The following is a 57,671-nucleotide window of genomic DNA, read 5'->3' as shown; positions in this document are numbered from 1 at the left end:
TTGGTTTTACTATAATCTCGTTTTTATTAGGTTGGTGGGGATTACCATGGGGGCCTATTTATACCATTGGCACAATACATACCAATTTTAATGGGGGTAAAAATGTTACAGAAGATGTGCTGCAAACTATAAAAATCAGCTAAATGCCGGAAGGCGCTTTTGTTTGATTTACAAATAATTACCTGCCTGACGCCACCTATTCTGCAGTACAAGAGTGCGACGCAAGGGACTTTTAACTACCGGTATACAGCCCGGTTAATAATTATTCTGCTCATTTTTAAAAAAACATTGCTTGTTTAAACGCTTCACTGTTTATTTTTGCCCTTCAACAACAAACACTTTACATGGTTGATGTAATACTGGGCTTACAATGGGGCGACGAAGGAAAAGGTAAGATTGTAGATTTTTTTGCTCCCAACTACGATGTGGTGGCCCGTTTCCAGGGCGGACCCAATGCCGGACATACTTTATATGTAGACGGTAAAAAAATGGTATTGCACCAGATACCCTCGGGCATTTTTCATCAGAATATTGTAAATATTATTGGAAATGGCGTGGTGCTTGACCCAATAACGCTAAAAAGAGAATGCGATGCCGTTGCCGCCTATGGTATTGATGTAAGAAAAAACCTGTTTATTTCTCAGCGCACCAACCTTATTGTACCTACACACCGTGCGTTGGATAAGGCCTCTGAGCTGCAAAAGGGCGATAGTAAAATTGGGTCTACACTAAAGGGTATTGGGCCGGCCTATATGGATAAAACTGGCCGTAATGCCTTAAGAGTTGGGGATTTAATGGATAAAAGCTTTATTACCAACTATATTAAACTGCGTTTAAAGCACCAGAAATTGCTGGATAATTTCCATTTTATTGAAGATATCAGCGCCTGGGAAGAGGAATTTTTTGAGGCATTGGAATTTTTGCGCACCCTTAATATTGTAAATGGCGAATATTTTATAAACAGTAAAATAAGCGAAGGCAAAAAAGTATTGGCCGAAGGTGCGCAAGGCAGTATGCTGGATATAGATTTTGGTACTTTCCCGTTTGTAACATCCAGCAGTACAATTTCTGCAGGCGTTTGTAATGGTTTAGGTGTTGCCCCACAAAAAATTAAAGATATTTTGGGTGTTACCAAAGCCTATTGTACCCGTGTGGGTGGTGGTCCCTTCCCTACAGAACTGGAAGACGCAACCGGCGAGGAATTAAGAAAACTGGGTAGCGAATTTGGTGCTACTACCGGCAGGCCACGCCGCTGCGGCTGGATTGATCTGGTTGCATTGAAATATGCCTGTATGATTAATGGCGTTACAAAAATGGTTATGACAAAAGCAGATGTATTGGATACTTTTGAAAACCTGCAGGTATGCACTGCCTACAATATCAATGGCGCCCACCAGGAAGAAGTTCCGTTTCAAATGAACAATGTGGTAATAGACCCTGTTTATAAAAAATTTGCAGGTTGGCATACCGATAGTACACAAATAAAAGATGCAGCAGAATTACCTGCTGAAATGTCAACCTATATAGACTTTATTAATGGATATGTAGGGGCGCCGGTAAAATATGTTTCTAATGGTCCGGGACGTGAACAGATAATAAGTTTATAATAAAAATTGCGACAGAGGGTTACTTTTTCTGTTGTAAAAGAATCATATCATTATTCAATTTTCCAGTGGCAAAAAATTTTTTTTGCCATGTAAAAAACTCGTTTAAATTTTACGCTGTTAATCACTTGTATTATGGCATCAAAATCAGACAAAGACAAAAAAATTGCTGGCAGTAAACCTGCAGCATCTTCTAAGGAAACTAGTAAAAAACCATCGCCAAAAGCTAAAAAGGAGCTTGACGACGATGATGACGATGATTTGGACGAAGAAACCACTGGCGCCAAAGCAAAGCCATCTGCAAAATCAGGAAAAGCATCTGCTAAAAAAAGCGCTGACGATGACGATGACGAAGAAGATGATGATATTGCAGACGAAGTAGATGATTGGGATAAACCGGAAGAAGATGATAGCTGGGATCCTGATTTTGAAGAGTTCGATATCCCAAAATCAAAAGGTAAAAAATCTACCGGTGGTGGTTCAACCAAAAAGGCTGCAGACGATGACCTTTCTTTGGACGATGATTTTAAAGAATTCGACCTTTTTAATGATTCTAAAGGTTTTGATGATGAGGATGACGATTTTTAATCCGCCATATCATTTTGCATAGAAACACATTATCTTTTACTGTACACAATACGGTATTGTTTAAGCAACAGATGTTATACTGGTTACAACAGCATAGCATCTGTTGTTTTTTAGACAATAACCAATACCAATATGCCCACAATAGGTTAGAGTGTTTAGGTGCTGCTGGGGCTATAAACAGTTTTGCCCCGGAAAAAGGTGATGCGCTGCAAGATCTTGATAAATTCTGCAATCAGCAGAATGACTGGCTATTCGGGCATTTTGCATACGATTTAAAAAACGAAATAGAGCCACTAGTATCATCTCACCCTGATAATATTGGTTTCCCTGATATTTTTCTTTTTCAGCCCGAAACAATCATACAATTACAGCAAAATAAGGCAACCATCAGTTGCATCAACAATCAACCTGCGCTGGTATTTAAGCAAATTTCTGAAACAGAGGTTCCTGTAATATCCAATAATGGTAGCATTAATATACAAGCCCGTTTAAACAGGCAAGAATACATTAATACCATCGAAGAATTGCGCCAACATATTTTACGTGGCGATTGTTACGAGATGAATTTTTGTATGGAGTTTTTTGCTGAGCATTCAACCATACAGCCGGTGGCTGTTTATCAGCAACTTAATGCCCTTTCCCCAAATCCTTTTTCCTGTTTTTACAGGGTAAACCATAATTATTTATTATGTGCCAGTCCGGAACGTTTTTTGCAAAAAACGGGCAATAAATTAATCTCCCAACCCATCAAGGGTACCATACAAAGAAGCGCTGATAACATACAGGATGAGCAAAACAAAGACTACTTGTTGCAAAGCACTAAGGAGCGTAGCGAAAACGTAATGGTGGTAGATTTGGTGCGTAACGACCTAAGTAAAATATGTACCGAAAACTCAGTACAGGTAGAAGAGCTATTTGGTATATATAGTTTTCCGCAATTGCATCAAATGATCTCTACTATAACGGGTACCCTTCAACCGGGCATTTCTATGACTAATATCCTGCGGGCAACCTTCCCCATGGGTTCAATGACGGGAGCACCAAAAAAAAGGGTAATGCAACTTATTGAGCAATACGAACACACCCGCAGGGGTATTTTCTCTGGTGCTGTAGGCTACATTACACCTGATAACAATTTCGATTTTAATGTAGTAATCCGCAGTATCATGTACAATGCAAACAACCAATACCTTAGTTATCAGGTTGGCAGCGGTATTACTTTTTATAGCAATGCAGATCAGGAGTATGAAGAATGTCTATTAAAAGCCAAAGCCATCGAGAAAGTATTGCAGTAATGGTGACCGGCAATGGTATTATTATTCAGCAACGCTTATTACGTATTTACTGCTTCGCCTCGCAAATTCCTTATTAGCGTTTTGTTGAACGCTAATTTGCTACATGAATAGCATACTTTTTTTGAACCCGGCAAAAGAATATGCATATGGCTTTCCTTGCGTCGCACTCTTGTGCGGTTGGATTAGGAATGGGCTTTTATCTTAGTAACCATTGAAGCGTATGCTGTTGGTCTAGCTACCAACATCGGCAGCAGAGAACTAGTTATTTTGGTAAAGGTATTTGGTTAGTATATTTTTGAGTTTGTACAAATATTTAGCAACACTATAAACAATATATTTTCTTTGTAACTATTAATAAAATAATAAATGAATAACGACAATAAAAAATCCGCAATTCAAAAAATGTTAGGAGATTTTGCACCAAAGCTTGTTGAATATACTGACAATGTACTTTTTGGTGACGTGTGGGAAGGAAAAGAACTTTCACCCAGAGACAGGAGTTTAATTACTGTTGCAGCTTTAGTTGCAGGCGAACATAATGGCCAACTAAAATATCATTTAGGCCGTGCAAAAGATAATGGACTAACTGAGACTGAACTGGTTGGTGTAATTACTCATTTAGCATTCTACACAGGTTGGCCAAGAGCAATGACAGCTATAATGATAGCTAAGGAAATGTTTGAATCAACAGAGTGATAATATTTTCTGTAGACTACTACACAATACTGTAATGTACTATTGCTATCCGTAACATAATTCCGTTGGCAGTAACGCCAACAGTAGCATTAAATCAACTAAAGCTTACATAAAAAAAGCAAAGCCCTTCTTTCGATAGGCTTTGCCAAGAGCAGATTGCCTGCGGCGCTCTGCGTGGTAAATGTAATAAATGCCAATAGCATTTTAAATATTTTGCCTTTACAATCAAATACCATAAATCACAAATCCCGCTGTTAAACGGGATTTGCTGTTGTTACAGGAAGAAGTGCCCTTGCCAAATATTAATACATACTCAAACCAATATTCTAATATTCATGCTGCTGTTGGCGCCCCCCTCCAACGGCAAAAGAAACCATTGAAGCTTATGCTTTTGGTCAGTGGATCAACATCGGTAGTAACAACAATTGCTTAAAAATTGTTACCTAATTCATGTTTTTTATTTGAACCTTTATGGTATGAACAAAGCAATGCAACATCATTGGGACAAAGTATATAAAACCAAAGCCCCAAACCAAGTAAGCTGGACACAGGACATTCCAACAACTTCCCTGAATTTTATACATTCTTTCGGACTAAAAAAAACTGCTAAAATAATAGACATTGGTGGCGGTGACAGTAAGCTAGTGGATTATTTATTGAACGAAGGTTTTGAAAATATTACCGTGCTCGATATTTCTGCTCAAGCTCTTGAAAAAGCAAAGAAACGTTTGGGCAGTAAAGCAGAAAAAATAAATTGGATTGTTAGTGACATCACCGAATTTAAACCAACTACTACTTTTGATATTTGGCACGACAGGGCAACTTTTCATTTTTTAACAACCGCAGAACAAGTTGCCCAATATTTGGAGAGAGCAAGGAAGGCGGTTTCAGGTTTTTTAACCATCGGTACCTTTTCAAACAATGGCCCTAAAAAATGTAGTGGTTTACCCATTACACAATACAGCGAAGAAAATTTAACTACTTTACTGCAAAACGGATTTAAAAAAATACGTTGCATTACCGAAGACCATATAACCCCTTTTGACACTACTCAAAATTTTTTGTTTTGTAGTTTTAAACGATACCCAAATTAAACGGCAAGAACTGTATTCTTGCTTCGCACTCTTGTACGATTGGATTATCTACTGGGCTTATATCTTAGCAGCCATTGAAGCGTATGCTGTTGGTCAGGCGACCAACTTCGGCAGAACGGGCGAATTCCCCCTTGCTTACTCGACTATGTGTAATGCATTGTCTTGGTTTACTGTTATTAATTTTTACTAAAACTCTTTTGAAAATTTGTTTTCTAATAATTTTTCTTTGAAAGCTGTTTTAAATGAATGTGCAAATGTTATCATAAATGCTCTTGTGTCTGCTTTCTGAAATCGAGAGCTATTAAAATCATTTGTAAAAGTATATCCACCACTTTTAAGAGAATTAAAAGCGTCAACTACAATTAACCCTAATCTTGAATTGCCTTTACCTAGTTTTTGTTGAAAACCTAAATCAACATTATAGATTGCAATACTTTTTCCTTGTGGATTGATTTGTGCTGAACTATAATTACCTATAATTTGCAACTTACTTTTTTGTCCAGGTGAAAAATTATTAATTATTTTTCCATTCCAATTAAAACCATTTTGAATTGCTTCAGCAGAAACATTACTGCCATTTAATTTTTGTTGAAAGATTGTAAAACTCAAATTAAGGTCATAAAAATTTAATGGTTTTGCTGTAATAATGTTTTCAAATCCATAGCTGTTAGCTGTTCCAATATTTACAGGCAAACGTAGTACAACACCACTTGTTAATGGTTGTAAAAAATTTCGGATTGTATTTTGAGAATATCGATAAAACAAATTGGATGAAAGACTTATTTTTTCCCACTGTTTATTGTAACCCAACTCGACAGCTTGAATTATTTCTGGTTTTAAATTAGGATTTCCGCTGTGTGGATTTAGTGCATCTGTAATATCTAAAAAAGGGTTAAGTTCGTCTAAATCTGGGCGATTTATTCTTTTGGCGTAGCTTATTTTTATTAGTTGTGTTTTGGTGATTTCGTAGCTAAGATTTAATGTTGGAAATAGTTTTATATAATTGTTTGAAAATTTGGTACTGCTGTTTTGAGTATAGCCATTATTATTTACCTGTTCGGCTCTTACTCCAATATCGTATTTCCATTTTGCATTTTCTTCTTTTCCTATAAATGAGTGAAATAATAAATATGCTGCATAAATCTGTTCTTTGAAGGTAAAAATATTTGTTGAGCCTTCATTGATAACATAATTATTTCCAATCTTGTCAGATGCTTCATAGTCATTTTCAATAAAACGAAATGTACCTTTAAACCCTGTTTCTAAGATACCCTTTTTAAATAAAGGAGTAGTATAATCAACTATTACATCAGAAATATTTGAATTTTCGTAGTTATGCGTTTTTTGAAAAATAGGATTTCCTAAGTTCATTTGGTTTTCACTTAGGCTTTGTGTAGTTATATTTGTATTTTCTCTTGCTTTGTCGAATGAAGAAGTAAGATTTACAGAAAATGCTTTTATAGGATTGGTAAATTTTCGATTGTAGCCAAAGGCAAATTCAGCTAGTTTTGCTTTTTGTAATTCTAATGAATGTCTGCTATTACTGTAATTAAAAGCTTTGCTTTGTTTTAGAATAATACTTTTTAAGGTTTCATCATTGTCTTGCCCTTCACTACTGCCGATAGCTTCAAAAGAAAAACTATTTTTATTATCGGGTGAAAAGTCAGCGTTAAATTTCAAGTTCTGTAATTTTTCAACCCTTTCGTCGTTTCTAGCTTGGTTAAGCAAATATGTATCGGGCAAATAAAAATCTGTTCTTTCCGTTGTAATATGTTTTGTTCTACCTGCAAAACGATTGTCGTAACCTAAACCTAAATTCCATTTTGGTGTTTTGTGGTTTATAATAAACGAATTGGCAGTACGCCCTCTTGAGCCAACTCCTGCACCTAATGAAAAAGCACCATTTGTACCACTAAGTTTGTTCTTTTTCAATTTAATATTAATTATACCACTTTGCGCATTGGCATCGTATTTTGCTGATGCGTTATTGATGATTTCAATACTTTCAATACTACTAGCAGGTATTTGGTCTATACTAGAAAATGCAGAATTTCTGCCATTGATTAAGATTAACGGTTTTTTTCCACGAAGCGTAATGCCTCCATCTGCATCAACTGCAACTGTTGGTGTACTTTTTAGCAGGTCAGTTGCTGTACCACCAATTTGTGTAATGTTTGAAGATGCGTTTACTATAAAACCTTCAGTCGTTTTTTGAATAAGCTTTTTTTGTGCTGTTACTATTACAGTGCCTAGAGAATTTTTGTCATTAAGCACTATTATATTTTTTAGATTTACTGTATTGTTTTCCTTTGTTAAACTTACTTTAAGGGTAGTTGGCAGGTGTCCAATTAATGTAACTTTTAGGAAGTAATTACCAAATTCTATATCGCTAAATACGAATTTTCCTAACGAGTCTGTAGTAGTATAATGAACTGCTTTTAGGGAATCGGGCAATTTTGATAAAACAACTGTAGCATACTCTACAGATTGTTGATTACTTGTTACGCTGCCTATTATATTACCTGATGTTTGTGCTCTTAAATTATTTACTAGAAAGAATAAGGAAAATAAAGAAAGGGTAGCGAATTTTAAAAAAAAACGAAAAAATATATTTGTCATATTGAATGAATAATTGTGGTGCAAAGATAGCTTTTTTCAGAGGTCAATTTTTTGTACGATGAGTTACCAGAGTATTGCTATCGCATTACACACAACTCGAAAATAGATGAACAAAATGCCCTTTCCAAAAAAAATGGGTTATTGATAATTAATGCTTTTATATTTCAATTATTTTTTATTCAATGTTGCTCTTCTTCCATAAATCTTCAAAGAGGCTTTAACTATTTACCCCAGGTGGCTTACTATGGCACAAGAAACCTGCGCAGTAATGGCTTCACTGAATATGATATTTTGGCAATGGTTACCAGATACTAACAACAGTGCCAATGAACTGCAGAGGCCCTGCCGCACACAAAGCAACCCAATGAGACTCTGTGGAGAAGGAAGCAAAGGCTTTTGGCGGGGCTGCCAACAGAAGCGAAAAAACTGAATTTTATCCGCATTGCTTTACCCTTTTAATTCTTTAATAAATTTTCCGTTGCTGTCAAAAATCAAATCCATTCCTTTAATTTCTACTTCGTAAGTTACTATGCCTTTTGCATCGGTAATTTTAGCTCCTTCCTTTGCTTGCTTACCTTCATAATGCGTTTTTACATAATCCAAAACACCTTTTGGTAACTGGGTCAATTCAATTTCAACTTCGGTTTCAATAATGTTGCCTTGTGCATCTATTAATACAGAATTATCTGTTTTATTAAGGTCAAAACTTGCTTCGTACTTTTCACCTTCTTTGTCCCACTTTACTTCTTTAGCTGTTGGGTACTTTTTTTGAAAAGTAGATTTTACATTGGCAGGTACATTTTTTTCCTGCATTTTTTGTGCAAAGGTGAGTGTTGCAAAAAGCATTACTACTATTGTTACTGTTGTCCTTTTCATTGCTATTATTTTAAGTGAATTAAAAATGATAGAGCAAAGCTGCAACATGATTTAGAAGAAAGATTGAATTTTAGAATAGAATGGAAAAAGAATGAAGATTATTTTCATAATTGTAGGCAACCGTCCAATTATTAATATCAGCGATTTTATTAACGATAGATAAACCTAAACCTGTGCCTTGTTCGGAAGGATTTGATTTAGAAAATCGTTTGAATAACTTATCTGTGTTTAAAGGGCTGGGTTGGCCTCTGTTTGAAAATACAAGTTTGTTCTCCTGCATTGCAATACTTATTTGTCCACCTTCTATATTATGCTTTATTGCGTTTAAAAAAAGATTGCTTATGAGTACCTCGGCTAATACAGGATTTGATTTTATTTCAAAATCTTTTTGAAGTTCCATTTTTATTATCAACGACTTTGCTTTTGCCTGTTCGGTAAAAAAGTCAAGATTCTTTTGGATATAATTAGATAATGAAATGGTTTGTTTGTCGCTGTAACTATCATTTTCCATTTTAGAAAGCAATAACAGGTTTTTATTTAATCGGTTTAAACGGGAAACATTCTCATTTAATGAAACTAAAATTTCTGACTGCTCTTGGGTAACATCAGAACGCTGGATAAGAGTATCAATTTTTGCCTGAAAAACAGCCAAGGGGGTTTGTAATTCGTGTGCTGCGTTTTCTATAAACTCTTTTTGGCTTTTGTAAATGACCGTATTTCTTTCAATCAGCTTTTGTATGCTTGTATTTAAACGGCTAAATTCTTCTACATCTGTTTCGACAAAGTCGGACTGTTTGGTTTTGTCAATTTCAAAACTTTCTATTTGCTGAAGTGTTTTATAAAATGGCTTCCAAAGATTTAGGGAAAGTTTTTTTGTGATAAAGAACAAGCCAAACAGTAAAATTGAAATAATTGCAAAAAATAAAATTGCAATATTTTTTAAAAGGTCTTCGGTTTCTACTAAATTAATTCTTTCGGAATAGGTGTATGGTTTGCCTTGTATGCTTATAGGAAAATTCAGTTCTCTGTAGGGTTCAATTTCTGCATCTAAAGTATCATAATAAGAACTAAAAAAAAGTGTGTCGTTGGTTACCTGCTTTACGCTTTCAATTTTTGCATTACGGTTAAATCTGTTCCAAACTGATATGTCTTCATATTTTAAAGTTGAAGCAGAATAATTTAGAAATTCTTTTTTGTGTAGTAGTAGCGTATCGTCTGCTTCTTTGATGTAAAGCCTTTCTGTTGAGTAATAAAAAATTGGTGCCGATATAATTAAAATCAGTACTGAATAAATCAGGTAAGCCCTTGATGTTTTATGTAAAAGTTTTTTATTCATTTTTCCATTTGTAGCCTAAGCCGTAAACTGATTTAATATAATCTCCACTTCCTGCATCATTTAATTTCTTTTTTAGGTTTTTAATGTGTGCATACACAAAGTCGTGGTTATCTAACATATCTGCCATGTCGCCTGATAAATGTTCGGCAATAGCACTTTTAGATAATACCCTGTTTTCGTTTCCGATTAGGTAAAGCAGCAAATCAATCTCTTTTTTAGTAATGTCAATTTTATTGTTATTAACTTTTACCGCTTTAGAAAGAATATCAATGTGGATTTCATTAAAAGAAACAATATTACTTCCTTTAAAGTTTTTTCTTCTTATTAATGCCTGAACCCTTACCAACAATTCGGATAAATGAAATGGCTTTGTGAGATAATCATCTGCACCAAGATTAAAACCTTCTATTCTTGTTTCTAAAGTTTCCTTTGCCGAAATAATTATTATTCCTTCTGTTTTGTTTTGGTCTTTTAATTCTTTTAAGATTTCAAAACCATTGCCGTCTGGCAACATGAGGTCAAGTAAAATGCAATCGTAGGCGTAAATGGAAATTTTATCAATTGCCGTTTTTGCATTGACAACCCATTCGCAAACAAAGTCTTTGTCTGTTAAGTATTTTTGAATACTTAGGGCAAGTTCCTTTTCATCTTCTATGAGTAACAATTTCATAGGGCAAATTTACCGTGTCAAATTTGAAGAAAGTTTGAATTTGTAAGGTAAGCGATATTGAGGGCATTTATATTATGCTTAAAGTATGAATCCATAAAAACATAAAAGCCGTCGTCAGGCGGTTTTTATGTTTTTGCCTTTTTGTATTTTGTCTGCCTGTATTAAAAGAATGTTTGCAGTGTGTTGGTAATTGCAGCTCTTTTGCAAGGTTGGCTTCTGTGCGGTGGGTTATTAGGGTTTTCGCCTTGAATGTCTTGTCGCTTGTAGGTGAGCGGAATTTTCAATTAGGATTGCGTACAACTCAAAAATAACTGAACTAAATACCCTTTCCAAAAAAAGATTCATCATTGATAATCAATGCTTTCATAGTACGTCTATTTTTTTTCCCATTCAATATTCCCCTTCTTCCATACATAATCAAAGGGGCTTATAACTATTTATCAGTGGCGGATTAGAATTGCACAAGTACCCAATGATGCAAAAGCTAGGCTACATAATTGTACCAGCAAACCTAATCTGCCTTCAATTTCCCCTACCTTAAAAAATTCCCCACCTATTGTATTTTTTCAAAAATATTTTTACATTAGCTACACATTTACCACTAAAAAACATACATACACTCAACTCTTTTTTAAACCAAAAATTCCATCCCCATGGCAGTTAACAATCTGGGTGCAAAGCACCTAACGGCTGCGCAAAAAGCAGCTATCGATGCTGGCCTAAACAGCATCATTACAGCACTAACTTCGGTAAGTACCAACCTTACCACTGACGACCGCTTAAAATACGGCAGCATTAACGAGCAAAACAAATTGCTGGTAAACAAATCCAACGATTACCACATCAACCAATCCGCCTTACAAAGCCCCGATGTTGATTGGGTAGATTTTGATGCCGACTTTACCGAGCGCAGTTTTGCCGATACCCGTTTAAACACCATCGACAGTGTTAAAAAAATGCTGGAAGACTACAAGATTGTGCACGATTACGACAATTACCAAAGTGCCCTTGTAGATTATGAGTTTACTAAGTACAAAGCCGGCACCAACACCCCGGGCTTTGCTGCTAAAGCAGCAGAATTAGGGCAGTTTTTTGCACAAAGCAGCACACCACAAACGCCCACTAATTAAATTTTCTTTTGTTTTCATATACTGTGTAAAATGTTGTTTGGTAACAGGCAGCATTTTACCAGTATATCTTTTACCCAACAATTAAACTACCTGCCCCATGGCTATCAACAATCTTGGTAAAACACATATTACCAACGCACAAATACAGGCTTTTGATAATGCCCTTGCCGTAATAAATTCTATTTCAATTGCCATTACACAAAACCTGAATGTGGGTGAAAGAAAAAAATTTAAACGAATAAGCGAAAAAAATAAATTGCTGATAAACAAGGTAACCGATTACCATACCAACCAGCCCGCCCTGCAAAGCCCCGATGTAAACTGGCCGGAGTATGACCTTGACTTTGCCGACCGCAAATTTGCAGATACCCGCCTTTTTATGTTAGATGGCGTGATAAAAATGCTAACCGATTTTAAAATGGTGCATGATTATGATAATTATACCGATGCCCTGCGGGATTATGATTACACCATGTACAAACAAGGCAATAGTCCAGGCTTTGATGCCAAAAGGGCCGACATACGCCAATTCTTCCCCAATACAGGTTCTAAAAAAAATAAGGTGCCGCCAAAAACACCATAAGCTATCCATTAACCCTATGCACAGTTTATTGAATAGCCCCAAATGTTAGCCCACCGGGTTAAAATTTTAACTGCCCCTACCAAAATTTTACTATACCTGACTAAAATTTTAACTACCCATACCAAAATTTTACTATCCCTCACCAAAATTTTAACTACCACTTCCAAAATTTTACTACCCATAACTAAAATTTTAACTACCCATACCAAAATTTTACTATACCTGACCAAAATTTTGGTTACCCCAATCAAAATTTTAACTACCCATACTAAAATTTTACTACCCCTGACTAAAATTTCAAATGCCCCTACCAAAATTTTACTCTACCTAACCAAAATTTTAGTTCCACCTACCAAAATTTTACTCTACCTAACCAAAATTTTAACTACCCCTACCAAAATTTTACTCTACCTAACCAAAAATTTAGTTACCCCTACCAAAATTTAACTCAACCTCATTAAAATTTTAGTGTCCAATACCAAAATTTTACTCTACCACGGTAAAATTTTAGTGTCCTCTACAAAAATTTTACTATACCTTATTAAAATTTTACTACCACTCAGTAAAATTTTAGCCATTCAGGTTTAAATAATATAGTATTGGGCAAATAGCTGGTGTAAACCATGGCAGGGTGTAAGCAACTATACCTATTTGCAAATTGGCAATAATAAATTGCAACTCATTAGCAGCAATAGCAAACAAACAACGGTAAAAGCAAGTAATTCTAATAAAACTAATTCTGTATCTTTCAATCCACCTAACAAATTAATAGATTTATCTATATGGCCTTAAGCTGGAACGAAATAAAAGACCGAGCCTTAAACTTTTCAAAAGAATGGGCAAACACATCCAACGAAGAAGCAGACGCAAAACCCTTTTTAGATGCTTTCTTTAATGTATTTGGTATCACAAGAAAAAAGGTTGGAACCTTTGAACATAAAGTAAAAAAGCTATCGGATAGTGATGGATATATTGATTTGCTTTGGAAGGGAAACATTCTAATTGAAATGAAAAGCAGGGGCAAAAACCTCGACAAAGCATTTGCACAAGCTATTGAATATACACACGGGTTAAAACAAGTTGAACTACCGAAATACATTTTGGTTAGCGACTTTGAACATTTTAGATTATATGATACTGAAGAACAAAAAAGCATTGACTTTAAACTAAACGAACTTGTAAACAATGTAAATCATTTTGGCTCTTTAATTGGCTATCAAAAAAAGGTTTATAAAGAACAAGACCCTGCCAATATTAGAGCTGCTGAGTTAATGGGCAGGTTGCACGATACGCTTGAAGATATTGGCTATACAGGGCATCCACTGGAAGTTTATTTAGTTCGTATTTTATTTTTATTGTTTGCGGAAGACACTACCATTTTTGATAAACAAGAGTTTCAAAACTACATAGAGCAAAGAACAAATGAAGATGGCAGCGATCTTGCTGCAAAACTGCAAGAATTGTTTCAGGTATTAAATACACCAAAAGAAAATCGCTTTAAAAATCTTGACGAACAAATAGCCGCCTTCCCCTATGTTAATGGAAAACTATTTGAAGAAATATTGCCAATGGCAAGTTTCGATAGCAAAATGAGGCTAGCACTTTTAGAATGTTGCTATATAGATTGGAGTAAAATTTCACCTGCCATTTTTGGCTCTATGTTTCAAAGTGTTATGAACCCTAAAGAACGTAGAAATTTGGGTGCCCATTACACCAGCGAAACCAACATTCTAAAATTAATCAAACCACTGTTCTTAGACGACCTTTACAAAGAATTTGAAACCATTAAAGACAACAAAAACAAACTGCCTGAGTTTCACAAAAAAATAAGCACCCTAAAGTTTTTAGACCCGGCATGTGGCTGTGGCAATTTTCTTGTTATTACCTATAGAGAGTTACGTTTGTTAGAGCTAAAAATATTAAGGCAGCAATATAAAAAACAAATGGCTACAGGCATACAAAGCATTATTTGGCTGGATGTAGATATGATGTATGGCATTGAATATGAAGAATTTCCTGCAAGAATTGCAGAAGTTGCCATGTGGTTAATTGACCACCAAATGAATATGCAAATAAGCAACGAATTTGGAGAATATTTTGTAAGGTTACCACTCAAAAAATCTGCAAAAATTTTTCACGGAAATGCTTTGCAAATTGATTGGGAAAATATAGTTCGTAAAAACGACCTTTCTTATATTCTTGGAAATCCACCATTCATTGGAAAGAAAGAACAGAAGCCAGAACAAAAAGCAGATATGGAACTAGTATTTGCAAATCTAAAAGGAACAGGTGTTTTGGATTATGTAACTGCATGGTATTTGAAAGCTGCAAAATATATACAAGGCACAAAAATTAAAGTTGCCTACGTTTCCACTAATTCAATTACCCAGGGTGAACAAGTTGGAATTTTGTGGACTATCCTTTTTAATTATTTCAACATCAAAATTCATTTTGGACATCGCACATTTAGCTGGAGAAACGAAGCCAAAGGAAATGCAGCCGTACATTGTGTAATTGTAGGCTTCGCAAATTATGATACTAATAACAAGAGTATTTTTGATTACGAGGATATAAAAGGCGAACCGCATGAAATAATTGTAAAAAATATCAACCCATATTTAGTTGAAGGTAAGGATATCACTGTTGAGAATAGGAAATCTCCAATTTGTAACGTTCCCGAAATAATTTATGGAAGTTTTGCTCTTGACGATGGTAATTATACGTTGTCAGATGAAGAACGTAACCAAATTATAATGGAAAATAGTAATTCGGAAATATTGATAAAACCTTTTATTGGCGGTAGAGAGTTATTACATTCAGAAAAGCGCTTTTGTTTATGGCTTCAAGATGCAGAACTTAAAGATTTAAAAGGAAATTCTAAAATAATGGAACGTATTGAAGCAGTCAGAAAATGGCGTTCAAATAGTGACAGACCAAACACTAAAAAGCTTTCAGAAACGCCAACACTTTTTGCAGAAATTCGTCAACCAAAATCTAACTATCTAGCGTTTCCAACAGTTTCATCAGTAAACAGAAAATATATTCCTATTGCCTTTTTAAAACCTGAAACAATTGCCTCTAACCAGTTATATGTTTTGCCAGATGCCAACATTTATTACTTCGGCATTTTAACTTCATTTATTCATATGGCTTGGGTAAAATCGGTATGTGGAAGATTAAAAAGTGATTACAGATATTCTGCAAGTATTGTTTATAATAACTTTCCTTTCCCTCAAAGTCCAACAGAAAAACAAATACATGCAATTGAAAGTGCAGCGCAAAAAGTATTAGATACTAGGGCAGGATTTCCGAACATTTCTCTCGCTGACCTTTATGACCCGTTGACTATGCCCCCTTCATTAACAAAAGCCCACAATGAGTTAGACAAAGCCGTGGATCTTGCATACAGACCACAACCATTTACATCAGAAGCAAAACGCATTGAATTTTTATTTGAATTGTATGAGAAATATACAGCAGATTTATTTACAACAGAAAAGAAGAAACCAACAAAAAAAAAGTGATAAAACAGCTACACAAAGTAAACTAAGCAAAATCTTGTTCGTACTGTTGTTGATATCCGTTCCGTGCTTCCGTTGAAGTTAGTTTCCAATGGTAAATTTTTTTTTACTCAAGTGTTTTGAAAAACCAAAAAATTAATAAATTTATATTGGCTTTGCCGTTTTTTAAAGGTTTAGGGTGAAAAAGGGGCGGTGGTTTTCCACTGCCCCTTTTTTTTGGCATAGCAAACAAACGTCCAGCAATAACCTTACACTATTTTGAAGCAAAGGCTGTTGGCGAGAACGTTAACAGCAGTGAATATTAGCAATTTGAAATCAGAAGGCATCAAAGTGCACCGAAACAAAAAATTTTGGATTCAGAATTTAGTACCACTATATTCGTATAATGCGTTCGTATTCCTAATACTCTCTAATTAAAAAAAACGACTGACAAAATATGAATATTGAAAGGCTTAATATTTTGGCAAATACTGACTTCACGAATTTTATTCAAAGTGAGAATAATGTTAAATATAAAATCATTATTCCTTTTCTTCAAGCATTTAATCATGTTGACTTGGACCTTGAACATGCAGCCCAAGGAAGTCGTATTGACATCAATATTGGAAATAGAATAATTGTTGAAACAAAAGCTTTGGGGCAAAATATAAATCAACATGTTCAGCAACTTGCTGACTACTGCGGCAAAGAACTTCCTGTTTTGGCTATTTTAACAAATGGGAGGCATTTTAGAATTTATTCACCGCAATGGAGACAACTTCGATCATTCACAGAAAAAATTATTTACGAATTCGAGCTTAAAAATCTATCAGATATAAACCTAATAAATCGTCTGGAAAAAATTCTTGACTTCACAAATTATGACAACTTAGAATTTATAGATCACATTGAGCAGAGAGAAAAAGAGATTTTAAAACTCAAATCCCAAATTGATGAGTTAAAATTGCTTAAGAAGTCAGAGGTAAATGAAGTAAAAGATGAAATTCAGGATTTAAAAATCCAAATTCAAGTACTAAATGAACAAATCAAATTAAAAGAAAAATTTGTAACTGAAATAGAAAGTGGCAATATACCTGAACTTGAACGGCTTGCTTCTGAATATCTTATTCCATTCTTAATTTCAATGCCAACAACTCTAACACGACCAATAAATATAACTTCGAATCCTACCACTCTTTCATCTATAAATTCCACGAACAGAAACATACAATCTCGAAAAACAAGTTCACCTTCGGCTAGAGATTGGATTGAAAAAATACCAGGTTTAAAAGGTGTAGGTGGCCTTAATTCTTGGAAAGATGTATGTGACCATTTAGCAATTGCAGTTGATGGAGATAGTGCAAGACGGAGGTTGAAAATTTGGGTTGATCAAAATCAACCAAATTGGGAAAAAGTTCCAGAGCCTACAAAATAAAGCAACTTCTAACAACAGCTTCCTTGGCGCCGTTGGACTTGTCTCCAACGACCTTCGATCCAATCTGCGCTTCGATAAATGATCCACAAAATTCCAACCGCACAAGAGTGCGACGCAAGCGCCGATGCTATGAAAAACTTAGCCGGGAACAAAAGCAACTTACTGCAATTACTGACCCATAAATGTAAATGTGAAATGATTGTATTGGGGTGATAGCTGTTGTGGATTATCCGTTGTAACGCTGCCTTGCCATTTGCCATTAGCGTCTTTTATAACACTGAATTGGTAATGCATGTACCGCCCTTTCTCATAATCAAAGCTTTCGCCGTCGTCATCATACAAAGAAAGTTTTCCCGCGGCGGCGCCAAAGTGTCTTAGTTCCAGGGGCCATACCTCTTCTTTACGTGGGGCCCGCTCCATCGCAGGAATCATTGGAATAATAGCGCCATCCCTTACATACAACGGTATATGATCAAGTGTGGCCGGTATCTCTATCACTTCGCCATTGCCTGCATAGGCACCGGTGTAGAAATTGTACCAATTGCCTTTGGGAAGAATCACCTTGCGTTTTTGCTCGCCAGCAAAAAATGGTGCCACCAGCAGGTCATCGCCCAGCAAAAACTGGTCTTTGATGTCTTGCTTAATAGCTAATGGATAAGGGTTGGTAACCGAGTTGAGTGCAGCACTTGTTGCTTCACCGGCATAATAAAAACTGTCGGCCAGGTTCATTGCCCTTACAGGAGGTTTGCCTTCGAAATGATATTGTGCAAAAGCGTTGTAGATATAAGGCAACAACTGCATGCGCAGGTTGGCCACATCTGTTACCTGTTGCTCCACTTCGGGATAGGTCCATGGTTTGGTACCGTCAGACCATGCATTTAACATGGCCATTGGAGAAAAGCAAACAGCCTGCATGCGCCTAAGCCATTCTTCTGCTGTGGGTGAGGAGCGTACTTCGGGCGTCCAAAGCACACCAATAAAACTACTGTTGCATAAAGCAGTTATAAAATCGCGGTGATTGTAATAATCATCATAGATCACATAGGGCAGGGAAGATGCACCTGCATTGGAGCCACGCACCAATCCATAAGTCCTTATATTTTTTTCTTTAAACCAGGATGCTGTAAGGCTTTGCAATTGTAGGCCAAATCTTTGCCGCATTTGCATGGCACTGATACCGGAAGGAAAGCTAGTCACATCGGGCCAGAGCCAGTTGTCGTAACCATCTACCTCATCTATTTTATAGCCTGAAATGCCGGGATTGATGTGATTTTTTGTAAATATTGATTTATACAAATTTACTGCCTGCGGCATATTAAGATCTGGCACCAGCCCATTCCATACGGTATGCGTACCTGCATATTTTGTTAACTGTGGATAATGCTGTGAACTAGGAGAAAGATAAGGATTTAGCCAGAGGTTGAGGCGTATGCTATTACTGTCTTTCATCTCTTTGATAAAAGCAGCCGGATCGCTAAAACGTGAAGGCTCCCACTCAAAACTACAGGGATAGGATTTGGTTTGCCAGCCCGGCTCAAGACCAATAAAGTCTAAAGGGAAATGATGCAACTTAAAATCAGCCACTTCTTTGCGCACATCAGCTGCGGTAGATAAGGTAGGCACACGTTGGGTAAAACCCAATCCCCACTTGGGTGGCAGTACACCGCCGCCATTAAACAGGTTGTACCGTTGCACTGCTTGCATGGGGCTGTTACCCGCAAATACATACACTTCCACCCCATTGGCCGGTACCAATATTTCCATTACATCAGAATATGGTTGTGCATCCCAGTCCTTATCACTGTTACGGTTGTATATTTTTGGCGGATGTTTACTGTCTGTACGCAAACCCGTGCCGGCATATACCGTAAGATATTCGGCGCTGTTAATTAGTACGCCATAACCTTTGCTGGATACATAGAATGGAACGGGAGCATGCGTTCTGCCATTGTCTGTGCCTCCATAATGATCCATATGCAGGTCAAGTATGCGGCCTCTTTGATTTACTGTTTGAAAGTTTAGCCCCAGGCCAAATAATTGTTCTTCTTTTTCCAATGGAAAACGCAGGTAAACTTTTCCTTGTTGCAGTTCCGCAATGCATTCAACTTTGGGCAAAGGAAAATCAGCTTCACCCAATGTTTGCAGCGCTTTTGTTTGCGGGTGAATACCTGCAGCACCAAGCAGATCAAATTTTTGTGGCTGTCCAATGCTTGCTTTCCAAACACCGGTTGCTACTTTGGTCCATGTTATGGGAAGTTTTTGTGCATGCAGTAAAAATGGCACAGAAAAAATAGATAATAGAATGGCAAACGTTCTGTTCATCATAACCGGGCATTTTTTTTTAAACAGGAAAAGTATAAATGGGCAACTTATCAATAGTAAGAAATTCATTGTGCAGCCTTTATTTCCATAACAAAGATGCACACACAAGCTGGTGAGTGGATGGAAGCTACTAGCTGCTTACGAAGGTATTTTTATGTAACCTGCTTTGGTATCAATATTAAGCCTCCGTTGTGTCACTCACTTGTACGTTCTTACCGTTATTCAGCTTTTTGGTAATAAAATAAATAAGCATAAAGGCCGCCAAAACTATAATGCCGGTTATAGCAGTATCAGGTTTATCTATGGCAATGCTAATGCCTACAAAAGTATAGGCAAGTATAAAAATAATGGGCAGCAGCGGGTACATCTTCATGGCATAAATACCGGTGCCATCTAAATGTTTGGTTCTTTTGCGCAGCATAAAAATGGCGCCTGCCGATGTTGCCATACCAAAACAATCCAGAAAAATAGTAAAGCTTAATATCTCATCAAAGGTTTTGGCAAATTGCAGAATAACAATACACATGGCCGCAAATACAGTTAGCGATACTACCATCACATCTCTCTTAGCAGATTTTTTTTGAAACACTTTTGGCAGTACCCCATCCTCGCTCATGGCAAACATTACACGTGGATTACTCATCAGTAATACATTTACATAAGCCAGTACAGACAAAAACAATAATGCCGAAAACACATTACCGCCTGCTTCTCCAAATAGTTTGGTAGCTACAATTTTTGCAATCTCGTTTTTATTACGCAGGTCATCAAAACCAAGTACGGTATAGTAGGAGTAATTTACCAGCAGGTATAAACCAATAATAATAATAATGCCCATAAATATGCCTTTGGGAATATTCTTAGATGGTGTTGCTACCTCATTACCAAAGTTGATGGTTTGCTGGTAACCACCATATGTAAAAGATACCGATACCAATGCAAGACCAAGCGCTTTTATATAATCAATAAATTCAACAGGTTTACCTGTTGTATCAATTGGGCCCTTATAATGCGTAGATGGTATAAGCAGCGCAGCAATCAACATAAGTATCATGCTTATTTTTATGAGCATTAATACATTTTGCGTTTTGGCACTCATTTTTAAACCCATCAGGTTTACGCCATAAAAAACCAATATGGCCGATACGGCAATAAGGGATATTACATTATCGGATGGTGGTTGATTAAATATAACCTGACTAATATAGCCCGAACCAATCAATGCCACACCGCTTAAGGAGGCGGCATTTGAAATAAGGATAATACAATTGATAGAAAAGGCAATCGACGGATGATAGGCATAAGAAAAAATGCGGTAATACCCACCGGTTACCGGATAGCGGGAACCAATTTCGGCATAGGTTAAGGCGCCACACAAGGCAATAAAACCACCCACCAGCCAGGCTATAAAAAAAATATTGGGGTCGTTGGCAGCTTTGGCAGAAGTAGATGCAGTGCGAAATATACCCATACCAATTACCAGCCCCACCACAATCATGGTAAAATCGAACCTGCTTAGTTTTTGTTTCATGTGCCTTTTATTTCAAAAAATTGTATAGCTGAAAAATTTGATTAAAGATGCAAAATGTTTTACACCTAATTGCTGTAATGTAAAAAAACTTATTTGATTGTTTGGTCTTAATCTTACACTTTTGCAACGGATTTGGTTTTGAAGATGATTTGCTGATTATAGTATCGGCAGTACAAGAGTGCGACGCAAGTAATGTTGACAATTGCTTTGTTGCCCGGTACAAAATCATCCTAAAATTAAAAGGGAAGTCCGGTGTAATTCCGGCGCTATCCCCGTAGCTGTAAGTTTTTTATACTGTTAAATCTTCATACCACTGTGTTGTTACACGGGAAGGTGTTTAACAGAAAACGAGCCAGAAGACCTGCCAGATACCAATTATTTAATCGCTGAGCTTTCGGGTGAAAGGCCGGAGATGTTAACTTGTCTAACTGCAGTAGGCTGTTTTCATTTCTATTCGTGTTTCATGTTCTGAAAGCTCATCCTTCGACATTATTAACCACTTAATCGAAAGATGAGCATGAAAAAAATTCTTTTCTCATTGGTTGCACTTGCTGCAACACCATGCATTTTTGCACAAAAAGATAGTACCGTAAACCTGTTGAATGAAGTAGTGGTAACTGCTACAAAATTTCCGGTTAAACTAAGTACTACAGGTAAGGTATTAACAGTAATTAGCCGCCAGCAATTAGAACGCAGCGAAGGTAAAGACCTGGCACAGCTGCTAAATGAACAGGCAGGTATTTCGGTAAATGGCGCCAACAGTAATCCGGGTAAGGATAAAGCGGTTTATGTGCGGGGCGCCAAATCAGATTACACCTTAATTGCTATTGATGGGGTACCGGTATACGATCCTTCGGCCAGCTATTTTGATTTTCGTTTAATGCCGTTGGATAATATTGAACGCATCGAAATTTTAAAGGGCAGCCAGTCTACCTTATACGGTGCAGATGCTATTGCAGGTGTTATAAATATTATTACCAAAAAAGGCAGTAACAAAACACTGTCACCTTATGCTACTGTGGGTTTTGGTACCTACAATACCGTAAAAATGAATGCCGGTATTAATGGCGGCAAGCAATTCTTTACCTACAATATTGGCTACACCCATTATAAAACAGATGGCTTTAGCGAATCGGCAGACAAAACCAATAGCGGCAATTTTGATAAGGATGGGTATGAGCAAAACTCGCTAAATGCCAATTTCGGTATCAGGGTAAATAAACAGGTTAGCATTAACCCCTACCTGCGTTATAGCAAGTTTAACGGAAGGTTGGATGGTGATGCCTTTGCCGATGATAAGGATTATACCTATAACCTTAAAAACATGCAGGCCGGTGTAAAAACAGAATGGACAATGGGCAAAGCCACTTACCGCCTGCTGTATAACTACAATAATATTCATCGCAATTACCTGAACGATTCCCTGTTAAAAGAAACTGCATTTGATGGCTACTCAACAGGTAACTATACCGGTAAAGAGCATTTTGCAGAAGCCTATATTAGCCTGCCGGTAAACAAGCAAATTAGCTTTGTAGGCGGGGTTGATTACCGTAATTCAAATACCGAAGTACATACAGCCGGCATATACAAATATGTTTTTGATGCAGGAATTTATTCTGGAACTTATGAAAGCAATATCGCAAAAGATTCGGCTAAACAAAAGCAGGTGGGCATTTATGGTGCGCTAATTTATGTGGGCAAATCTGGTTTTCATGCCGAGCTGGGTGGCCGGTATAACAACCATTCTGAATATGGCAATAATATGGCCTATAATATAAACCCATCCTATTTTATAAACAAGCAGATAAAACTATTTGCCAATATTTCTACTGCATATAAAGTGCCCACCTTATACCAGTTATATTCTGAGTACCACAATCCATTTACCACCCTGCAGCCGGAAAAAGCCATAAGCTACGAAGGGGGTGCACAATATTATGCTACCAACAATTTATTTACAGCCAGGGTGGCCGTTTTTAACAGGCAGGTAAAAGATGCTATTGCTTTTTATTACGATGCAGCTACCTATGCCAGCTATTTTATAAACCAGGATAAACAAAACGATTGGGGCTTTGAAATAGAACCAACCCTCAACTTTAAAAACAAAGGGCAAATTATACTGGCCTATGCACATGTAGATGGAAATTTAACCACCAAAAATGCCGGTAAAGACTCCACCTATTTTAACCTGCTAAGAAGGCCAAAAAATACCTTTAGCGCTACATTCAATTATCCGGTAACCAAAAAATTATTTGCAAGCCTGGCCATTAGAAATTTTGGCAAACGTGCCGATTTTGATTTTACCAGCTACCAGGCACTAACCCTAAAAGCCTATTGGCTGGTAGATGTATATGCTGAATACCGCTTTACCAAAAACATAAAATTCTTTGCCGATCTTAAAAATATTACCAACACCAGCTACCAGGAACTGGCAGGCTATAATACCATGGGGCGTAATATAAATGCCGGCATAACCGTACATTTTTAATCCTACTTTAAAAAAATACACTATGTCAATCCCAAAATTTAACCCCCGAAATATTGTACTAATCATTATCATAATAGCTGTGTCAGGCATACGCCTGGCCATAAACCTGGGTGCATCAATTGGTCCGTTGGCCAATTATACACCGCTGGCGGCCATGGCATTATTTGGTGGCGCCTATTTTACAGGCAATATAAAACCATATGCATTTCCATTACTTACCTTATTGGTAAGCGATGTTATATTATCCTACACCGTTTACGCATCTTCCCGCGAAGGCATTTTATATGGTGGCTGGTACTACACCTATGGCGCATTTGCTTTAATGGCTGTTTGTGGTAAGTATATGTTACAGAAAGTAACCGTGCAAAGGGTGGTTATGGCCGCAATAGCAGCGGTATGCATTCACTGGATAGTAACCGATTTTGGTGTATGGTTAGATGGCACCACGTATTCAAAAACACTGGCAGGCTTTAACGCCTGCCTTACTATAGCAATACCATTCGAGGGTAGATTGCTTACTTCCACTATTATGTACAGCAGTATTATGTTTGGGTTATTTGAGTTGATGCAACAAAAATATCCCAGGCTGCAATTGGCCTAAGCATTATTTTTAGGCGGCAGCAAATACCATAAATACAATCATTATATGGAAATATACCTCATCCGCCATACTACACCCAATGTTGAAAAAGGCATTTGTTATGGCCAAACCGATCTGGATATAACCGAAACTTTTGCCACCGAGGCCAGGGCCATAAAACAGGTGTTACCACCACAAATACCGGTGGTATTTAGCAGCCCATTGCAACGTTGCAGTAAGCTGGCGGCGGAATTATTTCCTGCACACGAAATAAATTTTAATGCCCAGTTAAAAGAATTGCATTGCGGTATTTGGGAACTGCAAAAATGGGACGATATCCCCGCCCCCGAATTAAAAACCTGGATGGCCGATTTTGTAAACGTACAGGTGCCCGGTGGCGAAAGCTATACACAACTCTATACCCGTACCGTAGATTGTTTTAATCAAATAATTACCCAACACCAGCAGGCGGCCATTGTTTGCCATGCCGGTGTGGTACGCAGTATATTATCCTATATTACCAATACGCCCTTAATAGATTCCTTTAATGTATTTAAACTCTATTATGGTTGTGTGGTAAAAATAACCCGGCAGCAAACTGGTTTAACCTACCAGCTATTACACAATATACCACCGGCGCAGCCTGAGCAGCACCGGCCAACTAACCTGTAAACTGCTAACTTTACAAAAAAACCGTGTATGCAATTCGAGTACGATAAACTCATTACCGTAACCTTTACCTTGTTTGCAGTAATAGATGTGCTGGGCTCCATACCCTTGCTGGTATCCTTAAAAGAAAAAATGGGCGGCATACGCACCTTGCCGGCTACCTTAATATCCGGCGCACTCATGATTATTTTTCTGCTCATTGGCAAACAGTTTTTAGCCATCATGAGCCTGGACATACATTCTTTTGCTGTGGGCGGTTCTATAGTCATGTTTTTGCTGGGTTTAGAAATGGTATTAGGGCTCGAGATTTTCAAAAGCGAGAACGATATCCGTTCCGGCACCATTGTACCCATTGCATTTCCCATCATTGCGGGTAGTGGTACACTCACTACCATCATGTCATTAAAAGCCAATTACGATCAGCTCTATATTTTCCTGGGCATACTTTTAAACCTGCTCTTTGTATACATTGTATTACACTCCCTAAAATGGATTGAGCGGGCCCTGGGCCCCGCCGGTTTACTGGCCATTCGTAAATTTTTTGGTGTAATACTGCTGGCCATTGCCGTAAAAATCTTTAGTACCAATATTGGCTCATTTGGCAAATAAATGCAGGTTGGTTAACCGGCAGTAGAACAATGCCGATGCATTCGTTGTGTCACTCACTTGTACGGTTGGTAATGCTATGCAGCTTTTAGGGAAGAGAAAGGGTTTTGTTGATGATTAAATCCATGAGGTATGGTAACCTGTTCCCTGGGGTTCATTTTTAGTCCACCTGTTTGAGCCGGTGACAGTTATCTGTTCCTACTTTTTGCCCAGTCGGTATACGTCATTTCAAACTTGATTTCTTTTGTTCCGTGATTACCAACTTCCCTCCAGCCAGCTTTTCTGTAAAATTTTTCTGCTCTTGTATTAAAAGCAGTTCCTAGCCAAACGGTTGCTTTGGTTTGATTAAAATACCAGTCCAACATTGTGTTGTGAAGCAGTTGCCCAATTCCTTTTCCCTCAAATTTGGGATCTAGAAATAAGGCCCAAATATTATTTTCTTTCAGGTCAGCAATAGCAAATCCCACAATTTGGTTGTCAATTTCACATACCCAACCTTTACCTCTTACAGTTATAAACGCTTCGCAATCTTCATCTGTCACCAGGTTGGGGTTTGACAAAGTATTTTCTTTTACAGTGTTTCTTACAATTTGAATTTGTTTTATGTCGTCAATTGTAGCTTCTCTAATAATCATAAATTATTTCATTCATTTATTTTTCTGTCATTGGGGGGGGCGTTCTAAATTGTCAATTGATTATTGTCATGGTTTGGGATTGCCTAACCGCTATCTCAACAATACATGATATAAACAACCAATAATAAAAATAAAAGGGTTTATTTATCACCTCAATACAATTGTATTTATAATAATAATGGCCCCGGCTTTTATTTGGCATTTTTCTACATTAAGGAAGCAGTTCGTCTAATGTCACCTGTACATAAAAGCCCAATAAACTATCCCCCGCACAAGTGTGCGACGCAAGTAAAGCCGCAGGTGCTATCTGCTGCCGGGCTCATAAAAAAAGCTATTATTTTTTCCAGGCTACATCCGAAATAACGGGGTAATGGTCAGAGAGTTTTATTTTATTGCGTTGGCATTGCTGTACCTGCAAAGCAGTATCGGCCAGGCATACATCTATACGCAGCGTGGGGCCTATTTTATAAAAAGTATTGCCAATACCCGCCCCCTTTTGCAAAAACGCATCCTGCAGGTTATTGCCTTTTAATAATACATAATTATAAGAAGTGGGGGTAATATTCAGGTCGCCGCAATAAATAATAGGGTAAGGGCTTTTATTCATTTCGTTGCGTATAATGGTTACTTCCTGCTGGTGTTTTACCTCGGTTTCCATTACTTTATATTGGGCATCTTTTCTGCGTTTATAGGTTATCTCGTAAATATTCTCGCCCTTTTTAGCATCTCCGGCTGTATCGGCATAAATGGTAAACGATTGCAGGTGCGCCGTAAAAATGCGTACCGGTTTATTATTAAAAACTATATCGGCATAAATCAGGTTCTCGCTTTTTTCGTCGTGATTAATGGTGATACGGCCGGTATCGGTAATGGGGTATTTACTAAAAATGGCCACCCCATCCTCCACATATACGGTCGGGTTTTTAGGAAAACTACCCGCCCTGTCTTTAGAACAATAGGAATAAGGGTAGCCCAAAGTATCCAACTGTTTACGAATAGAAATACGGCGCTTAGAGTTTTCTATATTGGTATATTCCTGAAAACACAAAATATCGGGGTTATAGCTGCGCATAGTAGCCAGCATTTCATCGCGGCTGGTTTTATACGCCGATTTTGATTTTTTCTTACGCAGATAACTGGTAAAACCCTGCACATTCCAGGTCATAACCCTTAGGGTGCTGCTATCTTTGCTGGCCTGCCAGGGAATTTCGGTTCTTAGGGCAATGGTATTTAATAAATTAATAGTGCCTGCTGGCAGCAAACATAAAAGCACTATGGCCAGTTTACGTTCAGCAAAAAAATTAATAATAATAGCCAATATAAACCCCACCAACAAGTAAGGGAAAGCAAGCGTACCAATACTAATAAAAGAAAAACTGGCCGGTGGTATAAATGTACTTAACGATGCCAGCACATACATACCGGCCAATGCTATATTAGCCGTAAGCCACAAGGTTTTTACAATTGATTTCATAGGTGGTGTGGCCATTAAATATCTTCCTGACTGGCTTTTTTCAAAAAGGCTTTTTCTTCCTCCGTTAAAGCCTGGTAACCCTGCTGATTGATTTTATCTAACAGATCATCCAGCTTCTGCTGGGTAACCCGGGGCGTTTTGCTAAAGGGTTTGCGTTCTGTTTTATAAAAATTAAAAGTCTTTTTTTTGGTGCCATGTTTTTTTTCGGGGTTAAACAGGTCGTTTAGCCAATCGTAAAACTGTAGCATCCAGTTACCAATATCATTGCCTTTTTGCAGTTGCTTTACAAAAATAAACCCAATAGCGCCGCCGGCAAGGTGGGCTACGGCATAGCTACCGCTGCTGCTGGCAATGGTAGCATAATCTATAGCCACAAAAATTAAGGTAAGCACCCACAAGGGTATGCCCCCATTAATCATGGGGAAAATTCTATAGTCCGGGGCTAAAGTAGTTGCAGCCAATGCCACCGCCATTACTGCAGAACCTGCACCCAAAAAAGGCAAAGCATTAGCAGAGGCAGCACTATATTGTGGAATTAAATTAGAAGTAAGTATAAAGAATAAAGCACCTGCCAGTCCGCCATAAATATACACCGGCATTAAGCGGGTATTGCCTGCCAGGTCTTGTAAAATAGTACCAAAGCCCCATAACCAAAGCAATGTGCCTATTAAGGCCCAAACGCTTAAGTGGGCAAACATATAGGTAAGTATGGTCCAGGGTTTATACAATAAAACACCTGCATTGGCAGGTAATGATACCCAATTAAGTATCTGGCGGGTAAATTGTTCTTCTGCAATCAGGTTAGCATCGTATGCCAGAAAATAAACAATTTTTAAAAAATTGAGGATAATAAATACAATGGCATTAATAACAATAAGCCAGGTTAAGGCATTATTATCTTGTCCCAGTAATAACGGATTTTGTTTGTTGCGTGGCATTGATGATTTTATTGAATGCTTTACAGGTTATTTACTGCATAAGCAAATTATACATTATTCTAAAACGTTCGCCGGTTTGTTTTGTTCCAGAAATACACCATTAAAAAACCGGCCAATGCACCGCCCAAATGCGCCACGTGTGCTACATCATCACCGGCACTGTTTCTAAAGGCACCCAACAACTCAACGGCAGTATAAAGTAAAACAAACCATTTTGCCTTTAATGGGAAAAGAAAATAAATATAAATAGTCATATTGGGGAACAGGTAACCAAAAGCAGCCAAACAACCAAACACAGCCCCCGAAGCACCAATGGTGGGTTGATTAAGTATGTTTTTTACATTATCAGCATAAAACATTTGCTGATCAGCACCCATGGCATTAAACTGGTTTACAATATCCTGGTTTTGAAAATACAATACGGTAAGGTGACAAAGTGCTGCACCAAGTCCGCTAACAATATAAAAAGTAAGAAACCTGTTTGGCCCCCAAAGATTCTCTAAAATTGAACCCAAAAACCATAGGGCAAACATGTTAAAAAATATATGCATAATGTCTGCATGCATAAACATATGGGTAATCAACTGCCAGGGTTTGTATAAAGAACTCTGCAAAGTATGCAGGGCAAATACATCCTCCATATTAAACTGATCAGCCGGTATCACATTCTGCGCCAGAAAAACCAGTGCATTAATTACCACAATATTTTTTACCACCGTGGGTAACATTTGAAAACCGCTAGGCCTGAATGAAGACATATGCTATCTCTTTTGCGCTTTAATTAAAATAATCCTGCTACTTATTTCCGCAGTTTTAGTTGTACTACATTTTCAATATGCAGTGTATGCGGAAACATATCTACGGGCTGTATTTTCTCTACGGTATACTTTTCATCCAGCAATGCCAAATCCCTGGCTTGCGTGGCCGGGTTACAACTTACATATACAATTACCGGTGCCGCCATATCCAATAATTTAAGTACCAGTTTTTCATGCATACCAGCCCTTGGCGGGTCAGTAATTACCACATCGGGTTTGCCATGTGCTTCAAAAAAAGCATCATCACAAATTTTTATTACATCACCACAAAAAAAGGAAGCATGCTCAATACCATTTAAAACCGCATTCTCATGGGCATCTTTTATGGCATCTTCCACTACTTCTACCCCAATAATTTTTTTAGCCTGTTTACTTACAAAAATGCCAATGCTGCCGGTACCACAATACAGGTCGTAAACTGTTTGGCTGCCATTTAGTTCGGCAAAGTCGCGGGTAATGCTATATAATTGTTCAGCCTGTTTTGTATTGGTTTGAAAAAAAGATTTTGGGCTAATCTTAAACCTAAAATCTTCCAATGCTTCTATTATATACCCATTGCCAAAATAGGTAACCGGTTCTAAATCGTACAGGCTATCGTTTACCTTGCCATTAATGGTATATAATAGGGTAGTTATAGCTGGAAATTGCGCCAGCAAGCTATCCAGCAATGCTTTACGCATGGTGGCTTCTTCATATCCCAGTACAATATTTATCATTATTTCACCGGTACTGGCCATACGCACCATGGCATTTCGCAACCAGCCATGTTTATGCTTTATATCGTAAAAACTAAGCCCGTTTTCAATAACAAAAGCACCAATTGCTTTCCGTATTTCGTTCGATGGCTCAGCCTGTAAATGACAAACATCAATCTCCACCACTTTATCAAAAACGCCTTTGGCATGAAAACCACCTACCTGCCTGTTAATGGCCGCATCAGTATCTTCCCCCCTGGCTTTCATTTGCCTGAAAATATCATCCGGTACAAAATTGCGGTTGGCATAGGTATACTCCAGCTTATTGCGGTATTGGGTGGTTTGTGTACAGCCAATAATGGGCATAATAGGTGGTAATGCTACTTTTGCAATACGTTGCAGGTTATCAGTAACCTGTTTTTGTTTGTAGAATAGCTGTTGTTCATATGGCAGCATTTGCCATTGGCAGCCGCCGCAGGTGCCAAAATGCTGGCAAAATGGAGTGCTTCTCAAAGCCGAATAGGATCTGATGCGAATGGCTTTACCCTCGGCCCAGTCTTTTTTGTTCTTGTATAACAAAACGTCTACCACATCGCCGGGAATGGCAGCTTCAATAAAAATTACTTTACCATCTACTTTCGCCAGCGATTTGCCTTCCGCTGCATAGTCTTCTACCGTAATATTTTCCAGTATTACCTGTTTTTGTCTTCTCACGGCGCAAATGTAACTCTCAAACAACAGATTTCTATAGTCCTATGCATTCATAAGAAATTTTTATGAAGCCGGCAGTTGTATTATATGGCATCGCCGCTTGCGTCGCACTCTTGTACTTTCGGTTTTTATGGCAGCAGGCAATCACTAAGCAGATTTAAAATAACCACCTTTCTATAGGCATCCTCAACAGTGGGTATTTGAATTGCCATACACTGCCTGCTGGTTCAAATACATTAGTTTATTGTTATTTATGTGCAAATACAATATGGTATTGTGCTTGTTTTTACTTTAGTTGCCTAAAATTATACAGTCCAATCCACCGGCTGCTTATAAACATAAATACCTGTTAACAATGAAATACAATAACTACTTTTTGTGCTTGGTTTTCTTAGTAGTGGCCCTCCCGGCGCTATACGCCCAGCAGCCCATTGGCACCACATGGAAACCACTGAATAATATCACTGATTGGTCGGTAGCCAATGCACATAGCCATAACGATTATCAGCAATCCTCGCCTTTTACAGCAGCTTATGCAGCCCAATTTGGTTCTATAGAAGCAGATATATTTTTGTATAAAGACAGTTTATATGTTGGTCACGAATTAAAAGATATTGGTTTACATAGAACCCTGGGTACTTTTTACCTGCAGCCTCTGGCCAGCCAAATACAGCAACATGGCGGTTACCCATACGCAGATACCACCCGTACCCTTCAATTATTGATCGACATAAAAACAACCGCCATTCCCACCCTGCAGCTTTTAATTAAACAACTGCAAAACTTTAAAGCAATTACCCATTGTACCCACCTAAATATTGTAATTACCGGTAACCGGCCACCTGTAAACACCTGGGCCAGCTACCCCGATTTTATTTATTTCGATGGTAATGTGGCAGATACCTACCCAGCCAGCCTATTACCCAAAATTGCCATGCTTAGCGCCAGTTTGGAAGATTTTACAACCTGGAATGGCAAGGGCAGGTTAAATACTGTTGATTCATCAAAGCTTGCCCGGGTCATACAAACAGCACATAACCAGGGCAAAAAAATCAGGTTTTGGGCTGCCCCCGATTTTATAAATGCCTGGCTGCAATTAATGCACATGGGCATAGATTGGATTAATACTGATCATATACCCGAATTGGCACTTTTTATGAACCGGTTAAAACAGGATTATTACCAGCAGGCCAAACAGCAACCCATTTATACGCCTACTTATGCAGTTGATGGCAAACCCGGTAAAGTAAAAAATGTGATATTACTTATTGGAGATGGGATGGCATTGCCACAATTATATACCGGCTATGTGGCTAATCATGCACAGCTAAATGTGTTTGCTTTAAAAAATATCGGCCTGTCTAAAACCAGTTCGCTGGATAATTTTATTACCGATTCAGCCCCCGGCGCATCGGCTTTTGCTACTGGTGAAAAATCTAAAAACCGTTCAATTGGTGTGGATGGTACCGGCCGGGCATTACCCCTATTACCCGAAATTTTACACCATAATAATATTGTTACCGGCTTAATCAGCAGTGGCGATATAACCGATGCTACCCCCGCTGCCTTTTATGCACACAATATAGAAAGAGATAGCTCCGTAGCTATTTACCGTAATTTGAAACAATCGCCCATCAAATTTTTGCTGGGTGCAGGCAATGAACATTTGGAGAATATTGCCATTTTAAAAGAGAAAAACAGGCCATTGCTTAGCGGTGATATTTTACATGAATTAACCCCCGCTTTTACTATTGCCAATACAATTGACAGCTTTAACCCCAATGCAGGTACCCGAATGATTGTTGTGGATAAACAAGCCGGCTTATCTATGCAAGAAGGCCGGGGCAACTGGTTACAAATTGCTTTTGAAAAAGGGCTGGCCAGTTTATCGGCCAGTGGTAATGGCTTTTTTTTAATGACCGAAAGTGCTCAAATTGATTATGGCGGACATGCCAACAATATTGGCTATGTGGCAGAAGAAATGCTTGATTTTGATCAGTTGGTTGGCAAGGCCCTGGCCTTTGCAGATAGTAATAATGAAACCCTGGTAATTGTTACCGCCGACCATGAAACCGGTGGACTTACCCTGGTAGATGGCGATTATAGTACCGGACGAATAGGCGGCCACTTTGCTACCTCCGATCACACTGCATTACCGGTAATGGTATTTGCCTATGGTCCCGGCGCACAAAATTTTTCCGGAGTATATGAGAATACGGCTTTGTTTGGTAAAATATTGGCTGCTTTTGGTATAAAGCAATAGTTAACCGTATTACCTGCCAGCTGCATAATGTGTCAGGTGCACAAGTGTGCGACGCAACCGGGCTTCATGCATTTACAACAGTTGGGCCAACAATAACTTAACTAAGCACATCTTTTCTTTTAAATATGATTACCGATGCGGTTACCAACCCTATAATGTGCAGCACCAACACCATTGCGGAGTTTAATAATTTCTCGGGGTTTTGTATGCTGCCGGGTATAACTACATTTTGGGCATCAACTTTCTCGTCAAAAAACTCCTTCCAGTTTACCATATGGGTAGTAAACAAATAGGGTTGAATTTTTTGAAAGAGCGGTATGGTCATGGTGCTTAAAATGGTAAAAATAATAATGATGCTCATAGTACTTACAATGGGGCCAATGGAGTTATCGGCAAAAAGCGATAGAAAAAAGCCTAAAGCTGTTACAGTTAACATGGCCAGCAATGCATACCCAAATGCACCAATATATCGCCAGAAAACATCGTTCTCGGCTATTTGTACCACATAAGTTGTTTTTTGTATCAGCAGGTCATCGGTGCCAAAAAGCCATATGCTTAGTGCCAGGGCAAAAACGGCAATCCATACCAACAGCATAAAAGTATATACACTGGCGGCCAAAAATTTGGCCAGTATAAATTGTGTTTTACTAACGGGTTTGGTTAGTAATAAACGCAGGGTGCCCATATTGGCTTCGCCGGAAATCATATCGGCAGCAATTAAAGCTATTAGCAGGGGAACATGTATCAGCAATAATTGTAAAATAATATAGCATACCAGGTAGGCATTTAAAATTTGACCGTCAAATTCAAAATTGTCTTTCAGGCTGCTCATTAGAAAATCTACATAGGCCTGCCCGTCCATTTTAAGGCCTAATTGTATAATGCCAATTAACGCAGTGATGGCCGCAAATGAAATATAGGTGCGGGGCCTGCGAAATATTTTATATAACTCAATTTGTAAAAGCTTCCACATATTGTTTGCCTGATGTTACCTGTAAAAAGAAATCTTCCAGTGTATGTCTTGGTTGTAATGATAGTAGTGCGCAATCCTGTTGTACCAGCCATTTATGCAAATCGGGTAATGAATTGCGGTGTAGCTTTAGCAATATGGTATGGCTGCGTTGCGGCTGCAGGTATTGCTGCCAACTGCTTTGCTGTAATAATACCATACATTGTTTATTGTCCAGTGTGTCTATTTCCACAATGGTTTGCGAAGGGTCGAACAATTCTGCTGCCGAACCTTCTACAATTTTTTTGCCTTTATCTATAATCAGCACCCGGGTAGCAACCTGTTCAATCTCGTTAAGTAAGTGCGATGATACAAAAACGGTTTTGCCCATTTCGCGGCTCAGGTGCAGTATAAGGTTTCTAACATCGGCAATACCTTGTGGGTCTAGCCCATTGGTTGGCTCGTCAAGAATAATAAGTTTGGGGTTATGTACCAGCGATATGGCAATGCCCAGCCTTTGTTTCATACCCTGCGAAAAAGTTTTTACCTTATCGTTTTCACGGCCGCCAAGGCCTACCATATGCAACTGATCGGTGATTATTTTTTTGGTGCAATGCACCCCGCTTAATTTGGCAAACAGACGCAGGTTTTCGTAGGCAGACAGGTATAGATACATATCCGGCTTTTCTATAATGGCACCTACCTGTTGTAAAATTTGATGACGGTGGGTTTTAAGGTTTAGGCCAAATAGTTCAATTTCGCCTTCGGTTGGCGTAATTAAAGTAAGCAACATACGTATGGTGGTAGATTTACCGGCGCCGTTTTGGCCCAGAAATCCATATACATCTCCGTTTTGTACGGTGAAAGAAAGATTGTTAACTGCCTTTATATTGCTGAACTGTTTGCTTAGCCCGGTTACTTTAATAATGTCCTGCATGTTAGTATATAACAGTAAAGGTAGCCAAGTGTTGAATGTGTAAAATATAAATATTACCAATAATTTTTAGCGGTGCATTTGTTAGTGGGCAGTATTACTTTGTGCGGCGGTGGTTGTGTCACTCACTTGTACTGCAGGGCTTTGTGGCGGCAGGTAATACATAATACCATTGCCTTTAAATAGCTGCTGAGGGTTATACTGTACAAGAGTGCGACGCAAGTGGGCGGCCATTTGCTTTGTGGACGGGTACATAATGGCATTTAAGGTTTTGGCACTATAATATTGGGTGCATTGTTTACCAGTTGTATTTGCCGGGCTTGCAACAGTTCAATGATCTGGAAATTTATTTCTTCGCGTATGGCTATAAATTCCTGTAAAGACTGCTCCATAGAAGCAAAAAATTCTATGCTGATAACATGGCCGTTTTTGCCGGTATCGCTTAAGAATACGGTTTGATTTTCTATAAGTGGCTTATTTAGCAATTGCCTTATCAGTGGAATGAGCTGTTGCAATGTGGCAGCGGTAGTGGTGGTTTCCAGCTCTAGTTTTAACTCGGCCCTGCGTTGCGAACGCAGGCTTATATTATCAAGAATGGTATCTACCATTTGCTTGTTGGGTACCGTTATATAAGTTTTATGATCGGTTCTAATACGGGTGCTGCGCAGGCCAATTTTTTCTACCGTACCGGTAAAGCCCTGCACTTTTACGAGATCGCCGGTGGTAAAGGGTTTATCAAAAAAAATGATAAAGGAGGCAATCAGGTTTTCCAGACTTTCTTTGGTGGCCAGCGCAATGGCTGCACCCACAATACTTAAACCCGTTATTAATTTGCTGATATCGTAATTAAAAGTAAAACGCAGAATAAGCAAAAAGCCGGTGAGGTAAACGATTACCTTAAAAAAATCGCCAAAAAATACAATGAGTTGATTATCCGTCTGGTCGGCAGTAAGATTGGCTTTGTCTTCCAGCACAATTGATAAATACCTGATAAGCCTAATGCAAAACCGGATAAATACTACAATTAAAGTAGTATGTACCAGGGCATCTAGAATTTCGCGGGTAGTAACTTTATAAATGGTGACATTTAATATAGAAGGCAGTGTTAGTTTATCCAGTGCAATAATTACAATGGTCACAAACAAAAAAGCTTCCAACGGACCAAGAATAAGTTCTATAAACTCCTTCTTATGAAATGTTTTTCCATTTTTTGAGAAAAGCCTGAATAATAAACCTGCCAGGTATTTAGATAAAATTCTTTTTACAATGATGGCTAGTAAAATAACGCCAAATACTTCCAGATATAAGGCAATGGAATTATCAAAAATGCGGGTAGCTAAAAACTCTTTCATTATATTAATTATTTTCCTGCGCTATAAATAGTTAAACCGCTTTGTGTAAGCACATATAATTTATTCATTGCCATTTGCACTTTTATAGCACCTGCAAGGGCAATAGGGCTGGTTATTTTTGTTTCGTTAAATGTGGCCATATTATATGTGTAAAAAAAACTGCTATCGGTGCTGTTTATTGTGGCATTTGCTATTTGTATATTTTGCCTGCCTTTAAAGGGTATTAGTTTTTTATAAGTACCATAATAATCAAATACAAGGCAGCCTTTGTTTTCATCGCAAATATATAGCTGGCTTTCAGCATCAATAATGCATGTTGGGCGAAATGCTTCCTGTAACAATATTCTAAAATCGGGTGATTGCAATAGTATATTTCCTTTATCGTCTATTTTTTTTAGGGCATTATCCAGCTCATCAAAAACCCAGTAATTATTATCATAACTCTGTGCCACTGCTTTTGCCTGCAAAATACCGGCATTCCGCAAATCTATGGTGTTGCGAATGTTTAGGAAACGATCTGCAATTAATAATGTGCTAAAATCTTTGTAGTAAACAGCAATTTTCATGGGGTTGCTAACGTCCAGCAGGCTTATATCGCCATACCTTCTAACATCGTTAAATACACCAGCAGAATCGTATTGGGCATTTAATTTTTTAACCTGGTTATTCTTGGATAATAAAAAGATGTTGCCGAAATTATCCGTATAAAAATTGGTAAAATTTCCGCTGATGGTTTTCTCCACAACGTATTTAAAAGTGGTATCTCCAGCTGCCTTAACAGCAGTGGAAGCAAATAAGCAAAAAAATAAGATGCTTAGCTTTCCCATTTTTTTAATTGCATATCAGTACCATCAAACACGGCATAGGTAAAATCCCTAATCCAGTCGCCCAGATTAATATAACGGCTATTATTGGCCAAAGAAAAATCTAAAGGATAATGCCTGTGTCCGAAAATAAAATAATCATAATGCTGTTGGGTAAGTGTTTTTTTGCAAAAAACTATTAGCCATTCCCGCTCTTCGCCATAAAACTGTTTATCGCTTTTCATGGTTTTAATACGGCTGCGTCTGCTAAAATAATTGGCTATCCCCACGCCAATATCGGGGTGTAATAAACCAAACAACCATTGGCAGGTGCTGCTGCGAAATAATTTCTTTAGCATTTTATACTTATGATCACCGGGCCCCAGGCCATCGCCATGGCCTATAAAAAACGATTTACCATTCCATTCAAAAATCTTTGGTTCGCGGTACACGGGTATGTTTAATTCTTTTTCAAAATAGCCGCTCATCCACATATCGTGGTTACCAATAAAAAAATGTACAGGTATACCACTATCTGTTAGCGATGCCAATAATCCCAGTAACCTGGTATAACCTTTGGGCACCACTGTTTTATACTCGTACCAAAAATCAAACATATCGCCTACCACAAAAATGGCAGCGGCTGTATGCCTTATACTTTCTAAAAAAGCAATTACTTTTTTTTCCCTTACCAAACTGCCCTCATAATCCGGAACACCCAAATGAAAGTCTGACAAAAAATATATGTTCTTACCCGGCTCAATCTGCATGCGTTACTTATTTAATTTCTGTTGCAGGTACTCCAACACATCTCCCGATTTAATTACCGGATAACCTTCCACACTGCGGTTATACCAATATACCCAGGCTGTTGTGGTGCTGTTATTTTCCAGTAATACTTCACCGGTGGTTCTTATAAACAAAGGTTCTTCGCCTTCATCGGCATGCACACCTTCATAATCGTCCAGTTGTGCAAAGGCCCAGGCAAATTCGTCTTTGTTTTTAATGGTATACAATTCCCCAATAATGCGCAAGTCAATAGTGGTTGGTGTAGCTGCCGGATATTCGCCCATATCGGCCAGCAGGCCTTTAATGGTAGCTTTTGAAACAAACTCAAAATATTCGCTTATGTATTTAAAAGCGGGGTGTTGAAACCCGCTTCTTAAAGATCCATACACAAACAACGTATAAATATCATTATTCATATAGTTGCATTGTTAAAAGGTAATACTGCAAATTTACTTAGTAATCAATAATTAAATCCAGTAAATAAAAGGGCAATTGTTATTGTTGGCCCGGCTTTTTTATTAAATGGCATCGCCGCTTGCCACGCTCGGTTCGGGGTGCTGGACTTGTGGCAGCAAAAACGGCAAATACACCTATAATGCCTAGCGAAAAGGCCAGATCAAACTGGCATTCACAATAAAAAACCCCTGGCAATAAGTTCTACCAGGGGACTTAGAAGTATGTATTTACAAATGATATTGTTTATTATTAGGTTGCGGGCTGTATATCGCCCCAGTTTTCGCCACGTTTAATACGTAGAATTTGTGTATCGGTAACCTTAAATTGTTTTACCAGTGTTTTAATAGGTTTGCCATCGTTTAATAGTTTCTTTAACTGCATTACTTTCGGAATGGTTAATTTGGCTGCTTTTGAATCTTCTTTGCGGCGTTCTTTTTTCTCTGCAATAACAATAGGACTTTTCTGTTGGTGGGCGTAGTTCTGTTCTGGTAACATCCATTTTATATTACTGCTTTTATTATTCAGCTTATCGTGATCTATATGTGAAACGATGGTATGTTTGGGAGATGGTTGCTTGCAAAAATAGGTAGCTACCAGGCGATGTATCAGCGAATGATAGTGTATGGTTCTTTCTTTCAGGTCCTGATTAAATTTTGCACTAAGGTCTTTCTTAAATGCGGCCAGTTCTTTGGCAGCTTCTTTGGCTTCTTTTTTTGCCCCTGATTCCTGTAAGTCTTTTACCGCTCTTGCCATCTTAATGGCTTTGTTTTGTAATTGCTTAAACTTCTTTTCCGCCTTTTCATCGCGGGGTTTATAGAATTTAAGCCTTATTATTTTATACCCATTGATCATAGAACCATTGATAATATTTCCTTTAGAAATTTTATTGAAGGTTCTTATTCTGCCATAATTTGATATTTCTATGGTTCCGCTGTTGGTGTACTCAAAATCAAATTTGATTTCTTTCCATTGCTCCCGGGGGAATTCTTTTGTCATATGGTTTTTGCAATTAAGGTGTGTTAGCAATAAAGGTTATGCTGCTGACGATTCCTAAATTTACGAAAATGATTTTAATATAAACAGCTATAAGTTTTTTGCCAGGTTAAATTAGTATAGGCCTTTTTGCCGGTTTTTTAATTGGGGTTACCGGTTTTTTTGGTATAGCTTAACTATGCCCGCAAGCTACTGTTGCCATTTTGATGCAGATGAAGTGATTGCGACGCAACGATGTTGCTATGAAATAATTGGCTGGTATAATAGCTGCAAATAAAAAACCTCCGGCCATTGTTATGATCCGGAGGTTATATGTTTAGTTGGTTATTATTATTCTTTTACCACTGTATAAGAGTACTTGCCCAGGTAAAACCACTGCCATAAGAGGCCAGACAAACCGTATCGCCCTTATTAATTTTGCCGGCGGCCAGGGCTTCGCAAAGGGCTATAGGTATAGATGCTGCAGTAGTATTACCATAACGTTGAATATTGGTAAATACTTCATCATCGGTAAGTTCCAGTTTCTTTTGCACAAACTCAGCTATACGCAGGTTACTTTGGTTAAGAATAAGCATGTCAATATCTTCCGGTGTTTTGTTATTGGCTGCCAATGCTTCGTGAATTACTTCGGGTAGTTTTGTAATAGCCCTTTTCATTACTGCATTGCCATCCATAACAGGGAAAATTTTTGCATCATCTATCATTGCCTTGTTTACGTATTGTAAGCCAAAATCAGCTTCATCGTAATTGGCCAAGCCTTCTTTCCAGTGATTGGCATGAGAACCCGGGTTAAATACACTTAGTGATTCTGCACCAATACCGTCGCTATGTAAATGGGTACTTAATATACCGCGGTTTTCATCTTCAGTTGGTTGTAGAATTACAGCACCGGCACCATCGCCAAAAATAGTTGAAACCGAGCGGCCACGTGTACTAAAGTCTAATGCAGAGGAATGTTTTTCACTACCAATTACCAGAATGTTTTTATACATGCCAGATTTGATAAACTGATCTGCCACACTAAGGGCATATATAAATCCACTGCATTGGTTGCGAATATCCAGTGCACCTATACTCTTCATGCCCATGGCACGTTGTACCAGCACGCCACAACCGGGAAAATAATAATCCGGTACCAGGGTGGCAAAAATAATAAAGTCTACATCGTCTTTGGTAATACCGGCTGCTTCTATTGCCATTTTGGCTGCTTCTACGCCCATAGTGGCGGTAGTTTCTCCGTAGCGGTCTGCGAAACGCCTTTGTTTGATACCTGTGTGAGACTCTATCCACTCGTCATTGGTATCCATGTACTTCATTAAATCAAAATTGGTAACTACGTTCTTGGGTACATACATTCCAACACCAGCGATAACAGTTTTCTTCATAAGTTTTATTTTAGGTATGCGGCAAAGTAACATAAAAAAAGGCTAAGGCAGGCTTTAGAAACAATTAATTAGCATTAAAGAATATCCCTTAAGGTCATATTTTGGTCATTTTGGGATAGTAACTATTGTAATTTTTGAAAGCATTTATTACCTGTATTGATCATTTTTTATGTATTTACCTACCTGTTTAAAGGTTCAGCTACTGAATATTTGCACTTTAATACCTACATTCGGTTTACACAATTTTGTTTGCCATGACCATTTCAATCAACCAAAGATTTACTGCATTAGACGTTTTCAGGGGTATGACTATCTGCCTGATGATTATCGTAAATACACCGGGGGGCGACCCTACTTTTTCTCCCCTGCAACATGCCAGCTGGGATGGTTTTACTCCAACCGATCTGGTGTTCCCTTCTTTTATGTTTGCAGTTGGTAATGCCATGAGTTTTGTAATGAGTAAGTGGACAGATATGAGTACCAGCCAGGTAGTAACAAAAATTCTTAAACGCACCCTCACCATTTTTCTTTTAGGCTATTTAATGTACTGGTTTCCTTTTGTAAAATACGATGATGCCCATAACCTTATACTGAAACCTATTTCAGAAACCAGAATTTTTGGTGTATTGCAACGCATTGCATTGGCTTATGGCGCAACTGCTTTTATGATGTATTTTTTAAAGCCTCGCCTAACCACCATTATTACAATGCTTATACTTATACTTTACTGGCCGGTTATGGTGTATTTTGGCGATAGTGCAGATCCCCTAAGCATGCAGGGAAATGCCGTTTTGCGTTTAGATACCTGGCTAATTGGTACCAAACATTTATATATGGGCGAAGGTTTTCCCTTCGATCCCGAAGGTTTACTAAGCACACTGCCATCTATCGGTAATGTAGTAGCTGGATACCTGGTAGGTAGCTATCTCCAAAAAAATGGTAAAAGCTACGAAGGCCTTGCCAAACTATTAATGATTGGGGTTTTATGCTTTATTATTTCATATTGGTGGAACCTCGGTTTTCCCATCAATAAAAAATTATGGTCCAGTTCTTTTGTTATGCGTACCGTAGGATTGGATTGCATGATACTTGCCTGCATTATTTACTTAATTGATTTTCTGGGCAAAACAAAAAGCGTATATTTCTTTCAGGTATTTGGCCGTAACCCTTTGCCCATCTATCTTCTATCCGAAATAGGGGTTATCATTTTATTTATTATACCCGTAGGCCAATTGTCGTTGTTTCAATGGGTGTATCAAAATATTTTTATTTATGCCGGCAACTATTTTGCATCGCTCTTATTTGCCATCAGCTGGATGTTATTTTGCTGGGTGGCCGGCTATATATTAGATAAGAAGAAAATATACATCAAGGTATAAAGCATTTGTTTGTGGGCGTTTAATTCCCTATTAAGCTTTACTTGTGTCACTCACTGCAAGGTCCTGTTCTTTAATCAGCAAAAAATACCTTTTGCTATACGTCTTTGCAAAGCATAGTGGCACAAATTGACTGAACACTTTTCAATGTCGGGGCAAAAAGTCATCTTTGCAGCAGCATGGCATTACCCATTTTTTATACCAATCAGCCAATCACGGCACAGCAACTTGTTTTATCCGAAGAAACAAGCCGCCATTGCATACAAGTGCTTCGTATGCAGGTGGGTGAACAACTGCAACTAACCAATGGTACAGGCAGTTTATTAACTACTTCTATTATACAGGCTGATAAAAAGCACTGCACTGTGCATGTAGAAACAACCGAACTTTTGCCACCACCCACCAAAAAAGTATCTATTGGTATTTCTGTTTTAAAAAATGCGAACCGCTTTGAATGGTTTTTAGAAAAAGCAACCGAAATAGGGGTTAGCGAAATTATCCCACTTATTTGCCAAAGAACCGAAAGGCAACATTTTCGTTACGACCGTATGAATGCCATTCTTATAGCTGCCATGCTCCAAAGTCAGCAAACCTGGTTACCCATTTTACATGAACCACAACAGGTGCAACATGTAATTGAGCGTAGCACGGCAACGCAAAAACTAATAGCCAATTGCGAGGAAGGGGAAAAGCAACTTATAAAGCAAATCAGCCTCACCAATCATATTCAAATGCTTATAGGGCCCGAGGGCGATTTTAGTCCAGCTGAAATTAAATTGGCCATGCAGCACAATTACCAGGCTGTTTCCTTAGGCAGTACACGCTTAAGAACAGAAACTGCCGGCGTAGTGGCAGCAACATTATTAATGAATGGCTAATCAGCCAACCTTCATTAACAAAAATTAGCAATACCACCCATCTAAATCGCGTACCTTTATTCTGGTTATGAAAAAGCTACTTGTTTTCATATTATCCTTTGTATATATCATGGCGGCCACAGGCGCCAGTGTACACATACACTATTGTATGGATAAACTGGTGGCTGTTAATTTTAAGGCCGATACTAAAAACTGCAAAAGCTGCGGAATGGCCAAAGCCAAATCAGAAGGCTGTTGCAAAGATGAACTGGCCCATATAAAAGTTGATAAAGACCAATTGGCATCCTCCTTTCATTTTAATGGCATCGGCAATATTTTAGCAATAGCTATGCCGCCGCAATATAAACCATCACCGGCAATTTATTTCACCAGTTTGCAGGTGCAACAACCGGTTTCTAATGCACCCCCACCTGATAAATTACCCATTTATCTTTTAAAACGCAGTTTCCTTATATAAACTATCCCCAGGCTTAAACAGGCCATATCCATATTATTTGGCTATAAGGTATGTATGTAGCATACACCCAATTCAGCTATTAATTAATTATATCCATCAGTTCAATCAAGGTGGATATAGCTCATTAGTATTTCTATATCTATTGGTATTTAAACAACAATTCTCCTTTTACTACTATTTTATAAATTGAAAAATGAAAAAAACAATCATTGCACTAGCAATTATGCTATCTATTGGATTGCTAGCATGTAATGGCAGCAGTTCCGTTGAGCAGACAGCAACAAAAGATAGCCCAACAAATGATGCCATGGCTGTAACGGGTGTAAAATATACCTGTCCCATGCACCCTGAAATTATTTCAGATACGCCGGGTAAGTGCCCCAAATGTGGAATGAAACTGGTAGAAATGAAAGATACACTTATGAACAAGCATCACGATTCCATGTCTGTTACACATGATACTATGATGAAGCATTATTAAAAGCATAAATCCATAATCATGGTTCAAAAAATTATTGAACTGGCTTTACGCAACAGGCTTGTGGTGTTGTTAGTGGCAGCATGTCTGTTTGCATGGGGCATATATGCAGTTAAGCAAAACCCCATTGATGCCATACCTGATCTTTCAGAAAACCAGGTAATTGTATTTACAGAATGGATGGGTCGCAGTCCGCAGATAATTGAAGATCAGGTTACCTATCCGCTGGTTAGTAATCTGCAGGGCATACCCAAAGTAAAAAATATTCGGGCCTCCTCCATGTTCGGGATGAGTTTTGTATACGTGATTTTTGAGGATGGTGTAAATACTTACTGGGCCAGAACCCGTGTATTGGAAAGATTAAACTATGCGCAACGCCTGCTGCCACAAGGTATTACCCCAACACTAGGCCCCGATGGCACCGGGGTAGGCCATATTTTCTGGTATCACCTCGATGCCCCGCAAATGGATTTGGGCGAGCAACGGGCATTGCAGGACTGGTATATAAAATTTGCCCTGCAAACAGTACCCGGCGTTGCTGAAGTGGCTTCGTACGGGGGATTTGAAAAGCAGTACCAGCTGGTAATAGACCCGGTAAAACTACAGTTCTACAACATTTCTATGATGGATGTAATGAACAAAGTAAAAGCAAACAATAATGATGTAGGTGGCCGAAAATTTGAAATGAGCGATATGGCCTATATAGTTCGTGGCCTTGGTTATATAAAAAATAAAGATGACCTGGAAGCCATTGCTGTAGGTAATTATAACGGAGTGCCGGTAAGGGTAAAAGACATTGGCACTGTACAAATGGGCGGCGATTTGCGTTTAGGCATTTTTGACAATAATGGCGAAGGAGAATTGGTAGGCGGCATTGTGGTAATGCGTTACGGCGAAAATGCAGACAGGGTGATAACTGATATAAAAAAGAAAATGGGAGATGTGCAAAAAGGCTTACCCGAAGGTGTAAGTTTTACAATTGATTACGACAGAAGCAGTTTGATAGAAGCCGCCATTGATAACATAAAAAGTAAACTGTTAGAAGAAATAAGTGTGGTATGTATTATTGTTATTGTGTTTCTTTTCCACTGGCGCAGCGCCTTGAGTATTATTATACAAATCCCTATCACCATTGCTATCAGCTTTATTTTATTAAATGCATTTGGGTTATCGTCAAATATTATGTCGTTAACGGGTATTGCGCTGGCTATTGGGGTAATAGTAGATAATGGTATTATCATGGCCGAAAATGCATACAGAAATTTGGCAGAATACCAGCGGGATAATACCCCGGATACTTAAGCTGCGTATAGTGCTGAACGCACAAGAGTGCGACGCAAGGATGATGAGCCCTATTACAAATGCCCGTAACACAACTATTTATTATGAAATGGAAAAAACCATATTATAAAATTCCTAACGATATCAGATTATCCATCATTGAAAAATCATGCAAGCAGGTATCGCGTGGCGTATTTTTTTCAACGGTAATCATTATTACTTCTTTTTTGCCGGTGTTTTTATTAACAGGGCAGGAAGGAAAATTATTTGGTCCGCTGGCCTACACCAAAACATTTATTATGGTGGTAGATGCTATTTTGGTGGTAACGCTGGCACCGGTGTTATTATCGTTTTTTATGCGCGGCCGGTTTAGGCCCGAAGCTGCCAATCCGGTGAATCGAGTATTGGAAAAACTATACGAGCCCGTAATTAGAGCTTGTATTAAATGGCGTAAAACCACTATTGCTATAAATATTATTGCGTTGTTGGTATCTGTTCCCTTGCTAATGAGTTTGGGTAAGGAATTTATGCCGCCATTAGACGAAGGATCTTTGCTTTTTATGCCTGTTACACTGCCCGATGTGTCGAACAGCGAAGTAAAAAGAATTTTACAGGTACAGGATAAAATAATAAAATCTGTACCCGAAGTGGAAAATGTATTAGGCAAAGCTGGGCGGGCCAATACCGCTACCGACAATTCGCCCATCAGTATGATAGAAACCATTGTGCTGTTAAAACCCAAGGATCAATGGCGGCCCGGCAAAACAAAAGACAGTATTATAAACGAACTAAATGCAAAGCTGCAAATACCCGGTGTTACCAATGGGTGGACGCAGCCCATTATTAACCGCATCAACATGCTCTCTACCGGCATACGTACCGATGTGGGTGTAAAAGTATATGGACAAAACCTGGATTCTATTTATGCTTTTTCGCAACAGGTTAAAAACGCATTGGAAGGTATTGATGGCGTAAAAGATATGTATGTAGAACCCATTACCGGCGGCAAGTACATTGATATTATTATTAACCGCGAAGAAATTGCCCGCTATGGGTTAAGTATTGATGATGTAAATATTATTGTTGAAAGTGCATTGGGTGGTATGAAGCTTACTACTACCATCGAGGGCCGTCAACGCTTCTCTGTAAATGCACGTTTTGGCCAGGATTTTAGGAATAACCTGGAAGCCCTAAAACGCCTGCAGGTTCAAACCATGAATTTTGGTCCCATACCATTGCAGGCCGTGGCCGATATAAAAATATCCGAAGGCCCACCCATGATCAACTCAGAAAATGCCATGCTGCGGGGCACGGTTTTATTCAATGTACGTGAACGCGATATGGGCAGTACCGTGCAGGAAGCACAGAAACGCCTCAATAATATGATTGCAAAATTACCCAAAGGCTATTTTTTAGAATGGAGTGGCCAATATGAAAGCCTGATGCGTGGCGAGCAAACACTTAAATTCATATTGCCTGTGGTGTTAATCATCATTTTTCTATGTATGTATTTTGCGTTTGGCTCTGTACGTGAAGCCATCTTAAGTTTGGTTACCATACCCTTTGCTTTAATAGGTGGCGCTTACATGATTTATTTCTGGCATGTAAACTTATCTATTGCCGTGGCAGTAGGCTTTATTGCGCTGTTTGGATTGGCAGTAGAAACAGGTATTGTAATGGTCATTTATTTAAACGATGCCATGCAGCAACTGGTTGCCAAAAAAGGCAATAGCCGCGAAACCATTACCAATGCCGATCTACGGGAGTACGTAATTCATGGCGCAGCAAAAAGGTTAAGGCCAAAAATAATGACGGTTTGCGTATCTCTTTTTGCGCTGGTGCCCATACTCTGGAGCAGTGGCGTAGGCAGCGATGTTATGAAACCCATTGTACTGCCCATGGTAGGTGGCGTACTTACTTCGGCCACACATATCCTGCTGGTAACACCACTTATTTTCTTACTTACCAAAGAATACGAATTAAGAAAACACGGTAAAATTGATGTGCTAGATGCAAAGCATTAACAACAAAAAGCAATGTATGAACCCGGCAATAACAAATAAAACAAAGGTTCCTTGCGTCGCACACTTCGGCGGCAACAAGGCTATTCAGCATTCAACAGCCGTAGCTTTACTGGCGGTGGTAATAATGGTATGCCAGCCGCTATTATCTGTACAGGCGCAAACCGTGCAACTCTCTGCCATACTGGATAGTATACAACAGCAAAACCCATCCCTAAAAATGTACGATGCAGATATACGTTCTATGGACGAAGCCGCCAAAGGTGCCCGCAGCTGGATGCCCCCCGAACTGGGAACCGGTTTATGGATGGTGCCCTACAATCCACAACTATGGAAAAAAATGGATGGTGCTACCGGCATGGGTCAATACATGATATCGGCCCAGCAAATGTTGCCCAACAAAAAAAAGCAGGATGCGCAGGCCGGTTATATGGAAGCATTGAGCACCGTAGCCACAGAAAAAAAGAATGCTTCCCTTAATGATTTGCAGGCTGCAGCCAAGCTAAATTATTACCAATGGCTCATCATAAAAAAGAAACAAGTCATACTACAGCAAAACAAGCAACTGCTGCAACTAATGATACAAAATGCAGAATTGCGGTACAAAAACGGGCTCGAAAAATTGAGCGCTTACTATAAAGCAACCGCAGCATTAGGTAATATAGAAAACATGCAAATAATGCTGGACAATGAAGTGGTACAAAAACGCATTACACTCAACACATTAATGAACCGCGACCGCATGTACAACTTTGAAATAGATACCCTATTTACGATAAAAGATTTCAACAGTTATAGCTTCGACAGCACCACCTTTATTGCCGCCAGAAGCGATATAAAAGCAGTGGATAAAGATATACAGCTAACCTACCTGCAGCAACAGGCAGAAAGCGCTAAACTAAAGCCAGACTTTGGTGTACGCTACGAACATATGTTTGGCTTTGGCGGACTGCCTATGCAATACACATTAATGGCCATGGTAAAATTGCCTATGGCAAAATGGTCCTCAAAAATGAATAAGGCCAATATAGAAAGCCTTAAATGGAAAGCAGCATCGCTAAACCAGGAAAAACAATCCATGGTAAACCAAATGAGTGGTATGGCTACCGGCATGCGGGCCGAATTTGAGTCAAAGAAAAAACAGGTGCTACTGTACCAGCGCAATATTATTCCTGCCCTTCAAAAGAATTTTCAAACCATGCAACTGGCCTACCAGCAAAACACCGAAGAATTATTTATGCTGTACGATGCCTGGGAAACATTAAATATGACGCAGCTCGATTACCTGGACCAACAACTGCAGTTGCTGGTAATGCAGGTGCAATTAGACCAACTACTCGAAATTAAATAAACAGAACATGAAGATATTTTATCATAAAAAAATAATTGTGCTTTGGGGGTTGGTATTGGTCAGCTTCTTACCATCCTGCACCTCTCATCAGCAATCCGAAGTCAGCAGTACGGTTGCAGATTCGGCCGAATATTCCTGCCCCATGCATCCGCAAATTATCCGCAGGCAACCCGGCGATTGCCCCATTTGTGGTATGACACTCGTGAAACAAAATGATACCCATGCAGCAGCGCTAAAGGATGTGCAGTTAGAAAATCTGCTAAAACCCACCAACCAATTTGTGGTATCAGATATTCCGGTAATCAGCGTTTCGCAAAAATCTGCCGATATACCTGTAAAAGCCCTCGGTACTATTGCTTATAATACTTCGGCTGCCGGCACTATTTCCGCAAGGGTAACTGGGCGTATTGAGAAATTGTATATCCTTTATAAATTTCAACTGGTGCAAAAGGGCCAAAAAATTATGGAAATCTATAGCCCGGAATTGCTTACCGCTCAGCAAAACCTGTTATTCCTGTTGCAACACGATGCAGAAAATACCACTCTTGTTAATGCTGCCAAACAAAAACTGTTATGGCTTGGTATGAGTACAGAACAAATGCAGCAAGTTATGCAAACCCGCAAAATAGCTTATACGGTTACAGTCTACAGCAACTATACCGGTCATATACACGAAGCCGGTAACGAAAATATGGCGGCTCCGGTTTCTGTTGTTATGAAGGATGTTACCCTAAGAACAAAAGAACTCTCCATTAAAGCAGGCATGTATGTTGAAAAGGGACAAACCATTTTTACCGTTTTTAATCCGGATAAAGCCTGGGTATTGCTCAATATTTATGCAAGCGATTTAAGTCTGGTAAAAAAAGGCGCCAGCGCTACCATTACACCAGAAACGGCACCCGATAAGGCTTTTAAAAGCACTATCAATTTTATAGAGCCATTTTATAGAAACAATAGTAAAACACTTACTGCCCGAATTGATTTTAATAATACTACCAGGCATATTCCCATTGGCAGCCAGGTAAATGCGGTAATAGCTGCGCATATCGCCAATGCATACTGGTTGCCGGTAAATGCAGTAGTATCGCTGGGGGTAGACAAAATTGTATTCATCAAAGAAGATGGCGGTTTTAGGGCACGTAAAATTGTAACCGGCGTTACTACTAATAACGAAATACAAATTATTGCTGGTTTAACCTCAACCAATCAGGTAGCCACCAACGCACAATACCTGATGGATAGCGAAAGCTTTATTAAACTTAAAAACTAAGTGTTATGATGAAATTGTATAATTATGAGCCCAACAATTTGGCAACAATTAAGCTTCCCTTGCGTCGCACGCTTGTACGCTTAGCTCTTTATTCGGCAATATGCATAGCCGCTTTACTTTTGGTAGCTGCATGCAATAACAACGGAAAAAAGCCAGCAGCAACAGTGCTAACCTCAGATGTATATTATACCTGTTCTATGCATCCGCAGGTAATGCAGGATAAGCCTGGTAATTGCCCCATCTGCAGTATGCAATTGATTGAAGCCCGCAAAAGCAACATGCAAAAGCCCGGCGAAATTGAGTTAAGTGATGCACAGGTACAATTGGGTAATATACAAACCGATACTATACAAAGTGGTAGCATTGGTAACAGGCAGGTACTTACCGCAACCCTAAATTTCAATGAAGAAGCAATAACCAATATAAGTGCCCGTGTGGCAGGCAGGGTAGACAGGCTCTATTTTAAAAATACCGGCGATTATATTCGCAAGGGGGATAAGTTGTACGACATCTACAGCGAAGACCTAAACAATGCCAAACAGGAATACCTGCTGGCGTTGGAAAAACAAAATTCCCTGAGTACTTCACTAATCGATTTTGCGCAGGTAATAGAAAGTGCCAAAAGCAAATTATTATTATGGGGCCTCAACGAAAATCAGATAAACGAAATAGCAACAACACATACAGCATCATCACTTACCAGTTTTTATAGTAACCAGGAAGGTTATATAACTGCCTTAAATTTGAGGGAAGGTGATTATGTTATGGATGGTGGCAGCATAGTTACCATCGCCAATTTATCAACCATTTGGGTAGAAGCACAAGTGTATACTTCGCAATATGCTGCTATTGGTAATGGCAATATGGTAACCGTACAAATACCCGATTTAAATAATATCACATTAAGGGGCCGTATTGCTTTTATAAACCCCGAGATCAATCCCGATACCAGAATAAACCTGGTGCGGGTGGTATTGCCTAATACCGATAACCTGCTAAGACCCGGTATGCCGGCTTATGTGTATGTGGAAAATAAACAACGCAAAGGCATTAGTCTGCCTGTAGATGCAGTAATAAGAAATGAAAATGCAAGTTCGGTATGGATAAAAACAGGGCATAACAGTTTTGTAAACAAAATGGTGCAAACAGGCATTGAAACTGAAAATAGCATTGAGATTTTATCAGGCATTAAGGAAGGAGATGCGGTGGTGGTTACAGGGGCTTATTTGGTAAATAGCGAATATATTTTTAAAAGGGGTGCCAACCCTATGGCAGGTATGCATATGGATAGACCTATACATCAACCGGTTTTGATGCCATAAAAGAGGAACCTACAATGGAGGTATTTGCGGTACGAAGCAGCAAATACGAAAAAGGCAACGATGCCATATATTACCATTGTCTGTAACAAAATACCGCTATAGTTTAACGCAATTAAGAACAGTGCATGCAATATCTTGTAGCGCTTACATGGCATGGCAGGCTCATATAGCCAAGGATTTATTAAAATATTTCTTTGCTTGTTGCCATTGCATTGGGTATTTATTAGTTTTGCACCTGAAAATTTAACTATATGCCATCAGAAGAACTGGAAATGATTATGGATGAAACAGAATCGCAAATGAAAAAAGCGATTGACCATCTGGAAGTGGAGCTAACTAAAATCAGGGCCGGCAAAGCAAACCCTGGTATGGTAGATGGCATATTTGTTGACTATTATGGATCGCCCACACCAATTAGCCAGGTAGCAAATATTAACGTATTGGATGCCCGTACATTAAGCATACAACCCTGGGAAAAAAACATGGTGCAACCAATTGAAAGAGCCATTTTACAGGCCAATATTGGTATTACTCCGCAAAACGATGGGGTGCAGATTAGGCTGTTTTTGCCCCCATTAACTGAGGAAAGAAGAAGGGAACTATTTAAAAAAGCCAGCGGAGAAGGCGAACAATCTAAAATCGCTATCCGCAACCTGCGCCGCGATGGTATTGAATACGTAAAGAAATTGCAAAAAGAAGGGCTTAGCGAGGATATTGTAAAAGACTCAGAGAAAAGTATACAGGAAATGACAGACCGCTTTATTGCCCTTGTTGAAAAACACCTGGCCGCCAAAGAAAAAGATATGATGGCCATATAAAGCTAACACCATGATAGATGTAATTGCCACGATATTAATTTTATACCTGTTATATAAACTGGTTTTTGATTTTATTGTTCCGGTAGGTAAAACTGCCTCTCAATTTAAAAGCCAGGTAAGCCAAATGCAACGTATGCAGGAAGAGCAACTGCGTAAAAAACGGGAAGCAGCCGCCAAAGCAGCAGCTCCACCGCCGCAGGCAGCCCCCAAAGCAAATACGGCTACTGTAAAAAACAGTACAACTACAGATGGTGAGTATATAGATTTTGAAGAAATTAAATAAAAAAGGTGGGTAATTATTACCCACCTTTTTTATTTGGTGATGGTTTACAGGTCAAGATCCAGCACTGTTTTTGGGTGAAACAGATGAATGGTTTGTAAACCCGCTTGCTGTGCCCCTTCTATATTTTTAATGGTATCGTCAATAAAAACCGTTTCTGCGGCCAGTAATTGCTGTTCTTCCAATATTTTTAAATAACTCTCCGGGTAAGGTTTTCTTAATCCCAGTTCGTGCGAATAATAGGCCTTAATAAAATACCCGTTAAAATTAGTATCACCCGTTTGCTGTGCATATAAATCCATAAAAGCATCGTAGTGTATTTTATTGGTATTCGAAAACAGGTATACTTTGTATTTTTTGCGAATAGCATCCAGCCATTGCAGCCTATCCAGTGGAAAATCAAGCAATAAGGCATTCCAGGCAAATGCTATTTGCTCATTACTCAGGTTAGTACCCGATTCTTTTCTAAACAAATCATAGAATTCTTCAGGACTTATTTTACCGGTTTCCAGGTGTTCAAATAAATCGGTAATGGTATGTTGGGTAATATATTTATTAAAATCAGAAATACCCAGTGCGGCAAAAGCGGCTTCGGTTTTGCTAAAATTGATGTTCATAAAAATGCCACCAAGGTCGAAAATGATATTTTTTATTTGTTGCATGCCACAAATCTAAACAGGGTTTTTTTGATTCTTCTTGGAAAGTTGGTGTTTTTTTCTATTTTTGCGCCCTTGAATTTTGGTAATACTAAAATTCGGGCCTATAGCTCAGTTGGTTAGAGCACCTGACTCATAATCAGGGGGTCCCTGGTTCAAACCCAGGTGGGCCCACTTTACATTAAGCACTTACAAGTATTATTTGTAGGTGCTTTTTTTTGCATAAATACCAATACAGTGGTATAATTATGCAGCCCATTTTAAAAGGCAAATGCAATATTTTGGGCCCGGCAAACAGTTCAATAGTCAGCTTTACTTGCGTCGCACACTTGTACTTATGTCTTTGGCGCAGCTAATAATGTTTAATTATTTTTGTATAAAGTTGTTTATATCTAAACAAAAAACACCCAACTTTTAATCCCTAACTACTTATTAGTTTATAAGATTATCATTTTTATGATATATAAACACCACATTTATCAGCGTTTAACTCGATCTATTTTTCTTTTAACCTATTAATAACCCTAATTAGCATAAATTATTTTTTACCTGTACATTTATATCGTCTTTTGCAGTATATAGGCCAGTTTCCTTTAATTTGAAACCAATCAAATGTCTACTGATTATACTATACTTAGGGAAAGAATTATTGCATTGGAAGCCGAGAATGCAGCAATGAAACTGCAACAAATAGAAATTACACAGGCAAAAGAATTATACCTCAAAATATTTGAAGAATTCCCCGCATTAATATGGCGTGCCCGGCTGGATAAATTATGCGACTATTTTAATAAAACCTGGCTCGAATTTACCGGTAGAACCATGGAACAGGAATTTGGTAATGGTTGGGCCGAAGGCGTGCACCCCGATGATTTTGATGCCTGTTTGCATACTTATTCCAATGCATTTGATAATCGTGAGGCATTTGTAATGGAATACCGCATGAAAAACAAATTTGGGGATTATAGATGGATAAGAGATTTTGGCCGCCCCTTTTATGATGTAGATAATTCCTTTATTGGCTATATAGGTTCGTGCTATGATATTACCGAAATTAAAGACAATGAATTAGCCCTAAAAGAACTAAACAATACAAAAGATAAATTCTTATCTATTATAGCACACGACCTGAAAAATCCGTTTAACAATATGCTTGGCTTTGCAAAATTGTTAAACGAAAACTATACAAAATATAGCGCCAGAGAATTGGAGGCAATTACCAGTCAGTTGTATTCTTCTGCCAAACAAACCTATAGCTTACTGGAGAATTTATTAGATTGGGCAAGAACACAATCCAATACCATACCCTTTAATCCCGAGCCATTAGATTTTGAAACTATTTACCCCGAAATACTGGAAACTGTAGCTTTAAGTGCGGCCGCAAAGCAAATAGAAATTAACTGCCATAATCAGGAGGTAAAAACTATTTATGCCGATAGCAATATGTTTGCTACCATATTAAGAAACCTTATTTCCAATGCCATAAAATTTACCCATCAAAATGGCAGCATACATATTTATGTAACAAAAACAGAGGCAAATATTGTATTCCATATTGCTGATGATGGTGTTGGCATGGATCAGGAGCATATTGATAATTTATTTAACCCCGGTGAAAAAAAATCTACCAAAGGCACAAAGGGAGAAAAGGGCACCGGTTTGGGATTAATTCTTTGCAAAGAATTTATTGAAAAACATGGTGGCAAAATTTGGGTAAACAGTACCAAAGAAAAAGGTAGCGATTTTTATTTTTCGCTACCTGCCAGTAATATCACTGATTCGGTTTATATCATTTAGGTAAGGCTATATTTTTATATGCCACTATTTGTGCCATATAGTTTGCTGCCATTTTGATGCAGCACAAGAGTGCGACGCAAGTAAAGCTTCATAGTAATCCTAGGCTAGGAAAATCATTTGCTTTTATCTTCAACTGCATTCACCAATCGCCTGATAGCTTCACCCGGCCTTAACGACGGCTTACCGTCAATAATGTTCCAACCGGTGAACACAGCTACAATATTATATTCTGGAATAATGATGGGAAATTGTCCCCCAAAACCTGAACCATGCCACGCATATTTTGTACTGTCTGTGCTGTAATAATTTAACCACCACTTATATCCATATTGAGTTTTACCTCCAACTTTCACATAAGGGTGTACTGATGCCTTCACCCAATCTTTTGACACTATCTGGGTGCCGTTCCAGTTGCCTTCGCGCAAAAAAAGATAGGAGATCTTTGCCAGGTCGGCAATGTTCAAATACAAACCACCCTCAGTATCTGGCAAACCCATTGGTATTCGTTTCCAGAAATAGTTGGTAATACCAAGTGGTGCAAAAAGATTTGCAGCAGCATATTCTTCCATATCTTTTCCTGTTGCCTTCCTGAAAATATAAGACAGCAGTTCCGTGGCGCCACTATTGTAATTAAATGTTTTACCGGGATCAATGGCCATTGGCCTGTCAATAACATATTGTACCCAGTCAAAACTCGCTTCCATGATATTACAATCATTTCGGGGATCGTTGTAATCAGTTTCTTCATTCCAGTCTATGCCGCTTGTCATGGTAAGCAGGTGTTCTATGGTCATTTTTCTTTTTCGGTCATCAATATTTTTTACCTGGCTGGTATCAAAAAAATTAAGTACCGGTGTTGATAGATCAGGAAATTCATTTCTTGAAACAGCAATGCCAATCAAAACTGATGTAACTGTTTTGGAAACCGATTGTAAACTGTGTAAATTATCACGGCGATAAAACGGGTGCCACCATGGGTTGAAATAATTGTACTGTCCACCTGCATCATAAGCATTTATTGCACTCTTTTTATTTACACTGTCGCCAAAAATTTTATCGTAATCATGTTTGTAATCTTTCCTGTAAATAAGTTTGCCGTTTCTGGTAACCAGCATACCATCTACATTCCCATATTTTCCATTTGCAATATCATTGTCAAAAGCACGCAGCGAATCTGCATTCATTAATTGCGATTGTGGTGTGGCAACAGTCCATTCTTTTATTGGCCATATGGTCTGTGCGTTTACGTAATCATTTGCAGTTAATAAAAACAAGATTGCAAAAATTAATTTGCCTGTTTGCATAAATTTTATTTTCATAAAGATATTGTTTTTATTGAGTGCATATTTGGGTACCCGGCATTTGTATTTCATGGCATCGCCGCTTGCGTCGCACACTTGTGCTTTCGGATATTTTGTTATGCTTTTATTAGGTCATCCCGCCAACGGCGGCGTTACTGTATGTGGCAAATTAGGGCAAAAAATAATTGATTGTCATGTAGTTAATATCTACTTATAAAGAAGCAAATTAAAGAATCTCTCCAAACATAAAGCTTTGAATGAAAGTGTGCAAAGAAGGAATTATATTTATTCTTCATTATATTAAATGCCTGATCAAATGAAAATAAAATTCAGAAGCAATAACCACAGCTTGTATCTGCTACAACTATTTGTGTCTATCGCCTTTTCATTTCAATGCTTTGTTGCCCACAGTCAGGATAAAAGCAATATTAACAACAGAGATTTAAGCTACCTCACCTCCGGAGGTAAGCTGTTACCCTTGCAGGCAATAATTGATATAAGGCATTATACAATTGCTTTAGAGGTAGATATTCAAAAGCAATCTATTAATGGGTCTGTTGAGGTAAGCTTGAACCTCTCAAAAAAAACAGATACTATACTACTTAATTTAGCTCACTTATATACGGTTACCAAAATTACCATTAACAAGAAACTTGCTTCATTCGAGCAACATGATGATAAAATATTTATTACATCTGCAGCAGGTTTTGATATTGGGAATCATAAGGTAAATATCGAATACAACGGAATACCTCCAGTTGCCATAAACCCCCCATGGGATGGCGGATTTACCTGGACCAAAGATTCAAATGGGAATGATTGGGTATCATTAAACATTCAGGCGGAGGGTGGAGAAATGTATTTTCCATGCAAAGACCATCCAGGTGATGAACCCAATGAAGGAGCCGATTTGAAGATAACCGTCCCTTCAAATTTAGTGGTAGCCGGGCCTGGTTTATTAATGAGTGTAACCACCAAAAAAAACAAGTCCACCTACTTTTGGAAAACAAATTATACTATCAGCAACTATTGTATCGTCTTTAATATAGGTAAATACAAAGTAGCAAAAGATGTGTATACTACTATTGAAGGTAACAAAGTGCCCATCGAATATTATGTTCTAGAGGTAGATACCGCCCATGCAAAAAAAGTAATAGAAACAAAGATCAGGGACACGAAAATATTAGAAAAATATTTTGGGGAATACCCCTGGGTTAAGGAAAAAATTGGAATTGCAGAAGTACCCAATTCAGGTATGGAGCATCAAACAATGATTACGTTTGATAATAAATTTATTTATAAACAAGTGGGTGGTTCAGAATATTCAGCAAACTTGTTTCATGAATATGCACACGAATGGTGGGCAAATAAGGTTACCAATAAAGACTGGGCACATATGTGGATACAAGAAGGAATTGCCACTTACGCGGAAGCTTTGGCTATTTTGGAATTAGGAGGAGAATCAGCTTATAACGAAATAATAGATGGCCATAGAAGGGGTGTGAAAAATAGAAAGGCGATAGTATTAGGCGATGAAGTAACTGAAGAAGAGGTTTATTCTGGTGGTG

49 protein-coding genes, 1 tRNA gene and 1 riboswitch (2 of these 51 only partly in view) are annotated in these 57,671 nt (G+C 38.4%); of the genes, 29 read left to right on the top strand and 21 right to left on the bottom strand.

What is annotated here, in order from left to right; translation table 11 throughout:
• The 6 genes from GD597_RS08485 to GD597_RS08460 form a co-directional block, all read left to right on the top strand.
• Positions 1–143, top strand: partial view of a hypothetical protein gene (locus tag GD597_RS08485; RefSeq protein ID WP_171607401.1) — the end only. The gene continues 175 nt to the left of window position 1, outside the view; the window shows 143 of its 318 coding nt (coding positions 176–318); its start codon lies off the left edge, out of view; its stop codon occupies positions 141–143.
• Positions 144–344: 201 nt separating this feature from the next.
• Complete coding sequence (locus GD597_RS08480; protein WP_171607400.1) at positions 345–1,607, top strand: adenylosuccinate synthase; 1,263 nt, start codon at positions 345–347, stop codon at positions 1,605–1,607.
• Between the two features lie 132 nt (positions 1,608–1,739).
• Positions 1,740–2,192: a hypothetical protein gene (locus GD597_RS08475; protein WP_171607399.1), complete on the top strand. Its 453-nt coding sequence runs from the start codon at positions 1,740–1,742 to the stop codon at positions 2,190–2,192.
• A 56-nt stretch (positions 2,193–2,248) separates the two neighbouring features.
• Complete coding sequence (locus GD597_RS08470) at positions 2,249–3,487, top strand: anthranilate synthase component I family protein (RefSeq protein WP_235954225.1); 1,239 nt, start codon at positions 2,249–2,251, stop codon at positions 3,485–3,487.
• Between the two features lie 366 nt (positions 3,488–3,853).
• Positions 3,854–4,183 carry a carboxymuconolactone decarboxylase family protein gene (locus GD597_RS08465; RefSeq protein WP_171607398.1) on the top strand — a complete coding sequence of 110 codons (330 nt, stop codon included), beginning with the start codon at positions 3,854–3,856 and terminating at the stop codon, positions 4,181–4,183.
• A gap of 476 nt (positions 4,184–4,659) precedes the next feature.
• Positions 4,660–5,277 (top strand): class I SAM-dependent methyltransferase, encoded by a 618-nt coding sequence (locus GD597_RS08460; protein ID WP_171607397.1) that lies wholly within the window; start codon positions 4,660–4,662, stop codon positions 5,275–5,277.
• Between the two features lie 186 nt (positions 5,278–5,463).
• On the opposite strand, the gene GD597_RS08455 is transcribed toward GD597_RS08460, so the two are convergent.
• The 4 genes from GD597_RS08455 to GD597_RS08440 all read right to left on the bottom strand — a co-directional run bounded on the left by GD597_RS08455 (position 5,464) and on the right by GD597_RS08440 (position 10,778).
• Positions 5,464–7,896: a TonB-dependent receptor domain-containing protein gene (locus GD597_RS08455; RefSeq protein ID WP_171607396.1), complete on the bottom strand. Its 2,433-nt coding sequence runs from the start codon at positions 7,894–7,896 to the stop codon at positions 5,464–5,466.
• Positions 7,897–8,343: 447 nt separating this feature from the next.
• Positions 8,344–8,772, bottom strand: a complete 429-nt coding sequence (locus GD597_RS08450; protein ID WP_171607395.1) for a PepSY-like domain-containing protein — start codon at positions 8,770–8,772, stop codon at positions 8,344–8,346.
• A 70-nt stretch (positions 8,773–8,842) separates the two neighbouring features.
• Positions 8,843–10,108, bottom strand: a complete 1,266-nt coding sequence (locus tag GD597_RS08445; protein ID WP_171607394.1) for a sensor histidine kinase — start codon at positions 10,106–10,108, stop codon at positions 8,843–8,845.
• A complete protein-coding gene (locus GD597_RS08440; protein ID WP_171607393.1) occupies positions 10,101–10,778 on the bottom strand; it encodes a response regulator transcription factor in 678 nt (225 codons plus the stop codon). The genes GD597_RS08445 and GD597_RS08440 overlap by 8 nt, the downstream gene beginning before the upstream one ends.
• 653 nt (positions 10,779–11,431) lie before the next feature.
• On the opposite strand from GD597_RS08440, the gene GD597_RS08435 reads away from it, so the two are divergent.
• The 4 genes from GD597_RS08435 to GD597_RS08420 all read left to right on the top strand — a co-directional run bounded on the left by GD597_RS08435 (position 11,432) and on the right by GD597_RS08420 (position 17,426).
• Positions 11,432–11,908: a hypothetical protein gene (locus GD597_RS08435; RefSeq protein ID WP_171607392.1), complete on the top strand. Its 477-nt coding sequence runs from the start codon at positions 11,432–11,434 to the stop codon at positions 11,906–11,908.
• Positions 11,909–12,005: 97 nt separating this feature from the next.
• Positions 12,006–12,491 (top strand): hypothetical protein, encoded by a 486-nt coding sequence (locus GD597_RS08430; RefSeq protein ID WP_171607391.1) that lies wholly within the window; start codon positions 12,006–12,008, stop codon positions 12,489–12,491.
• Between the two features lie 782 nt (positions 12,492–13,273).
• Positions 13,274–16,015, top strand: a complete 2,742-nt coding sequence (locus tag GD597_RS08425; protein WP_171607390.1) for a class I SAM-dependent DNA methyltransferase — start codon at positions 13,274–13,276, stop codon at positions 16,013–16,015.
• 433 nt (positions 16,016–16,448) lie between these two features.
• On the top strand, positions 16,449–17,426 hold the full coding sequence (locus GD597_RS08420) for a hypothetical protein (RefSeq protein WP_171607389.1): 978 nt from the start codon (positions 16,449–16,451) through the stop codon (positions 17,424–17,426).
• 168 nt (positions 17,427–17,594) lie between these two features.
• On the opposite strand, the gene GD597_RS08415 is transcribed toward GD597_RS08420, so the two are convergent.
• Both GD597_RS08415 and GD597_RS08410 read right to left on the bottom strand, forming a co-directional pair.
• On the bottom strand, positions 17,595–19,751 hold the full coding sequence (locus tag GD597_RS08415; protein ID WP_216368544.1) for a glycoside hydrolase family 31 protein: 2,157 nt from the start codon (positions 19,749–19,751) through the stop codon (positions 17,595–17,597).
• Positions 19,752–19,926: 175 nt separating this feature from the next.
• On the bottom strand, positions 19,927–21,279 hold the full coding sequence (locus GD597_RS08410; protein ID WP_171607388.1) for an APC family permease: 1,353 nt from the start codon (positions 21,277–21,279) through the stop codon (positions 19,927–19,929).
• Positions 21,280–21,477: 198 nt separating this feature from the next.
• Positions 21,478–21,662, top strand: a riboswitch (cobalamin riboswitch).
• Between the two features lie 134 nt (positions 21,663–21,796).
• On the opposite strand from GD597_RS08410, the gene GD597_RS08405 reads away from it, so the two are divergent.
• From GD597_RS08405 to GD597_RS08390, 4 genes are read left to right on the top strand one after another with little or no spacing between them, the layout of a single operon-like run.
• Entirely contained in the window at positions 21,797–23,767 is a 1,971-nt protein-coding gene (locus tag GD597_RS08405; RefSeq protein ID WP_171607387.1) for a TonB-dependent receptor plug domain-containing protein, read from the top strand.
• A gap of 22 nt (positions 23,768–23,789) precedes the next feature.
• On the top strand, positions 23,790–24,368 hold the full coding sequence (locus GD597_RS08400; protein ID WP_171607386.1) for a DUF6580 family putative transport protein: 579 nt from the start codon (positions 23,790–23,792) through the stop codon (positions 24,366–24,368).
• Between the two features lie 45 nt (positions 24,369–24,413).
• Positions 24,414–25,019 carry an alpha-ribazole phosphatase family protein gene (gene cobC, locus GD597_RS08395; RefSeq protein ID WP_171607385.1) on the top strand — a complete coding sequence of 202 codons (606 nt, stop codon included), beginning with the start codon at positions 24,414–24,416 and terminating at the stop codon, positions 25,017–25,019.
• Between the two features lie 27 nt (positions 25,020–25,046).
• A complete protein-coding gene (locus GD597_RS08390) occupies positions 25,047–25,625 on the top strand; it encodes a MarC family protein (protein ID WP_171607384.1) in 579 nt (192 codons plus the stop codon).
• A gap of 185 nt (positions 25,626–25,810) precedes the next feature.
• Here the strand turns inward: GD597_RS08390 and GD597_RS08385 are convergent, their stop codons facing one another.
• The 5 genes from GD597_RS08385 to rlmD all read right to left on the bottom strand — a co-directional run bounded on the left by GD597_RS08385 (position 25,811) and on the right by rlmD (position 30,896).
• Positions 25,811–26,257: a GNAT family N-acetyltransferase gene (locus tag GD597_RS08385; protein ID WP_171607383.1), complete on the bottom strand. Its 447-nt coding sequence runs from the start codon at positions 26,255–26,257 to the stop codon at positions 25,811–25,813.
• Between the two features lie 334 nt (positions 26,258–26,591).
• Positions 26,592–27,731, bottom strand: a complete 1,140-nt coding sequence (locus tag GD597_RS08380; protein ID WP_171607382.1) for an endonuclease/exonuclease/phosphatase family protein — start codon at positions 27,729–27,731, stop codon at positions 26,592–26,594.
• A gap of 14 nt (positions 27,732–27,745) precedes the next feature.
• Entirely contained in the window at positions 27,746–28,669 is a 924-nt protein-coding gene (locus GD597_RS08375) for a rhomboid family intramembrane serine protease (protein ID WP_171607381.1), read from the bottom strand.
• Between the two features lie 59 nt (positions 28,670–28,728).
• Complete coding sequence (locus GD597_RS08370) at positions 28,729–29,427, bottom strand: rhomboid family intramembrane serine protease (RefSeq protein ID WP_171607380.1); 699 nt, start codon at positions 29,425–29,427, stop codon at positions 28,729–28,731.
• 41 nt (positions 29,428–29,468) lie between these two features.
• Positions 29,469–30,896, bottom strand: a complete 1,428-nt coding sequence (gene rlmD, locus GD597_RS08365; RefSeq protein WP_171607379.1) for a 23S rRNA (uracil(1939)-C(5))-methyltransferase RlmD — start codon at positions 30,894–30,896, stop codon at positions 29,469–29,471.
• Between the two features lie 352 nt (positions 30,897–31,248).
• On the opposite strand from rlmD, the gene GD597_RS08360 reads away from it, so the two are divergent.
• Positions 31,249–33,156 (top strand): alkaline phosphatase, encoded by a 1,908-nt coding sequence (locus GD597_RS08360; protein ID WP_171607378.1) that lies wholly within the window; start codon positions 31,249–31,251, stop codon positions 33,154–33,156.
• 97 nt (positions 33,157–33,253) lie between these two features.
• On the opposite strand, the gene GD597_RS08355 is transcribed toward GD597_RS08360, so the two are convergent.
• The 8 genes from GD597_RS08355 to GD597_RS08320 form a co-directional block, all read right to left on the bottom strand.
• Positions 33,254–34,129: an ABC transporter permease gene (locus GD597_RS08355; protein ID WP_171607377.1), complete on the bottom strand. Its 876-nt coding sequence runs from the start codon at positions 34,127–34,129 to the stop codon at positions 33,254–33,256.
• Positions 34,107–35,042, bottom strand: a complete 936-nt coding sequence (locus GD597_RS08350; RefSeq protein WP_171607376.1) for an ABC transporter ATP-binding protein — start codon at positions 35,040–35,042, stop codon at positions 34,107–34,109. The genes GD597_RS08355 and GD597_RS08350 overlap by 23 nt, the downstream gene beginning before the upstream one ends.
• Before the next feature lie 260 nt (positions 35,043–35,302).
• Positions 35,303–36,391, bottom strand: coding sequence for a mechanosensitive ion channel family protein (locus GD597_RS08345; RefSeq protein ID WP_171607375.1), 1,089 nt, complete (start codon positions 36,389–36,391; stop codon positions 35,303–35,305).
• A gap of 8 nt (positions 36,392–36,399) precedes the next feature.
• A complete protein-coding gene (locus GD597_RS08340; RefSeq protein WP_171607374.1) occupies positions 36,400–37,218 on the bottom strand; it encodes a hypothetical protein in 819 nt (272 codons plus the stop codon).
• Positions 37,206–37,964, bottom strand: a complete 759-nt coding sequence (locus tag GD597_RS08335; protein ID WP_171607373.1) for a UDP-2,3-diacylglucosamine diphosphatase — start codon at positions 37,962–37,964, stop codon at positions 37,206–37,208. The genes GD597_RS08340 and GD597_RS08335 overlap by 13 nt, the downstream gene beginning before the upstream one ends.
• 3 nt (positions 37,965–37,967) lie before the next feature.
• On the bottom strand, positions 37,968–38,399 hold the full coding sequence (locus tag GD597_RS08330) for a gamma-glutamylcyclotransferase family protein (RefSeq protein WP_171607372.1): 432 nt from the start codon (positions 38,397–38,399) through the stop codon (positions 37,968–37,970).
• 289 nt (positions 38,400–38,688) lie between these two features.
• Positions 38,689–39,435, bottom strand: coding sequence for an NUMOD4 domain-containing protein (locus tag GD597_RS08325; RefSeq protein WP_171607371.1), 747 nt, complete (start codon positions 39,433–39,435; stop codon positions 38,689–38,691).
• Between the two features lie 335 nt (positions 39,436–39,770).
• On the bottom strand, positions 39,771–40,817 hold the full coding sequence (locus GD597_RS08320) for a 3-oxoacyl-ACP synthase III family protein (RefSeq protein ID WP_171607370.1): 1,047 nt from the start codon (positions 40,815–40,817) through the stop codon (positions 39,771–39,773).
• A gap of 254 nt (positions 40,818–41,071) precedes the next feature.
• Between GD597_RS08320 and GD597_RS08315 the strand changes: the two genes are divergently transcribed.
• From GD597_RS08315 to GD597_RS08265, 11 genes are all read left to right on the top strand, one after another.
• On the top strand, positions 41,072–42,196 hold the full coding sequence (locus GD597_RS08315) for an acyltransferase family protein (RefSeq protein WP_171607369.1): 1,125 nt from the start codon (positions 41,072–41,074) through the stop codon (positions 42,194–42,196).
• A gap of 176 nt (positions 42,197–42,372) precedes the next feature.
• Complete coding sequence (locus GD597_RS08310) at positions 42,373–43,071, top strand: RsmE family RNA methyltransferase (protein WP_171607368.1); 699 nt, start codon at positions 42,373–42,375, stop codon at positions 43,069–43,071.
• A 67-nt stretch (positions 43,072–43,138) separates the two neighbouring features.
• Positions 43,139–43,528, top strand: coding sequence for an HYC_CC_PP family protein (locus GD597_RS08305; protein ID WP_171607367.1), 390 nt, complete (start codon positions 43,139–43,141; stop codon positions 43,526–43,528).
• Positions 43,529–43,721: 193 nt separating this feature from the next.
• On the top strand, positions 43,722–44,009 hold the full coding sequence (locus GD597_RS08300; protein WP_216368542.1) for a heavy metal-binding domain-containing protein: 288 nt from the start codon (positions 43,722–43,724) through the stop codon (positions 44,007–44,009).
• Between the two features lie 18 nt (positions 44,010–44,027).
• Positions 44,028–45,308 (top strand): efflux RND transporter permease subunit, encoded by a 1,281-nt coding sequence (locus GD597_RS08295; protein WP_171607366.1) that lies wholly within the window; start codon positions 44,028–44,030, stop codon positions 45,306–45,308.
• 83 nt (positions 45,309–45,391) lie between these two features.
• Positions 45,392–47,311, top strand: coding sequence for an efflux RND transporter permease subunit (locus GD597_RS08290; RefSeq protein WP_171607365.1), 1,920 nt, complete (start codon positions 45,392–45,394; stop codon positions 47,309–47,311).
• Between the two features lie 16 nt (positions 47,312–47,327).
• The gene (locus tag GD597_RS08285; protein WP_235954224.1) at positions 47,328–48,659 is read left to right on the top strand and encodes a TolC family protein; all 1,332 of its coding nucleotides are present in this window, start codon (positions 47,328–47,330) and stop codon (positions 48,657–48,659) included.
• Positions 48,660–48,666: 7 nt separating this feature from the next.
• Positions 48,667–49,929: an efflux RND transporter periplasmic adaptor subunit gene (locus GD597_RS08280; protein ID WP_216368541.1), complete on the top strand. Its 1,263-nt coding sequence runs from the start codon at positions 48,667–48,669 to the stop codon at positions 49,927–49,929.
• Between the two features lie 164 nt (positions 49,930–50,093).
• Positions 50,094–51,251, top strand: a complete 1,158-nt coding sequence (locus tag GD597_RS08275; protein ID WP_317170298.1) for an efflux RND transporter periplasmic adaptor subunit — start codon at positions 50,094–50,096, stop codon at positions 51,249–51,251.
• Between the two features lie 251 nt (positions 51,252–51,502).
• On the top strand, positions 51,503–52,069 hold the full coding sequence (frr, locus tag GD597_RS08270) for a ribosome recycling factor (protein WP_171607363.1): 567 nt from the start codon (positions 51,503–51,505) through the stop codon (positions 52,067–52,069).
• 10 nt (positions 52,070–52,079) lie between these two features.
• Entirely contained in the window at positions 52,080–52,352 is a 273-nt protein-coding gene (locus tag GD597_RS08265; RefSeq protein WP_171607362.1) for a DUF4834 family protein, read from the top strand.
• A 44-nt stretch (positions 52,353–52,396) separates the two neighbouring features.
• On the opposite strand, the gene GD597_RS08260 is transcribed toward GD597_RS08265, so the two are convergent.
• Positions 52,397–53,011, bottom strand: coding sequence for an HAD family hydrolase (locus GD597_RS08260; RefSeq protein WP_171607361.1), 615 nt, complete (start codon positions 53,009–53,011; stop codon positions 52,397–52,399).
• Positions 53,012–53,105: 94 nt separating this feature from the next.
• Here GD597_RS08260 and GD597_RS08255 point away from each other — a divergent pair.
• Positions 53,106–53,179, top strand: a tRNA-Ile gene (locus GD597_RS08255).
• Between the two features lie 438 nt (positions 53,180–53,617).
• Complete coding sequence (locus GD597_RS08250; RefSeq protein ID WP_171607360.1) at positions 53,618–54,802, top strand: PAS domain-containing sensor histidine kinase; 1,185 nt, start codon at positions 53,618–53,620, stop codon at positions 54,800–54,802.
• A gap of 113 nt (positions 54,803–54,915) precedes the next feature.
• Here GD597_RS08250 and GD597_RS08245 read toward each other — a convergent pair whose 3' ends face one another.
• Positions 54,916–56,121 (bottom strand): serine hydrolase domain-containing protein, encoded by a 1,206-nt coding sequence (locus GD597_RS08245; RefSeq protein ID WP_171607359.1) that lies wholly within the window; start codon positions 56,119–56,121, stop codon positions 54,916–54,918.
• A gap of 298 nt (positions 56,122–56,419) precedes the next feature.
• Here GD597_RS08245 and GD597_RS08240 point away from each other — a divergent pair, with 298 nt between their 5' ends.
• On the top strand, positions 56,420–57,671 hold the 5' portion of the coding sequence (locus GD597_RS08240; protein ID WP_171607358.1) for a M1 family metallopeptidase. The gene runs 416 nt beyond the window's last position; the window shows 1,252 of its 1,668 coding nt (coding positions 1–1,252); the start codon lies at positions 56,420–56,422; its stop codon lies off the right edge, out of view.

The sequence above is a fragment of the Limnovirga soli genome (assembly GCF_013106755.1).
Classification (GTDB): Bacteria; Bacteroidota; Bacteroidia; order Chitinophagales; family Chitinophagaceae; genus Limnovirga; species Limnovirga soli.
Note: the sequence above shows the minus strand (reverse complement) of the source record. Positions and strands in the feature narration are given on the sequence as shown.

Excerpts from the sequence above, each read along its gene's own strand:
- GD597_RS08440 (WP_171607393.1), bottom strand. The coding sequence starts at position 10,778 with ATGAAATTGTTACTCATAGAAGATGAAAAGGAACTTGCCCTAAGTATT.
- GD597_RS08460 (WP_171607397.1), top strand. The coding sequence starts at position 4,660 with ATGAACAAAGCAATGCAACATCATTGGGACAAAGTATATAAAACCAAA.
- GD597_RS08260 (WP_171607361.1), bottom strand. The coding sequence starts at position 53,011 with ATGCAACAAATAAAAAATATCATTTTCGACCTTGGTGGCATTTTTATG.
- GD597_RS08445 (WP_171607394.1), bottom strand. The coding sequence starts at position 10,108 with ATGAATAAAAAACTTTTACATAAAACATCAAGGGCTTACCTGATTTAT.
- GD597_RS08370 (WP_171607380.1), bottom strand. The coding sequence starts at position 29,427 with ATGTCTTCATTCAGGCCTAGCGGTTTTCAAATGTTACCCACGGTGGTA.
- GD597_RS08415 (WP_216368544.1), bottom strand. The coding sequence starts at position 19,751 with ATGATGAACAGAACGTTTGCCATTCTATTATCTATTTTTTCTGTGCCA.
- GD597_RS08300 (WP_216368542.1), top strand. The coding sequence starts at position 43,722 with ATGAAAAAAACAATCATTGCACTAGCAATTATGCTATCTATTGGATTG.
- GD597_RS08355 (WP_171607377.1), bottom strand. The coding sequence starts at position 34,129 with ATGTGGAAGCTTTTACAAATTGAGTTATATAAAATATTTCGCAGGCCC.
- GD597_RS08315 (WP_171607369.1), top strand. The coding sequence starts at position 41,072 with ATGACCATTTCAATCAACCAAAGATTTACTGCATTAGACGTTTTCAGG.
- GD597_RS08430 (WP_171607391.1), top strand. The coding sequence starts at position 12,006 with ATGGCTATCAACAATCTTGGTAAAACACATATTACCAACGCACAAATA.
- GD597_RS08280 (WP_216368541.1), top strand. The coding sequence starts at position 48,667 with ATGAAGATATTTTATCATAAAAAAATAATTGTGCTTTGGGGGTTGGTA.
- GD597_RS08375 (WP_171607381.1), bottom strand. The coding sequence starts at position 28,669 with ATGCCACGCAACAAACAAAATCCGTTATTACTGGGACAAGATAATAAT.
- GD597_RS08340 (WP_171607374.1), bottom strand. The coding sequence starts at position 37,218 with ATGGGAAAGCTAAGCATCTTATTTTTTTGCTTATTTGCTTCCACTGCT.
- GD597_RS08405 (WP_171607387.1), top strand. The coding sequence starts at position 21,797 with ATGAAAAAAATTCTTTTCTCATTGGTTGCACTTGCTGCAACACCATGC.
- GD597_RS08310 (WP_171607368.1), top strand. The coding sequence starts at position 42,373 with ATGGCATTACCCATTTTTTATACCAATCAGCCAATCACGGCACAGCAA.
- GD597_RS08380 (WP_171607382.1), bottom strand. The coding sequence starts at position 27,731 with ATGAAATCAATTGTAAAAACCTTGTGGCTTACGGCTAATATAGCATTG.
- GD597_RS08295 (WP_171607366.1), top strand. The coding sequence starts at position 44,028 with ATGGTTCAAAAAATTATTGAACTGGCTTTACGCAACAGGCTTGTGGTG.
- GD597_RS08465 (WP_171607398.1), top strand. The coding sequence starts at position 3,854 with ATGAATAACGACAATAAAAAATCCGCAATTCAAAAAATGTTAGGAGAT.
- GD597_RS08475 (WP_171607399.1), top strand. The coding sequence starts at position 1,740 with ATGGCATCAAAATCAGACAAAGACAAAAAAATTGCTGGCAGTAAACCT.
- frr (WP_171607363.1), top strand. The coding sequence starts at position 51,503 with ATGCCATCAGAAGAACTGGAAATGATTATGGATGAAACAGAATCGCAA.
- GD597_RS08330 (WP_171607372.1), bottom strand. The coding sequence starts at position 38,399 with ATGAATAATGATATTTATACGTTGTTTGTGTATGGATCTTTAAGAAGC.
- GD597_RS08435 (WP_171607392.1), top strand. The coding sequence starts at position 11,432 with ATGGCAGTTAACAATCTGGGTGCAAAGCACCTAACGGCTGCGCAAAAA.
- GD597_RS08325 (WP_171607371.1), bottom strand. The coding sequence starts at position 39,435 with ATGACAAAAGAATTCCCCCGGGAGCAATGGAAAGAAATCAAATTTGAT.
- GD597_RS08335 (WP_171607373.1), bottom strand. The coding sequence starts at position 37,964 with ATGCAGATTGAGCCGGGTAAGAACATATATTTTTTGTCAGACTTTCAT.
- GD597_RS08420 (WP_171607389.1), top strand. The coding sequence starts at position 16,449 with ATGAATATTGAAAGGCTTAATATTTTGGCAAATACTGACTTCACGAAT.
- GD597_RS08360 (WP_171607378.1), top strand. The coding sequence starts at position 31,249 with ATGAAATACAATAACTACTTTTTGTGCTTGGTTTTCTTAGTAGTGGCC.
- GD597_RS08245 (WP_171607359.1), bottom strand. The coding sequence starts at position 56,121 with ATGAAAATAAAATTTATGCAAACAGGCAAATTAATTTTTGCAATCTTG.
- GD597_RS08480 (WP_171607400.1), top strand. The coding sequence starts at position 345 with ATGGTTGATGTAATACTGGGCTTACAATGGGGCGACGAAGGAAAAGGT.
- GD597_RS08305 (WP_171607367.1), top strand. The coding sequence starts at position 43,139 with ATGAAAAAGCTACTTGTTTTCATATTATCCTTTGTATATATCATGGCG.
- GD597_RS08410 (WP_171607388.1), bottom strand. The coding sequence starts at position 21,279 with ATGAAACAAAAACTAAGCAGGTTCGATTTTACCATGATTGTGGTGGGG.
- GD597_RS08250 (WP_171607360.1), top strand. The coding sequence starts at position 53,618 with ATGTCTACTGATTATACTATACTTAGGGAAAGAATTATTGCATTGGAA.
- GD597_RS08285 (WP_235954224.1), top strand. The coding sequence starts at position 47,328 with ATGAACCCGGCAATAACAAATAAAACAAAGGTTCCTTGCGTCGCACAC.
- GD597_RS08345 (WP_171607375.1), bottom strand. The coding sequence starts at position 36,391 with ATGAAAGAGTTTTTAGCTACCCGCATTTTTGATAATTCCATTGCCTTA.
- GD597_RS08425 (WP_171607390.1), top strand. The coding sequence starts at position 13,274 with ATGGCCTTAAGCTGGAACGAAATAAAAGACCGAGCCTTAAACTTTTCA.
- GD597_RS08450 (WP_171607395.1), bottom strand. The coding sequence starts at position 8,772 with ATGAAAAGGACAACAGTAACAATAGTAGTAATGCTTTTTGCAACACTC.
- GD597_RS08290 (WP_171607365.1), top strand. The coding sequence starts at position 45,392 with ATGAAATGGAAAAAACCATATTATAAAATTCCTAACGATATCAGATTA.
- GD597_RS08320 (WP_171607370.1), bottom strand. The coding sequence starts at position 40,817 with ATGAAGAAAACTGTTATCGCTGGTGTTGGAATGTATGTACCCAAGAAC.
- GD597_RS08400 (WP_171607386.1), top strand. The coding sequence starts at position 23,790 with ATGTCAATCCCAAAATTTAACCCCCGAAATATTGTACTAATCATTATC.
- GD597_RS08265 (WP_171607362.1), top strand. The coding sequence starts at position 52,080 with ATGATAGATGTAATTGCCACGATATTAATTTTATACCTGTTATATAAA.
- GD597_RS08390 (WP_171607384.1), top strand. The coding sequence starts at position 25,047 with ATGCAATTCGAGTACGATAAACTCATTACCGTAACCTTTACCTTGTTT.
- GD597_RS08455 (WP_171607396.1), bottom strand. The coding sequence starts at position 7,896 with ATGACAAATATATTTTTTCGTTTTTTTTTAAAATTCGCTACCCTTTCT.
- GD597_RS08385 (WP_171607383.1), bottom strand. The coding sequence starts at position 26,257 with ATGATTATTAGAGAAGCTACAATTGACGACATAAAACAAATTCAAATT.
- GD597_RS08350 (WP_171607376.1), bottom strand. The coding sequence starts at position 35,042 with ATGCAGGACATTATTAAAGTAACCGGGCTAAGCAAACAGTTCAGCAAT.
- cobC (WP_171607385.1), top strand. The coding sequence starts at position 24,414 with ATGGAAATATACCTCATCCGCCATACTACACCCAATGTTGAAAAAGGC.